The organism is Gordonia marina (assembly GCF_052036135.1).
Classification (GTDB): Bacteria; Actinomycetota; Actinomycetes; order Mycobacteriales; family Mycobacteriaceae; genus Gordonia.
The window spans coordinates 1-47,421 of record NZ_JBPSDN010000035.1; the positions used below are offsets into that span (position 1 = coordinate 1).

27 protein-coding genes are annotated in these 47,421 nt (G+C 69.3%); 5 read left to right on the forward strand and 22 right to left on the reverse strand.

All coding sequences use genetic code 11. From position 1 onward, the window contains the following. Positions 1-91: 91 nt before the first annotated feature. Positions 92-382, reverse strand: coding sequence for a hypothetical protein (locus ACSEEN_RS17585; RefSeq protein ID WP_440713883.1), 291 nt, complete (start codon positions 380-382; stop codon positions 92-94). Positions 383-665: 283 nt separating this feature from the next. Further along, positions 666-1,052, reverse strand: a complete 387-nt coding sequence (locus ACSEEN_RS17590) for an SHOCT domain-containing protein (RefSeq protein ID WP_247865045.1) — start codon at positions 1,050-1,052, stop codon at positions 666-668. A 360-nt stretch (positions 1,053-1,412) separates the two neighbouring features. Between ACSEEN_RS17590 and ACSEEN_RS17595 the strand changes: the two genes are divergently transcribed. Continuing rightward, entirely contained in the window at positions 1,413-1,865 is a 453-nt protein-coding gene (locus ACSEEN_RS17595) for a flavodoxin domain-containing protein (RefSeq protein WP_247865046.1), read from the forward strand. Positions 1,866-1,882: 17 nt separating this feature from the next. Here the strand turns inward: ACSEEN_RS17595 and ACSEEN_RS17600 are convergent, their stop codons facing one another. After that, the gene (locus ACSEEN_RS17600) at positions 1,883-2,767 is read right to left on the reverse strand and encodes a DMT family transporter (RefSeq protein WP_247865047.1); all 885 of its coding nucleotides are present in this window, start codon (positions 2,765-2,767) and stop codon (positions 1,883-1,885) included. 85 nt (positions 2,768-2,852) lie between these two features. Between ACSEEN_RS17600 and ACSEEN_RS17605 the strand changes: the two genes are divergently transcribed. Further along, positions 2,853-3,347, forward strand: coding sequence for a nucleoside deaminase (locus ACSEEN_RS17605; RefSeq protein WP_298445184.1), 495 nt, complete (start codon positions 2,853-2,855; stop codon positions 3,345-3,347). 60 nt (positions 3,348-3,407) lie between these two features. On the opposite strand, the gene ACSEEN_RS17610 is transcribed toward ACSEEN_RS17605, so the two are convergent. Continuing rightward, positions 3,408-12,878 carry a beta strand repeat-containing protein gene (locus ACSEEN_RS17610; RefSeq protein WP_440713884.1) on the reverse strand — a complete coding sequence of 3,157 codons (9,471 nt, stop codon included), beginning with the start codon at positions 12,876-12,878 and terminating at the stop codon, positions 3,408-3,410. 195 nt (positions 12,879-13,073) lie between these two features. Beyond that, positions 13,074-15,440 carry a hypothetical protein gene (locus ACSEEN_RS17615; RefSeq protein ID WP_440713885.1) on the reverse strand — a complete coding sequence of 789 codons (2,367 nt, stop codon included), beginning with the start codon at positions 15,438-15,440 and terminating at the stop codon, positions 13,074-13,076. Between the two features lie 450 nt (positions 15,441-15,890). Between ACSEEN_RS17615 and ACSEEN_RS17620 the strand changes: the two genes are divergently transcribed. Both ACSEEN_RS17620 and ACSEEN_RS17625 read left to right on the forward strand, forming a co-directional pair. After that, positions 15,891-16,157: a hypothetical protein gene (locus tag ACSEEN_RS17620; protein WP_371307148.1), complete on the forward strand. Its 267-nt coding sequence runs from the start codon at positions 15,891-15,893 to the stop codon at positions 16,155-16,157. Continuing rightward, on the forward strand, positions 16,154-16,654 hold the full coding sequence (locus ACSEEN_RS17625) for a SixA phosphatase family protein (RefSeq protein ID WP_247865053.1): 501 nt from the start codon (positions 16,154-16,156) through the stop codon (positions 16,652-16,654). Before ACSEEN_RS17620 ends, ACSEEN_RS17625 begins: the two co-directional genes overlap by 4 nt. 410 nt (positions 16,655-17,064) lie before the next feature. Here the strand turns inward: ACSEEN_RS17625 and ACSEEN_RS17630 are convergent, their stop codons facing one another. From ACSEEN_RS17630 to ACSEEN_RS17640, 3 genes are all read right to left on the reverse strand, one after another. Then, positions 17,065-20,466: a hypothetical protein gene (locus tag ACSEEN_RS17630; protein ID WP_440713886.1), complete on the reverse strand. Its 3,402-nt coding sequence runs from the start codon at positions 20,464-20,466 to the stop codon at positions 17,065-17,067. A 64-nt stretch (positions 20,467-20,530) separates the two neighbouring features. Continuing rightward, entirely contained in the window at positions 20,531-23,275 is a 2,745-nt protein-coding gene (locus ACSEEN_RS17635; protein ID WP_440713887.1) for a hypothetical protein, read from the reverse strand. Positions 23,276-23,490: 215 nt separating this feature from the next. After that, positions 23,491-24,600, reverse strand: coding sequence for a DNA polymerase IV (locus ACSEEN_RS17640; protein WP_440713888.1), 1,110 nt, complete (start codon positions 24,598-24,600; stop codon positions 23,491-23,493). Between the two features lie 80 nt (positions 24,601-24,680). Between ACSEEN_RS17640 and ACSEEN_RS17645 the strand changes: the two genes are divergently transcribed. Further along, positions 24,681-25,655, forward strand: a complete 975-nt coding sequence (locus tag ACSEEN_RS17645) for an alpha/beta hydrolase (RefSeq protein ID WP_440713889.1) — start codon at positions 24,681-24,683, stop codon at positions 25,653-25,655. 83 nt (positions 25,656-25,738) lie between these two features. Here ACSEEN_RS17645 and ACSEEN_RS17650 read toward each other — a convergent pair whose 3' ends face one another. The 14 genes from ACSEEN_RS17650 to ACSEEN_RS17715 form a co-directional block, all read right to left on the reverse strand. Continuing rightward, complete coding sequence (locus ACSEEN_RS17650; RefSeq protein WP_440713890.1) at positions 25,739-26,722, reverse strand: type IV toxin-antitoxin system AbiEi family antitoxin; 984 nt, start codon at positions 26,720-26,722, stop codon at positions 25,739-25,741. Positions 26,723-27,001: 279 nt separating this feature from the next. Further along, positions 27,002-30,955, reverse strand: a complete 3,954-nt coding sequence (locus ACSEEN_RS17655) for a DNA-directed RNA polymerase subunit beta' (protein ID WP_371307153.1) — start codon at positions 30,953-30,955, stop codon at positions 27,002-27,004. Positions 30,956-30,997: 42 nt separating this feature from the next. Next, complete coding sequence (gene rpoB, locus ACSEEN_RS17660) at positions 30,998-34,507, reverse strand: DNA-directed RNA polymerase subunit beta (RefSeq protein WP_247865060.1); 3,510 nt, start codon at positions 34,505-34,507, stop codon at positions 30,998-31,000. 368 nt (positions 34,508-34,875) lie between these two features. Continuing rightward, a complete protein-coding gene (locus ACSEEN_RS17665; RefSeq protein WP_440713891.1) occupies positions 34,876-35,862 on the reverse strand; it encodes a hypothetical protein in 987 nt (328 codons plus the stop codon). Further along, positions 35,862-36,692, reverse strand: a complete 831-nt coding sequence (locus ACSEEN_RS17670) for an Rv1363c family protein (RefSeq protein WP_440713892.1) — start codon at positions 36,690-36,692, stop codon at positions 35,862-35,864. Before ACSEEN_RS17670 ends, ACSEEN_RS17665 begins: the two co-directional genes overlap by 1 nt. Before the next feature lie 102 nt (positions 36,693-36,794). Continuing rightward, positions 36,795-38,048, reverse strand: coding sequence for an MlaD family protein (locus tag ACSEEN_RS17675; RefSeq protein WP_440713893.1), 1,254 nt, complete (start codon positions 38,046-38,048; stop codon positions 36,795-36,797). Continuing rightward, positions 38,038-39,387, reverse strand: a complete 1,350-nt coding sequence (locus ACSEEN_RS17680; protein WP_440713894.1) for an MCE family protein — start codon at positions 39,385-39,387, stop codon at positions 38,038-38,040. The genes ACSEEN_RS17675 and ACSEEN_RS17680 overlap by 11 nt, the downstream gene beginning before the upstream one ends. After that, positions 39,387-40,646, reverse strand: a complete 1,260-nt coding sequence (locus tag ACSEEN_RS17685) for an MCE family protein (RefSeq protein WP_440713895.1) — start codon at positions 40,644-40,646, stop codon at positions 39,387-39,389. Before ACSEEN_RS17685 ends, ACSEEN_RS17680 begins: the two co-directional genes overlap by 1 nt. After that, positions 40,646-41,728 carry an MlaD family protein gene (locus tag ACSEEN_RS17690; RefSeq protein ID WP_440713896.1) on the reverse strand — a complete coding sequence of 361 codons (1,083 nt, stop codon included), beginning with the start codon at positions 41,726-41,728 and terminating at the stop codon, positions 40,646-40,648. The genes ACSEEN_RS17685 and ACSEEN_RS17690 overlap by 1 nt, the downstream gene beginning before the upstream one ends. Positions 41,729-41,731: 3 nt before the next feature. Further along, a complete protein-coding gene (locus tag ACSEEN_RS17695) occupies positions 41,732-42,841 on the reverse strand; it encodes an MCE family protein (RefSeq protein WP_247865066.1) in 1,110 nt (369 codons plus the stop codon). Beyond that, entirely contained in the window at positions 42,838-44,157 is a 1,320-nt protein-coding gene (locus ACSEEN_RS17700; RefSeq protein WP_298441217.1) for an MCE family protein, read from the reverse strand. The genes ACSEEN_RS17695 and ACSEEN_RS17700 overlap by 4 nt, the downstream gene beginning before the upstream one ends. A 6-nt stretch (positions 44,158-44,163) precedes the next feature. Beyond that, positions 44,164-45,036: an MlaE family ABC transporter permease gene (locus ACSEEN_RS17705; RefSeq protein ID WP_247865068.1), complete on the reverse strand. Its 873-nt coding sequence runs from the start codon at positions 45,034-45,036 to the stop codon at positions 44,164-44,166. A gap of 2 nt (positions 45,037-45,038) precedes the next feature. Next, positions 45,039-45,845 carry an MlaE family ABC transporter permease gene (locus ACSEEN_RS17710; RefSeq protein WP_371307161.1) on the reverse strand — a complete coding sequence of 269 codons (807 nt, stop codon included), beginning with the start codon at positions 45,843-45,845 and terminating at the stop codon, positions 45,039-45,041. Continuing rightward, entirely contained in the window at positions 45,842-47,098 is a 1,257-nt protein-coding gene (locus tag ACSEEN_RS17715; RefSeq protein ID WP_247865070.1) for an ABC transporter ATP-binding protein, read from the reverse strand. The genes ACSEEN_RS17710 and ACSEEN_RS17715 overlap by 4 nt, the downstream gene beginning before the upstream one ends. Positions 47,099-47,421 lie beyond the last annotated feature (323 nt).

The window sequence follows — 47,421 nt, forward strand, 5'->3', positions numbered from 1 at the left end:
TGACCCTGACCACCGACACAAACACCGACTCGACGACGGAGGTGACCACCGATGACCTGATGCAAATACCAGCCTGACCACCACCGAAGGATCAACAACGAGTTACACCACTACTTGGGGCTTGACCGATCGAACCGGGAATCACCATCGCGACGCCGGTTCCCGTGGACTGCGAGCAGTCGGCCATGCCCTGTTTGCTCGTGCCGCCCGATGCGCAGACCTCGGTGCGCCACTGCGCCGCGACGTCTTGGGCCGCCGAGTTGTTGACCAGCCCACCGACGACCTTTCCCAGCATCGTCGCCGGATTGAGCGAGGACGGGCTGGGCACCTCGATTCCCGCGACGCTCTTCGCGTTCGCCTGCGGAGCGGGGGCCGCGACCATTCCGGCGCCGAGAACGACCGACGCCGTCGCGGCGACGGCTCCGAGCCGCAGAGCACGAGCTCTCGGCGATACCGAAGAAACGGAAACCATGAACAGACCCCTCAGAATCTGGCAGTGCGACGTGTCACATATCGGACAACCGCGTCACTAGATCACAGAGCGAGGCGCCGGTGCAACTCGCCGGTAGCGCCGGCCCGACGGAACCGCTCGCCACGCGATCGACCGCCGGATGCACGACGCCCGGTGACCCACGAGGGGCCACCGGGCGTCGTACCGCTGAGGATCAGGCCAGAGCCTTGGCCTTGATGGCCGCGAACTCGTCCTCGGTGATGGTGCCGGCGTCGAGCAGCGCCTTGGCCGTCGCGATCTGATCGGCCGGGGTCGCGGTGCCCGCAGCGTCGCGGATGTACTCGCGGGCCTGCGCGTCGGCCGCGTGCTGCGCGGCCGCCGAGCGCTCAGCCATACCGGGGCCGCGCGCGATGATGTACACGAACGCCGTCAGATACGGGAAGACCACCAGGAAGAAGATCCAGACACACTTCCAGCCGGTGGCGAGCTTACGGTCACGGAACAGATCCGTCAGGACCATGAACAGGACGATCAGGTACGCGATGAACGCGAAGACCACGATCGTGTACCAGAGAACATTCCACCAGTTGCCCCAATCCATGTGGGACCTCCTCAATCTCTTACCGGGCCGCCTCACAGCGTGCGGCCGCAAGCAACCGCACCACAGTTCGGGCCGCTGGTCAACAGGGGACAAACGCCATGGTCACGGCGACAAACACGACACCGCGAAACTGTCGACGCCGACGATCACCCGGCCCGCCCGGCACATCCCCCGGCAGGGGTGATTTCCGCGACACGGGGGCCGCCGGCCGGAGCGACGTTCCCGCAGGTGCCCGGCCCCGTCGCCGTCCCCGGAAGCCGGATCGTCCGGGGCCCAAAGTCCCGGCGTGGGATTGGACGCGATCGAACGGGTTACGCTACCGTACTTTCGTCATTCCCCAAGGTAGGAGAGTCACCGATCATGGCAGCAGTCATTCTTTACGGTACCGAGACCGGCACCGGCGAGCTGGTCGCCGATGCGATCGCCGACGTTCTGGCCGCTGACTTCGATCCGTCGATCTACGACATGACCGACTACGCCGCCGAGGATCTGGACACCGACGACTTCCTGGTCGTGGTCTGCTCCACCTACGGCGAGGGCGAACTCCCCTCCGGTGCACTGCCGTTCGCCGATGAGCTCGACGACGTGAAGCCGGACCTGTCGGGCCTGCGCTTCGCCGTGTTCGGCATGGGCGACTCCGTGTACGACGACACCTTCAACCGCGGCGGCGAGATCATGGCCGAGATGCTGACCAAGCTCGGCGCCACCGAGGTCGGCGAGCACTACCGCCACGACGCCAGCTCCACCGAGAAGCCGACCGCGGCCGCCGAGGGCTGGGCCGAGCGCCTCAAGGACGTCATCGCCGAGGGCTGAGTCCCGGCGCGTCGTACCTACGACTCCGCGGCCGATTCGGCCGTCACACCCACGCCGCGACGACTCCGGTCGTCGTGCGATCCGGCATCGCCGCGGATCGCCGCGTGCTGAGCCAGTTTGACGACGGCCACCGCCGCCACCAGCAGAATAAGGATCAGCAGCGTCACGGTGCCGATCCCGACCTTGAGGTTCTCACCGAGCAGGATCACCCCGAGGGCCATCGAGACGGCCGGTTCCATCACGTTCATCGCCGGGAACGACGTCTGGATGTCGCCGGCGCCGAAGGCCCGCTGCTGCGCGACGACGGCCAGCGCGGCCACGACCACCAGCAGATACAGGTCGGGGTGCCGGAACACCTCCGTCGGCGACGCGATCACGTGCAGTGCCACCGATTTGATCAGCAGCGCCGCGACACCGAACAGGGCGCCCGCCGTGATGCCGTAGCACAGTGCACGGTGGTGAGCGTTGTGGCAGCGCTCGGCCAGGATCACCAGCGCGATCAGCACCATCACCAGCACCGTCACCGTGACGGCGAGCAGCGTCGGCGCCGCGCGACGGTCGGAAGGGTGCGGACGCGCGATGACCAGGAACAACACCACGGCCGCGACCAGGACACCGCCCCACACCCAGTCCATCCGTGACGGCTTCCGGTGATCGACGCGCGCCTCCAGCGGCAGCGCGAACAGCACCGCGAGCACCACGAGCGGCTGAACCAGCAGGATGGATCCGAGACCGAGCGCCCACGCCTGGAAACCGAAGCCGACGATCGCGACCACCGCACCCAGCCACCAGCCCTTGGTGATGGACCCGTTGCGCGCGGACGCACGCTGGCGCAGCACAGTGCCCGTCGCGATCATCGCCGCGGCGAGCACAGCGAGAAGCGCCGGAACCCAGGAATGCATGGTGCTTCCAGAATATCCGCCGAACGTCGCTTTCGTCGGCGCGACGCCCCACTACGCACCCCGTGCGGTGGGATACGGTCGAGGTGTGATCGTGCGCACACCCGAGCCCGGCGACCTCCCTCACCTGCGCCGCTGCGTCGCGCTCGCGCGGCACGCGGTGAAGGTCGGCGACGAACCGTTCGGGTCTCTCCTCGTGCTCGACGGCGACGTGCTCTTCGAGGACTTCAACCACGTCTCCGGCGGCGACAACACCCGCCATCCCGAGTTCGCGATCGCCCGGTGGGCCGCCGAGAACCTTTCGGCGGATCAGCGGCGCGCCGCCGTCGTCTACACCTCCGGCGAACACTGCCCGATGTGCGCGGCGGCGCACGGGTGGGTCGGACTCGGGCGGATCGTCTACGCCGCCGGCGCCATCCAGTTGTTGCAGTGGCGCCGCGAGTGGGGACTGGACGACGCCCCGGTGGCGCCGCTGCCGATCAGCGCCGTCGCGCCGGGTGTCGTCGTCGCCGGGCCGGCGCCGGAGCTGATCGACGAGATCCGCGCCCTGCACGCCCGGGCGGCGGGCGTCGAACTGGACTGACCGCGGACTGCCCACCCACCACATCGCCGGACGAAGGGTAAGTCGAACCGATGACGGCCGCTACGGAATCGTGCGGATCTCGTTGGTCCCGGCGGTGCCGGTGCCGACGCCGTTCTTGCTTCCGCCGAGCCCGCCCGCCGGATGCACTCCGTCGACGGTCTGGCCGGGATTGACCGTCAGCGACGCGTTTCCGCCCTTTCCACCCACGCCGGAGTTCGTCCCGCTGCCGCCGGCGCCACCGGTGGCGGTGGAGTCGGACACGCTCGAACCGGTGACGGTGATCGTCGCGCTGCCGCCCGTACCACCCTTGCCTCCGGCCGAACCTTCACCGGCCGCGCCGCCGTAGGCTCCGCTGTCGGTCACCGTCGCCCCGGTGTAGGCGTTGATCTGCGCTCCGCCGCCCGCCGCGGTGTCGGTGGCCCCGCCGACGATCGCCTCGCTTCCCTCGATGACGCCGCCGTACGCCTGGATATATGCGTGGTTGCCGTCTGCGACGACGCCCGCCGCGTCACCGCCCTTCGCGGTGCTGTCGACGACGCTGCCACCGGCGGGCTGGATCCGGATACGTCCCTCACCGCCCTTGCGGCCGGTCACGCCGGCAACGCCGTCACTCCCGTTCCCACCGGTCCCGGTTCCATTCGTGATCGAACCGCTCGTCGCGGTGGGCGCGGTCCAGACGCCGCCCCACCCGCCTTGGCCGCCGGTGGCCGCGTCGCCGACGCCACCGTCACCGCCGGTCGCGGTGCCGTCGGCGGTCGTGTTCGACCCACCCGCGTAGACCTGGCCGTTGTTGCCCCCACCACCGAGACCACCGTTCTTGCCGTCACCGCCATCGCCGCCGTAGCCGTGGCCGGTCGCCGTGCCTCCGGTGGTCAGGACCGGTGCCGCGATCGTCCCGTTGTTGGCGCCGACCAGCAGATGGCCCTCGCCGCCGCTTCCCCCGCGGCTGCCGTCGCCGATCCCGTTTCCGCCGGTGCCGCCGACGGCCGTGCCGGCGGCTTTGCCGCCGATACCGCCCAGGGCGCTGCCGGAGACATCCGTCCAGCCGACTTGAATGAGTCCCTGGCCGCCACGACCGCCGGTCGCCCGGTTGGTCGTCGCCCCGGCCACGACGCTGCCACCGTTCGCGGTTCCTCCGTCACCGCCGGTGGCACTGCCGGATGCCTCGCCTCCGTCGACGAACGCACGGATGCTGCCGGCACCACCGGCACCGCCCGCACCCCCGTTCCGGGCTTCGCCGCCGGCTCCGCCGACGGCGTCACCGTGGGCGTACGCGCCGTCGGGCTGGTAGGTGTTGTTTCCGGCGAAGACTCCTGCCGCACCGCCGGTACCGCCCTGGCTGACTGTGGAGACCGCGGTGGACGACACACCGTAGGCGTCGCCGCCCGCGCCGCCGGTCGCGGTGCCTTCGGCTCGGCTGTCGGTGCCGCGGGTGACGATCTCGGCCGCGCCGCCGAGCCCGCCCTTGCCGCCGTCGTAACCGTCACCGCCTGATCCGCCGATCGACTGCCCGCTCGCGGTGGTTCCCGCGCCGTTGGCGGTCACCGATCCGTTCTGGCCGTTGCCGCCGGTACCGCCGCGGACGCCGTCACCGCCGTCGCCCCCGACCGCACCGTCCCCAGTACCGGTCGCCGTACCGCCGTTGGACGTCAAGACCCATCCAACGGCGCCGGCGCCGCCGGTACCGCCGTCACGACCCGCGCCACCGGCTCCGCCCTGAGCGATGCCTCCGGTGTGGCCGCCGGACGCCGACTGCAGCGATCCGGTACCTCCGGCACCGCCGATGCTGGACGCACCGGAGCCGAGGCCACCGGTGCCACCGGTCGCCGTACCCTGCGTCGTACTGCCCGTTCCGGCCGAGATCAACGACGCCGATCCGCCCGCGCCTTCGGTACCGCCGTCAAGACTCTCTCCGGCGGAGCCTCCCTGTGCCGTACCCTGCGTGACGGTCCCGCCCGTGGTCGCCGAAAGGGTTGCCGCACCGCCGGCCTTCGTCCGGCCGCCGTCGCCACCGGTCGCGGTGCTCTGGGAGATCGTTCCGTTGTCGGCGGTCGCCGACGCGGCTCCACCGGCTCCACCGGCTCCGGCGTCGCCGCCCGTCACATGGGTGCCGGTGATCGACGCACCGTTGCCTGCCGTCAGCGTGCCCTTGCCGCCGACCGCGGAAGCGGACCCGCCACCGTCGCCACCTGTCGCGGAGCTGCCGGCGATGCTGCCGCTACCGCTGGCCGCCACCGTCGCTTCGCCGCCCGCACCGCCGTTGCCGGCGTTGCCGCCGGTCGCCGTCGTACCCGCTACGGAGCCACCGCCCGACGCCGAGACCGTCGCCGCGCCGCCGACCGCATTCGCCGAGCTGACGCCCGCGACCGCGGTGCTACCGGTGACCTTGCTGCCCCCGGTCGACGCGAACGGGGTGGAGACCTCGGCGTTGCCGCCGTTCGCGCCGGTGGTGCCGTGCCCGGCCGTCGCCGTCGCTCCCGTCACCTCGTCGTTCTTGCTGCGCGCGACGATCTGGCCGGTGCCACCGGTGCCACCGGCGACACCGCTGACTCCGTCGCCACCGTTGCCGCCCGTGGCCACGCCCTCGGACTTGCTGTCGACGCCGCCGGCCTGCGGGTTGTTGCTGGGCGTGGACACGAGCCCGCGGCCGCCGTTGCCGCCGGCCGCCGTCCCGTCACTGTCCCCGCCGTCTCCGCCGATCGCGGTACCGGAAGCGTCTCCGCCGGACACACCGGCCCAGATCTGACCGGTGTTGCCATTGCCGCCCGTCCCTCCGGCGTACGCGTCGCCGCCTCGTCCGCCTTTCACGTATCCGCTCGCGGATCCGTCGGTCACCGCACGTCCGGAGACGGTCGAGCCGACCAGGATCACGGCCGTGCCACCGACGCCGCCCTGGCTGTTGTCGCCGTACGCGTCGCCGCCGTCGCCCGCGACGGCGATCCCGTCCGCCGTTCCGCCGGTGTCCGCGTTGGCGCCGCTGTTGTTCAGGTAGCCGACCTGGATCGAACCGCCGCTGGAGTGGGCGTCGCCGCCCTTGGCGTTCTTGCCGTCGGCGTTGCCGCCGCTACCGCCGGTACCGCTGCCGCTCGCGGCCCCGTCCTTCGTGAAAGCGAACACTCCGCCGTTGGCTCCGGCGCCCCCCTGGCCGCCGCTCTTCGCGCCGCCACCGTTGCCGCCGAACCCGACACCGCTCGCCGACGAGCCCTCGCCTCCCGCCCACACGCGGCCGGCGGCGGCGTTTCCGCCGATGCTGCCCGCGCCTTCCGCGGACCCGCCGGTGCCGCCCTTCGTCACGGTGCCCGCGGCGGAACTCGCGGTACTGCCGACTCCGCTCGCCCACACCTCGGCATAGCCGCCGTTTCCGCCGTGACCACCGTCGGTTCCTTCGCCACCGGCACCGCCTTCGACCGCGCCGGCCGCGGAACTGCCGGCCGCAGTGGCATGAACGTCGCCTCGACCTCCGTCGCCGCCCCGGCTACCTGAACCGGAGCCGCCCGCGCCCGCGCCGCCCTCGGCGGAGCCCGTCGAGGTGGCACCGGCGCCACTCGCGTGCACCTTGCCCTCGGCTCCGGCACCGCCCTGGCCTCCGTCGATGCCGGCACCACCGGCGCCGCCGACCGCGCCGTCACCGATCGCGGTGGCCTTGCCACCGTTCTGGCCGAGGACATAGCCCTTGCCGCCCGCACCACCGGTCCCCGTGCCCGTCGCCGCGCCACCGGCACCACCGGTCGCCGTACCGCCTGCGGTGGTACCCGCGACCCCGCCGCCGGACGCGAAGATCTCGGCGTTGCCACCGGCAGCGCCGGTGCCGCCCGCACCTGCCGCCGAACCGTTGCCGCCGTGACCGCCGCCACCCGCGTTCGCGGTGCCGGAGGCGGAGCCGCCACCGTCGGCACCGACCAGTGCCTGGCCACCCGCGCCACCCGCGCCGCCGGTGTTGCTGCTCGCGCCGTCGTCGAAACCGCCGTCGCCACCGGCGCCGCCGATCGCGGTGCCACCGGTGACCGCGCTCCCGGCGGCGCCGGCGTAGTCGTAGACACCGACCCAGCCCTGCCCGCCGTCGCCGCCGTCGCCGCCCCGGCCCTGGCCGCCGGCTCCGCCGTGCGCGGTGCCGCCCGTCGTGACGCCGTTGAACCCGGTGACCTGGGCACTACCGCCGGTACCGCCCTGCGCCCCGGCCGCCGTCCCGGTGCCGCCCGCACCGCCGGTCGCGGCACCCGACGACGATGAACCTGCGCCCACGGCGAAGATCAATCCGTAACCGCCGTCGCCACCGGTGCCACCGTTCGACGCGCCGCCGCCGGCGCCGCCGGTCGCGGTGCCGCCGGCGTTGCTGTTCCCGTCTTGGGCCTGAATCCAGGCGTCACCGCCGTGGCCGCCGACGCTGCCCGCGCCGTCGCCTGTGCCACCGGCGCCGCCGGTGGCCGCACCGGAGGCGTTGTCGCCCGGATCAAGTGCCAGGATGGCGCCCTCTCCGGCGTTTCCGCCGGTGCCCGCGCCGATCGCATTGCCACCGGCACCGCCGGTCGCGGTCCCGGTCGCTTCACTGCCCGCGCCGTTCGCTTCGATCACACCGTTGCCGCCGGTTCCGCCGTGGCCGCCGGTCAGGGTCGACGACGCGTCGCCGCCCTGGCCGCCCGCGCCGCCGATCGCCGAACCACCGGCCGTGCCGCCGGACATGCCGATGACCGCGGCGCCGCCACCGCCGCCACCGCCACCACCACCGAGTCCGGCCGCGGTCGTGGTGCCCGCGCTACCGGCACCGCCCGCGCCGCCCTGTCCAGCGGTCACGGTGGCGCCGGCGGCCAGGTCGCCGTCGAGCACACTCGCCCCCGTGCCGCCCGCGCCACCCGCACCGCCGTCTCCGTACGATCCGCCGTCGGTTCCGGCACCGCCCATGCCACCGGTGCCACCGGTGCCACCCGCTTGCGGCTCGGCGCTGCCGCCCCGCACGGCCCATTCGTCACCGGCACCGCCGGCACCGCCCGCGCCACCGGCACCACCCGCGCCGCCGCCGACACCGCCGATACCCGCTCCGCCCACGCCGCCCTGGCCACCGACGCCGCCGTTGCCCGCGGTCGCACCGGCGCCTCCGCTGACACCGGTGCCACCGATTCCACCTGCTCCGCCGGCGCCACCCGCGCCGTTCGCACCGTGGCCGCCGTCGGCGTTCGAGCCGCCCGCGCCGGCGGCACCACCGGCACCGCCCGTGCCGCCCGCGGCGCCGTTGACGGTGGTGCCCCAGCCGGTCGCGCCCTGTCCGCCGGTCCCACCGGTGCCGCCGCTTCCGCCGTCACCGGCCTCCGCGTACGTCCCGTCGAGATTCGATCCACCGGTGCCGCCCGTGCCCCCGGCGCCGCCGGTACCGCCCGCGGCACCCGAGGTTCCGGCGCTCCAGCCGTCCGCGCCGGCGCCCCCCGCGCCACCGTTTCCGGCGCCCCCGCCGACGCCGCCGATTCCGTTACTCGCGTCGGTTCCTCCGGCAGCGCCCGCGTCGCCGCCGCCACCACCGTGACCGCCCGCACCACCGGTGCCGCCGTCGATGCCTTCGATGTTCGTCCACGAGCCGGAGGCGCCGTCACCACCGGAGCCGCCCGCGCCGCCGTCGCCCCCGGCACCGGACTGCGCGGCGCTGCCGTCGCCGTTCAGGCCGCCGGCGCCGCCCGTGCCACCGGCTCCACCGGTGCCGCCGTCACCGCCGGCCTCGCCGTACTCCCAGCCGTCCGCACCGGCTCCGCCCGCACCACCGTTTCCGGCGGCACCACCGGCGCCGCCCAGCCCGGCCTGGGCGCCGGCGCCGCCCGCGGCACCGGCGTTACCGCCCGCTCCGCCGTCGCCGCCGCGCTGCCCGTCACCGCCGGCCACACCGGCCGGATAGCCGGGAGCGCCGTCCTCACCGTCTTGTCCGATACCACCGTTTCCGCCGTTCCCGCCGTCGCCGTCGGCGCCCGACGCCGCGCGGCCGCCGCCCGTCTGCAGGCCGCCGGTGCCGCCGGCACCACCGGCACCGCCGTCGCCACCGGCACCGCCGCTCTGGCCCCAGTCCCAGCCGTTCGCACCGTCCGCGCCGCTGCCACCGGCACCGCCCGCGCCACCGGATCCGGCCGAACCCGCCGTCCCGGTATGCCCGCCGCCGGAGCCCGCGTTACCACCCGCACCACCGGCGCCGCCGTCCTGGCCGTCGCCACCGTCGAGACCCGGCCCGGTCGCGGCGGTACCGTCCGCACCGACCTGCCCCGCACCGCCGTTCCCACCGTTGCCGCCGTGGCCGTCGGTCCCGGCGACCTGGTCGAGCCCCGCGCCCGCGCTGCCGCCCGCGCCGCCGTTCCCACCGTCGCCGCCGCGCCCGCCGGCCTGGCCGTAGTCCCAGCCGTCGGCGCCGTCCGCGCCGTTGCCACCGTTGCCGCCGTCGCCACCGGCTCCGGCCGTCCCGACCTGCGTGCTGTGGCCGCCGCCGAGTCCGGCGTTGCCGCCGTTGCCCCCGTTTCCGCCGCTCGTTCCGGAGCCGCCGTCCGCGCCGGGTTCCGACGCGACGGCACCGTCGGATCCGGTCCGGCCCGCACCGCCATCACCGCCGTCGCCACCCAGACCGTCGGCGCCGTTCGATCCGCCGAGTCCGGCACCGGCCCGGCCACCGGCACCGCCGCTGCCCGCGTTGCCGCCGTCACCGCCGTCCGCATGTCCGACGCCCCCGTCGGCACCGGCACCGCCGTTGCCGCCGCTGCCGCCCGCACCGCCGGATCCGGCGGTACCGATCTGGGTGCTGTGGCCGCCGCCGAGTCCGGCGTTACCGCCGTTGCCCCCGTTGCCGCCGTTCGTGCCATCGCCGCCGTCACCGCCGGGCACGCTGCCGTCGGCGCCGTCGACGCCGCCCTGGCCCGCACCACCGTCGCCACCATCGCCGCCCAGCCCGTCGGCGCCCCGCGTACCGCCCGAACCGATACCGGCGAGCCCACCGGCACCGCCATTGCCCGCGTTGCCGCCGTTGCCGCCGTTCGGCGCACCGAGGGTTCCGTCCGCACCGGTTCCGCCGTTGCCGCCGTCTCCGCCGGCGCCACCGGACCCAGAGCTGCCGTCCACCCCGTCATGGCCACCGCCGCGGCCGGCGTTGCCACCGGCGCCACCGTTGCCGCCAGAGGTGCCGTTGCCACCGTTCGGCGCACCCACGACGCCATCGGCGCCGTCGGCGCCGTGAACCCCCGCGCCACCGGTTCCGCCGTCGCCGCCGCGGCCGTCGGCGCCCGCGACGCCGCACGTCCCGGAGCCCGCCGCACCGCCGGTACCACCCGTTCCGCCGCTGCCGGCGTCGCCGCCGGCGCCGTTGTTCACGCCCACGACACCCGCCGCACCGTTCGCACCGTCGCCGCCACGACCGGCGGCGCCACCGGATCCAGCCGCGCCGCCCGTACCGGCCGCGCCGCCCGGGGCCGTCGTACCGGCACCACCCGCATCGCCGCCCCGGCCGCCGTCGCCACCCTGCTGTCCGTCGGCGCCCGGCGTCGTACCATTCGCGCCGTCCGCACCCCGGCCGCCGGCACCGCCGTCACCACCGCTACCCGCGGCACCGCCGAGGTCGCTGAGGGTACCGTCGGCGTTCCGGCCGCCCGCGCCCGCGGCGCCGCCTGCGCCACCCGCGCCGCCCGCGAGCCCGTCGGCGCCGGGGGTCGTGCCGTCGGCACCGGCCAGGCCGTCGCCTCCGTGTCCGCCGTCGCCACCCTGGCCCGCGCTGCCGCCGAAACCGGCGCTGCCGTTCGGGCCGAACAGGCTTCCGGTCCCCGCACGACCCGCGACACCGGAGTCGCCGCCGTGGCCGCCCGCGCCGCCGACGCCACCGGCACCGCCCGGGATGGTCGCGTCGGCGCCGTCGCTGCCGTCACCGCCGTGGCCGCCCTGTCCGCCGGATCCCCCGTTGCCGCCGGTACCGAAGAGGAATCCGCCGCTGCCCCCGGCGCCGCCGTGGCCGCCCGCGCCACCGCCAGTTCCGGCGCTGCCATCGCCCACCAGGACCGGGACACCGTCGGCACCGTCCAGACCGGCACCACCCGCCCCACCGTTGCCACCGGCGCCGATCAGGCTGCCGATACCGAACCATCCGCCCGCGTCGCCGCCGTCACCGCCGTTCCCTCCGACGCCGCCAGCGCCACCGGCGCCACCGATGCCGAACAGCACGCCGATCGCGGCGCCACCGTCGCCGCCGGTGCCGGTGACTGCCGAGCCGCCCTGACCACCGACGCCCGCGAGCCAACCGCCCTGACCGCCGTCGGCGCCGGCCCCGCCCGCGCCACCGTCACCGAACATGCCGGCCATACCGCCGTCGTGCCCGGCCGCGCCGGTGCCGCCGTCACCGAACAGGAAGCCGCCGTCGCCGGCGTCACCGAACAGTTCTGGCAGCAGGCCGCCGATCAGGGAGGTGTTGCCACCGGTGTAACCGTCCTTTCCGTTGCCGATCAGATCGCGCCCGACGAGCAGCTGGAACGGATAGTTGATCACGGTGTTGATCGGCGCGGCGTAGACGATCCAGGCCTGACCGAGGTCGTGAATCGGGTCGTAGACGAACTGCTGGACCAGGTACGGCAGCAGCAGCGTGGTGCCGTCCGCCGTCTGCGTCGGCGCCAAGAGCGTGCGCGTCAGAACCTGAGTCTGGTCGTCGGCGACGAACGCGGTCACGATCGCCGGAGCGGCAGCGGGGGCCGCGGTCTGGGCTCCGTCGCCGCCGAGCATCGAGGCCGTCGCGACCGCCGGTGTCGCGGCGGTCCGGAGGTCTTCGGGCTGACCGAACAGCTTGCCCCCGGCACGACGCCGCGGATCCAGGACGGCGAGCATCACCGCCGACTGGTTGAACAGCACCAGGCTCTCACCGCTCGGCCCGCGGACCAGCGATTGGAGGAGGCCGGTGATTCCCGCCGGCTCGGGCGCCGAGAGCGAGACCGCGAGCGGCTGAACCGAATCGCCCTGGTCGGGCGCGGTGTTATCGAGGGACATCGCGCGGATCTTCTCGTTGGAGATGATCGCCCCCAGGTCCCGCGACCGGTCGAAACGCTCCTGGCTGTGCCTGCCCGGAGTCGTCAGGTCGCGGGTCGCCCCGCTCGACCGGTCGGCCGGGGACGAGAATCCCGGGAGCTTCGCGTCCGATGGGCCACGCTCCGTCGTGGGTGCCGTGTTCGTCGTCGGCGCGGGGTCCGTGTGCTCGGTCTTCGGCTCCGTCGAACTCGACGCGCCGGTATCGGGCGCGGAGCCGGCGGACGGCGTCTGATCCGCGTTCCCGTCGGCCGTCTCCGAGCCGGCGGTACCGGAGCCTGTCGTGTCCGAGCCGGTCGTGTCCGAGTCAGTCGGCCCGGTGTCCGCGGCCCCCGACGGTTCCGGCTCCTGTTGCTCGGTTCCCGAGGGTTCTGCGTCTTGGGTGACTCCGGTGTCGTCCGGTGTCGCGGCCGCGATCGCGACCGGGCCCGCCGCGAACATCGCGGCGGCGATGCCCGACGAGGCGACGACGCGGCGGGTCAGCCCGATCTTGCGAATGGACGATTTGGACATGGAGCCTCCCGGGCCGAGCCAGATATGTCGCTCTCGACTGTTTCAGAACCGTGACGAGACCGTAAGGTTTCAGCCGTCACTCGTTCGGATCAATCTGGCGCCAAGCAGGGACTTTAGACCCGAGGGCCGGCCCGGTCCGGAACGACGACGTCGGGCCGCCGCTGGTGCGACGGCCCCGACCCCGGTGTCGGCGCGCTACTCGGACGTTGCGGTCTGCGCCGACTCGGTCTTGTTCTCGTCCTGGCTGCCCGAATCGCTCGACGTGCCGAGCGATCCGGACTGGTCTCCGGCGGAATCCTCCGGCCCCCGGGTACCGGCCTGGCCGTCCTGACCGCCTTGGCCGTCCCGATCACCCTGGCCGTCCTGATCACCCTGGCCGTTCAGCGAGCCCCGGTCGTCCAGGACACCCGACGTGAGGGCGGTCGGACGCTGCTCCTGATCACCGGCGCCCGACGGCGGCGTCGTGCCGCCCAGGCCGGGCAGGCTGTCCGTGACCGTGTTCGGGAGATCCTTCAGTCCGCTCTTGGCGTCGTCGACCAGCCCCGACGCGGCATCCTCGATCACCGGCTGGACCAGCTTGTTGATCTCCTTCAGGTCGTCGTCGAGAGTGACGGTCTTCAGGTAGCTCTTGATGGTGGTGATCGGGTCGAACGGGTTGTCCAGCGAGAGAGTGCCGAGGCCGAACGCGTTGTCGATCTGGACCAGGCTCACCTTCGGGAGCAGGCCCTTGCCGGAGTCGTTCACGATCTTGGTGATCTCCGGCGCGCCGATGAGGTTGGGGCGGGTCGTGCCGTTCACCTCGACGGCCGGGAACAGCACGATCTTCTGGCCCATCCACTCGATGGTGATCGGCTCACGCAGACCGTAGTCGCTGGTCAGCCAGGCGGCGGTGACCGTCTCGGTGACGTTCTCCATCACCGTCTTGCCGGTGGAGTCCTTCTTCTCCTCGAACTTGAGCGATCCGTCCGCGTTCTTGTCTTGGACCATGACCGGCTTCCCGTTCTCGTCGACCTTGCCGGAACCGTCGTCGTTCTTGACCTGCACCATCACCGGGATCATGACCGGACGCTGCTTGACCTGCATCTTCGGCAGGGCGCCGGGCGCGTCCTTCGCCACCGGCCGGCCGTCCGCGTCGACCCAGAGCAGATTGCCGTCGGCGTCGGCCGCCTGCTCCATGACGTTCTCGGTGCGGACGTCCTGGGTGAATCTGACGAAGTCCTTGGCGAACTTCAACCGCTGATCCTCCGAGGTGAGCGCGGGAAGAAGGCTGTCCATGAACGCGGTGCTCTCGGAACCGCCGAGCAGCCCGAACTGCTTCAGGAGCGCGTCGTTGCCGAAGACCAGCGAACTGACATCGGTCAGTCCGTACTGCGTCTGCCTGCTCTCGCCCGCCTTCGCGGCGCGCAGATCCTGGTAGTAGTCGAATGTGCCCAGGTAGTTGCTGCACGTTCCGAGCCCCTCGGCGGTCGCCGTGGTGTTGACGCCGTAGCAGCTGACCTCCTTGAGAGCAGGGATCGACTTCTGCAACTTCTCGATCTCGTCGAGCTCACCCAGCTGGTCACCCGCGAGGCCGCTGACCAGGTCGTTGCTCTTCAGCTTGGTGAAGTCCAGTTCCTGGCCGAAGTAGGTCAGTTTGATCTGGTCGGTGTCCATGTTGAGCGCGGTCGCGAAACCGAGCTGGGACGTCGCGGTCGACGTCCGGCCGTGATCCGCTCCCGCGAGGGCGACGCCGGGGAGACCGAAGAGGGTGTTCGCCACGGCGGTCGCGTGGCCGCCGCGCATGGCGAGGGCGACCTTCATACCGTCGCCCTTGACGGTCGCGGTACCGCTGGGCGCCCCCTGTCCGAGCGCGGCCGGATCGAACTTGCCGTTGGTCAGGTATTCGGCGACCTTGATGGCGTTCTTGCGGGCCGGCGCATTGAGATCCTCGTTCTTCTTCACCTTGGTATTCAGGAGACACGAGCCGAGAAACGGATTGCTCCGCGATCCGTTCGGCGACACGCAGGTGTCCTTGGTCGCCAGCTCCGGCTCGGCGGTAGCCGCTTTCAAGACCGCGTCATAACTCTTGAAGGTGCCGAGGTAGAAGGGCACCTCCACGATGCTCGACCCGCCGAGCGCCAGACCGCTGACCATCTCGATCATGTTCTTGCCGCCGACGATCGCCGTGTCGTCCGGAACCTTGTAGTTCTCCAGCAGCGGCGCGATCTCCACGCTGTCCGGCAGCACCACAGCGACACCGGTCCCGCCCGTCGACTGGCTGCAATCGGCGACCGCCACCGGCGGGTGCTCGGCGTCGGGGACCGGCGTCGAGCCGTCGGGATTCTGGCAGACCTCGATGAAGTCCTTGATCATGTCGTTGTCGAGCAGGGCGGTGATCCCGCCGAGATCGCCCAGCGCGTCGAGCGGGCTCTCGGCGCGCGCGGCGCCGACGCCGCCGAGGAGGCCGAGCCCCAGCGCGGTGGTCGCACCCAGCGTCAGCGCGGTACGTGTCGCCCGCCCGGTCCGTCGTCGATCCTTGTACGCCCGGCGTCGTGCGGCGCGATTCATGTACCTCTGGGCCATCTGAAATCCCCTCCGAATAGTGCGACCTTCACACAGAAGATCCCCGGCGGGAGTGGCGCGGGTTACCGGAGAAGCGATAAATCCCTCAAACAGACGAAATTCGCGAGCCGAGCGGCCGCCATTATCGTCCTGTGGTAGATGAGCCCATCGGCGGAATCCCCCGGAAACCGCGACTACCAGCAAAAATAGTTAAATCCTCACACCGAGGCGGCAGTTCAGAATGTCACCGGCATCGGCGTCACTGAATACGTGGCCGCGACTTTCAACGTATACGGACTCGCAAAACACTAATGCACTGAATACATCTTCGTATTCGAATCGGAATGACCGGGCCACCGGAGGGCCGGGGCGCGCCCGGGGTCGATCGGCCCGCCATCGACTCCCCGCACGCACCCTGCGCTCCCGACGTGCCTCCACCGGATTGTCGTACGCACGCTCTACCTTTGGAACATGGAGTACCGGACACAGTTGGAAAGCCTCATGACGCTCACCGCGGAGCAGATCGCCCAGGCCTGCGCCGGCCAGCGGATCAACGCGCTCGTGACCCTCTGCTACGACGAGTACCTCGAACTCCGCGAACTCGCCGAGGAAGCCCGCGGCACCGAGCGCTTCGACTTCTACATGCAGGAGGCATCCGCCTGGCGTGACACCGCGCGAGTGCTGCGGGAGATCGCCGCCGGCCCGGAGGCCGTCACCGGACAGACCCGCTCGGCATGACCGACGCTCCGCGCACCCTCGTGCTGATGCGGCACGGCAAATCCGGCTACCCCGCCGGCGTCTGGGATCACGACCGACCGCTCGCCGATCGCGGACGGCGCGAGGGCGCCCTCGCCGGCGAATGGATGGCGGCCGACGGCCTCGAGATCGACGCCGTCATCTGCTCGACGGCCGAGCGCACCCGCCAGACTCTCGAGCGCACGGGGATCGACGCACCCGTTGTCTACACCGAAGACATCTACGAGAACACCCCGGACAACATCCTCGAGGCGATCCGCACCTACGCCCCCGAGGATGCCGGCACCCTGCTCGTCGTCGGCCACTTCCCCGGACTTCCCGGTACCGCTCTCACCCTCGACGACGCCGCCGAGATCGAACGTTTCCCCACTTCGGCGTACGCGGTGCTCACCATCGGCGTGCCGTGGTCCCGGCTCGGGCTCGACGTCGACCCCGCCGCCCGGATGACCGCCCTCCGCGTTCCGCGGAACGCGGACTGACCCGGGGGACCCCGGAAGGCCGATCCACTCGTATCGCCACGGTCTCACCACCCGGGCTTCTTCCGCTCTGCCATGCCGCGAGCCCCGCGATAGTCCGCCGCCTAACGGCTATTCACAGGACCGCTGCCGTCTTCGCCGTCCCCGCTCACGGCACCGTGACGGCGCGACCAGCCGCTGGACCACACCCCGAACAACAGTGTCGAGCGTGCCGCCGCGGACAGCGACGCCACGGGCGACCGATTCACCGCCACCATCGCGCCCGGCGAGGTTCGACTTCGTCCGACCATCATGGTGACCCCGACCGGCACGGGGGCTCGATCGGCATGGCTCGAGCCCGCGGGCCCGGCCAGATGACGACGTGGCGGCCGCCCCGGAGGGACGGCCGCCACGTCGCCGGGAAGCAGATCAGCTCACTCGCCCAGGCCGGCTCCGACCAGATCGCCGGAAGAGTCCGACTCGGTGGACGGCTCCGTCTGAGCCGGAGTCTCCGGCTCCGGTGCCGGATCTGCGGTCCCGGCATCGCCGGCCGGCGGAGTGACCGCGGACGTGTCGTCGCCGGTCGATCCGCTCGGCGTGGTATCGATCTGCGGGCTCTCCGGTTCGGTGACGGTGACAGCGGGCTCGGTCTCGCCGGCATCGGGTTCGGCGGCGGCGAGCCCGGGCTCGGTAGCACCGGCCTTCGAACCGCCGCTACCGTCGTCATCGCCGACGGGCAGGGAGAGACGTGCCGCCGCGGGCGGCGGAGTGTCCGTCTGCTCGTCGTCCGGGCAGACGACGGCCGCACTCGTCTCGGTCGCGTCCGCCGGGACGCAGGTCGGCTCGACCGGAGCCGGGTTCTTCTTGAGGCCGAGCTTCACCGGGTCCAGGCCGAGCTGTTCCAGCAGTCCCCACGAGAGACGCTCGGAGCCGGGGAAGAGCATGGGTCCGAGCAGTTTGTCGAGCATCTTCAGGTCGTCGTCGAGCGTGATCGAGGACTTGAAGTCGCCGATCGTGTGGAAGGGGTCCCACGGCCGGTCGAAGGTCCAGGTGCCGAGACCGAGCGGGTTGTCCCAGTGCACCAGGTTGATCTTCGGCAGCAGGCCGACGTTCGCGTCGTCGATGATCCGGGTGATCTGCGGGGCCCCGATCAGGTTCGGACGGGTGGTTCCGTCGTTCAGGTCGACGCTCGGGAAGAGCACGATCTGATGGCCCAGCCACTCGATCACCAGCGGCTCGCGCAGGCCGTAGTCGCTGGTCAGCCAGTACGCGGTGGTCGTGCTCTTGACCACCGGGTCCCAGATCAACCGGCCCTGATCGTCGCGGGCCTGCTCCGTCTTCTGGACCATGACCGGGACCTTCTTCACCGCCCCCTCCGGCGCCTCCTCGCCGTCGGCGACGGTGATCTTGTTGCCGTCGGCATCGAGCCACACCACATCGCTCGCCGCGTCCGCGGCGGTGGGATCACGGTAGACCGGCTTGTTGTCGGCGTCGACCTGCTGGATCATCACCGGCTTCTTGTAGTACCGGACCTTATGCTGATAGACGATCTGCCCGTTGTCGTCGCGCTTGGCGACCTGCTCGGTGGCGTCGACCATCTTCGGCGCGACATCGGTGATGCCTTCACCGGACGGCTTGTCCCACGACGCGACCTCGCTGCCGTCGACGATCCACACCGGCTTGCCGCCGTTGGTGGCCTGGGTCTTGGCGTTGACCATCGTCGGGACGGTCTTGTCCGCGTCGTCCCACAGCAGGTTGCCGTCGGCGTCCTTGGCCTGCTCCTGCTTGATCCGGGTCAGCCACACCGGCTCGTCGGAGGTGTACGTCTCCCACGCGTCCTGCGTGACACCGACCATCCGCGCGGCCGTCTTGTTCTTCATCCTCGGTGTGACGACGTCCTCCATCACCGGATTCATCGTGTCGGTGTCGACGGTGCCGACGACCTCGCCATCGGCGTCGCGCCAGGTACCGTCGGCCGCCTTGGTGAACTCGTGGCCCGACGCATCCGTGAACAGGAGCGCGCCGTCCTTCTTGGACTGCTGCTGCTTGACGACGTCCTTGGTCTTCGGGACCGCCCCGGCCGGAATGTTGCCGTCCTCGTCGGCGATCACATCGTGGCCGTCGAGCACGTACAGGAGCCGGCCGGCGTCGTCCTTCTGCTGCACCTTGACGATGACCTTGTCCCAGAGCAGGTTTCCGCTCGAGTCGGTGGCCTGCTCCTTGTCGAAGGTGGTCTCGATGTTCTTGGTGTAGCGGATGAAGTCCTTGGTGAGCTTGACCCGCGTGTTCTCGTCGAGCACCCCGGCGAGGATCTTCGCGACGGCCGGGTTGCTCAGCAGGCTCCCCAGATCGAGACCGTCGCCGCCGCCGGAGAGCATCGGGAGGAAGCTCTTCAGCAGCGCGTCGTTGCCGAAGACCAGCGACGACAGGTCCATGATGGCCTGTGACTCCTGACGATTCATGGAGCCGTTCGCCAGATCGGTCGCGTTGGCCGGACGCAGATCCTGATAGGTGTCGAAGGTGCCCAGGAAGTTGGAGCAGCTGCCGAACGACTCGGCCGTCGCCTTCGCGTTCACCCCGAAGCAGAAGACCTCCTTGAGTGCCGGGATGTTGCCGTTGATGCTGTCGATCATGTCGAGCATCGGCGCCATGTCACCGGCACCGGCGTCCTGCGCCATCTGTGACTCCAGCAACGGCTTCAGGTTGCTGAAGTCGACCTTCTGCCCGAACCAGGTGAACGTGATGTCGTTCAGATCCATGTCGGCGGCGATCGCGATGCCGTACTTGGCGTACGCCTGCGCGAGTCGGCCGTGGTCCGCGCCCGCAAGCGCGACGGAGAGGTTGTTCCCGGTCTCCGCGACGGCCTTGCCGCCGCGCATCGAGAGTGCGACGTTGATCCCGTCGCCCTTGATGATCGATTCGCCCTTGGCCTTCGGGATCGGCGGGATGTCGATCGGGACCGAGGAGTTCCGCGGATAGGTGACGCCGTCCGCCGCCAGGTACTCGAGGACCGAACGCGCCATGTTGCGGCGCTTGTTGTTGATGTCCTGGCCCTTGGAGACCTTGTCGCCACCGACCAGTGTGCAGCCGAGGAGGCTGCTCGCGTCACCGAGATACTTGCCGTACTCGTTGATGCAGACGTCCTTGGTGCGGACATCGGGCGCGATGTTCGCGTCCGCGATCACCTGGTCGTAGGTCGAGTAGGCGTTGAACATGCGGGGGTCGATCGAGATGCCGTACTGGCTGATCGCCTGGTCTCGGACACTGACGAGGCCGAGAACCTTCGGGGCGTCGAACAGCAGGCCGCCGATGATGTTGAACAGGTTCTGGTTGCCCATCTTGAAGTTGACCAGACCGAGGATGCTCTGGTCCGGGCCGAGGTCCATGTAGTAGTTCTGGGCCAGCGAACCCACCTCGAAACGCTCCGGCAGGACGAGCGCCAGGCCGGTGCCCGTCGAGTCCGTGCACGTGGCGATCGCATCCGGGGGGAGCTGCCCCTGCGCGGTGTTGCTGGGATCCCACTGGGTGCCCTGGCTGTCGCCCGGGTTGTTCGCCAGCGAACCGGTGCGGCACATCTCGACGAACTGGGTGAGCATCTCGTTGTCGAGAAGACTGCCGATGTCGAGGCTGCCGAGATCCACTCCGCTCGACGCCGGCGGGATGTCGTCGGCGGTGGCGACGCCGGCCCCGACGCCGCCGGCCATGCCCACGCCGATCACCGCGGCGGCGCTCAGCGCGGCCACGCTCCGGCGCCAGGTGCGGATCTGCTTCTTTCCTTCTCTGGCTTCTCGTTGTGCTGAGCGCCGCCGAGCGGCGCGATTAGGTGTCGTGCTCATGGTCTTTCAGTCCTTCTGAATCCGATGTCTGGCGAATACTCGTGTCGAAGAAGCCGGCCGTGCGCTACGGCTTGGCCGCACCCGCGCCGCCGGCGCCACCGGTCGAGCCGGTCGCCGGGCTTCCCACCGCACCCGGGGTACCGGCCGAGTTGCCGCCGCCGGTGCCACCGACGCCGCCCGCACCCACAGCGCCGGTGCCGCCACCGGAGCCCTTGGTTCCGCTGGCGCCGGCGGCACCTCCGTTGCCGCCCTTGCCGCCGTTGCTGCCCGGCTGCGCTGCCGCGGTGCTCGTACCGCCGTCGCCGCCACGACCGCCGCTGCCGCCGTTGCCGCCGACGCCGTTCAGGCCGGTCGCGCCGCCCGCGTCGCCGCCGGCACCGCCCGCACCACCGTTGCCGCCGGCCGCGCCGGTCCTGCCTGCGCCGGTGGCGCTGCTGACCGCGCCCGTCGCGCCGCCGTTGCTGCCGTTACCACCGTTTCCGCCGTTGCCGCCGTCGCCGTCCGTGCCACCGTCGCCGCCGACACCCTTCGCGCCGCCGTTGCCGCCCTTGCCACCCGTGCCGCCGGTACCACCCGCGGTACCCGCGTTGTTGGCCGAGCCCGCACCGCCGGCGTTGCCCGTGGTGCCGTTGGCCCCGTTGCCGCCCTTGCCACCGCTGCCGTTGGTGCCGAGCACGGAGCCGCTGCCGCCGTTGCCGCTGGCACCTCCGTTACCGCCGGCACCGCCGTTGCGGCCGGCCGTGCCGTTCACACCGTTTCCGTCCGAGCCGTTGGCACCGTCGCCGCCTGTACCGCCGTTGCCGCCTCTGCCGGCGATGTCACCGTCGACGCCCCGGGTACCGCCGTTGCCACCGCTGCCACCGGCACCACCGGCTCCACCGTTGTTGCCGTTGGCGTTGGTCACCGCGGCGCCCGCCGCGCCCTTGCCGCCGTTCGCGCCGTTGCCGCCGTCGCCGTTGACGCCCGCCGCCGAGCGCGGGCCGTTGGTGTTCTGGCCGCCGGTACCGGCGACACCGCCGTCGCCGCCCTTGCCACCGGCCTGGCCGTTGCCGCTGCTGACACCCCAGACGCCGTCGGCACCGTCGACACCGTCACCGCCGTTGCCCGCGTTGCCGCCGACACCGGCGATACCGTCGACGCCCGCGGCTCCGGCACCGAAGACGATGCCGCCGAGACCGGCCTTGCCGGCCACACCGGCGTCGCCGCCGTTACCGCCGTCACCGCCCTTGCCGCCGGCCTGCCCGGCGCTCGCGCCGTCCGCACCATCGGTGCCATGGCCGCCGTCACCGCCGTCACCGCCGTTCCCCGCACGACCACCGGCCGCCAGCAGGAAGCCGCCGTTGCCACCGTTACCGCCGTTACCGCCCTGCGTGCCTTCGCGTCCGCTGTTGCCGTTCGCACCGGGCGTCGTCACCTCGGCACCGTCCCGGCCGCGAACGCCGTGACCGCCGTCGCCGCCGTCGCCGCCGGCGCCGATCAGAGCGCCGACTCCGAACAGGCCCTCGGCATTGCCACCGTCGCCGCCGTCGCCGGAGCCGAAGCCGGCGGCCCCGTGCCCGCCGATTCCGAAGAACACTCCCGCGGCGTTGCCGCCGTTGCCGCCGGCGGAGACGCCGAACGCCGCACCACCGGCGCCACCGATACCGGCGAACACGCCACCGGTGCCGCCGGTGCCCCCACCGATGCCGCCGGTGCCGCCGTTGCCGAACAGGCCGGCGTTACCGCCGACGCCGCCGCCGTCCGCACCCGTGCCGCCGTCACCGAACAGCAGGCCACCGTCGTGCGCGGTCCCGAACACGTCGGGCAGGAGACTGCCGAGCAGCGAGGTGTTGGGGCCGGCGTCACCGTCGGCGCCGTTGCCGATCAGATCGCGGCCGAAGAGGTACTGGAACGGGTAGTTGATCACCTGATTGACCGGCGCCAGGTACTGGATCCACATCTGCCCGACGCCGTGGATCGGGTCGTACACGAACTGCTGGATGATGCCCGGCAGGCCGGCGGCCGGCGGGTAGACCAAGGTCGCGACCGCCGGTGCCACATCGCTCTCGAACGACGCGGTCTTCGCGAACAGCTCGGTACCGTCCCGGCGACGCGGGTCGAGGACCGCCAGCAGCGCCGCCGACTGATTGAACAGAACCAGGCTCTCGGCGCCCGAACCGCCGACCAGTGCCTGGACGAAGCCCGGGATACCGGCCGGCTCAGCGATCGACAGCCCGCCGGGCTCGGTGAAGTCCACGCCCGACGACGCCGCGTCCGCGTCGGCGTCGAAGTTCAGCTCGGTCAGCGCCACCTCGGGGTGCGAGAGCTCACCGGCGAGGTCCGACAGGTCGTCGACGATTCCCCCCGGAGTGTCGGACTCGTCGCCGCCGAGTTCGCTGGACGACGCGTCATGTGCCGGCGGGGTCGACGGCGCCGGGTCGATCTCGAGGAGGCCGGTATCGTCGCCCGGCGTCGCCGGCGCGGTGGCGTCCGGGAGGTCGACGTCCGGCGTGGACGAGTCCGGCGTCTCGGTGGCGGGCGCCTCGGTCGTGGGCACGTCGGTGGCGGGCGCCTCGGTCGTGGGCACGTCGGTGGTGGGCGTCTCGGTGGTGGACGTCTCGTCCCCGCCCGCGGCCGTCGTGTCGGCAGGCGGGGACGACGGGGCCTCGCTCGGGGTCGTCGTCTCGACGGATGACGTCGGCTCGTCTCCGAGGGCCGAGTCGGCGAGCGCGACGGCCGCCGGCGCGGCGACGAAGAGCGCGGCGGCGATCCCCGACGACGCGACGACGCGCCGGGTCAGGCCGAGTTGGCGAAGGGATGATTTCGACATAGAGGCTTCTCCACAGGAACCGGTTGAATCCACCAATAGATTCAAATCGGACTTCACTGTGACAGACCACTGTGTCAGATGTCACCGTTTTCGTGACACTAGTTAAGGTGACACCAAGAATTTGCTTTGCGTGACCGGAAAATGACCTGAAGCCGAAGTGTGAGCGAAGCGGCCACCCGAGGTCGAGGCCACGCTCCAACCGCGAAGGAGCGGGCTCAGGCCAGTTCCAGACGGACGGCGACGAGCCGGATCGGTCTGATCGCCACCGCCTCGTCCGAGGACGGTTCGAGGAGCGCGTCCACCGAAGCATCGACCAGCGACGCGATGGCGTCGTACGAGGTCCCCGGCGTAGGCAGCTTCCGGAGCGTGGTGCGGGTGAAGAACGTGGCGGTGCGGAGGGTCACGCCCACCCGGACCACGGTGCGGCCCTCGCCGAGCACCTGATCCAGGACCTCCCGCGCGAGCGCGCGAGCCGCGTCGTGCACCTGCCGGCTGGTGGTGAGGTCTTCGGGATAGGTGCACGACCGCGAGTGCGACCGCGCGGGCGGCGGCTCGACGGTGATCGAGTCGTCACCCCCGCCCCGCGAGAGGACGTACAGCCAGTTGCCCTTGTGGGGACCGAACCACTCGACGAGGCTCTCCAATGGCACGGCGGCCAGCTCATCGACGGTCGTGACGCCCTGGGCGGCAAGAGCTTTCGCAGTTCGCGAGCCGACGCTCCACAGCGCGTCGACCGGGCGGTCCCCCATCAGCCGATGCCAGTTCCCGTCGTCGATCAGAAAGCACCGGGCGTCGTCGTCCCCGCCCTCCCGGACCGCCCGCTTGGCGAAGCCGGCGGCGATCTTGGCGCGCTGTTTGTTGTCCGAGATACCGACGCAGCACAGCAGGCCGGTCGCCTCGCGCACCGTCGCGCGGAGCCGGTCCGCCAGCTCGAGCGCGGCCGGCACCGGTGGTCGTTCCCCGTCCCGCGGGCCGAATCCGACGTAGCCCTCGTCCGCACCCCAGACCTCCACCGGGAGACCGAGGCCCCGGACCGCGTCCCACACCTGCACGGAGGCGTCGCCGTACAGCTCCATGTCGAGTGGCAGGTACGACGCATCCGGCGCCTTGCGCAGGGCGACCCGCAGCGGCATGCCGGCACGCACCCCGAGTGCCCGCGCCTCGTACGACGCGCACGTCACCACTTGCCGCGCCCGGGTGGGGTCGCCGTCGCCGCCGACCACCACCTGCCGGTCCCGGAGGTCGGGCCGGCGGCGGCGTTCCACCGCCACCTGGAACTGATCCAGATCGAGGTGGAGCAACCAGTGGAAGCGCTCGGGGGCCACGTGGTCAAGAGTAGGAGACCCAGACATGCGGCGGCCGTTTTGACCGATCCGCGGTACCGCCCAGTAGGGTCGGAGGCGTTATGACTCGCAGCGCAACGGTACGACTGTCCACCCTGATCCTCGCGGCGGCGCTCGCGCTGATCGCGCTCGTCGTCACCCCGGCGACCGGCGAGGCGGCCGCGCGGGTGGTCGGCGGCCGCGAGCTGTCGCCGCGCGTCACGCTCCTGTCGGTGTACTCCCCCGCGATGAACCGGGTGATCCGCAGTCACGTGCTGCACCCGCCGGGCAAGCCCGCCGGCCTGCCGAGCTTCTACCTGCTCCCCGGCGCGGGCGGCGCGGAGGACGGCATCAGCTGGTACAACAACGGCGGCGTCAAGCGGTTCTTCGCCGGTAAGCGCGTCAACGTGGTGCTGCCGATCGGCGGCCGCTTCTCGATGATGACCAACTGGCAGCAGGCCGACCCGATGCTCGGCGTCAACAAGTGGCAGACCTTCTACACCCGGGAGCTGCCCGACGCCGTCGACAAGCACTTCCGCACCTCCGGCGCGAACGCGCTCGGCGGCGTCTCGATGTCCGCCGGCCCCGCCCTCGACCTGGCGATCCAGGCCCCGAACCGTTTCCGCGCCGTCGCCGCCTACAGCGGCTGCCCCGGCACCACCGATCCCCTCGGGCGGCTCGCAGCCACGGCGATCCCGATGCGCGGCGGCGCCAACCCGTTCAACATGTGGGGCGCCTACGACAACCCCGCCTGGATCGCCCACGACCCGGTGATCAACGCCGGCCGGCTCCGCGGCAAGACCATCTTCCTGTCGGCCGGGTCGGGCCTGCCCGGACCGATCGACGGCGGCCCCGTCGAGACCATCGGCGGCCTCTTCGGCGGTAACGTGCTGGAGGCCATCGCCCTGCAGTGCACCACGAACATGGCGAACCGCCTCAGCGCACTCGGCATCCCCTATCGCTTCAGCCACCGCCCCGACGGCACCCACAGCTGGGGCCTGTTCTCCGCGGACATGCGCCTGTCGTGGCCGATGATCGCGCGGGCCATCGGGGCGTAACAGCGTTTCGCCGACGTAGCAGCGCTTCGTCACAAAGGCAGCGGTCGCGAGCGCTGCTTCGGTTACGAAGCGCTGCCGCGACCTCAGATGTCGCTCGGCGGCAGCGGTCGCGCGTCGGGCACGACGAGGCCGGCGGCCCGCAAGCGTTGCCGCACCCGCTCCAGCATGCTTCCGTCCCGCAGGTCCCGGTACACCCAGCGCACCACGTCCAGACCGAGATCCCGCAGGCCGTCTTCCCGGATCTTCTCGGCGACGACGACCTCCGCGGGGGCCTCCCCCGGACCACTGAATTCGCCGGAATACTTCACGACGCCGTCGAACTCGCCGACCACCTTGCCGTCCCAGTCACAGTCGACGACGGCCGCGTCGCCGCCGCCCAGGATGTACCGCACCTGCAGTTTCGGCACCGGGAACCCGGCCGTGATCATCAGTGCGCGGCTCCACGACTCCCCCGGATTCGCTGCCAGGCCGTCGGCGTGGCGCAACGCGTATCGCGCGCCCGCCGCGCCCCGCCGGCTCGGCTTCACCAGCTCATCGAGTTCTTCTCGGGTCACCCCCGCGTGCAGTGCCGAGTCGAGCGCCGCCAGTGCCCTCGGGAAGCCCGCGGACCGGGCGATGTCGGCTGCCGTCCGGGCCAGACCGGTCACCCGGACACCCTCGATCACCACGATGTCCGCGTCGTCGACGGGACACGCGTGGATCAGGAACCGCCTGTTCTGGGCGTATCCGTGCGAACTGTGGCCGGTGATCGCGTGCACGCAGCGTCGATCGGGCGACAGGAGCTCGAGGCCGTGGAGCGCGGCCGCCGACTGGTGGCTGAGCACTCTGTCGCCGGGGCCCGCGGCCGCCGCGGCGAGGCACTTGGCCCGATAGATCGCCTGTCGCTGCCGGTATCCGGGCAGTCCGCGCAGCGCCAGGGCGTCGAGGTACACGCCACGGGCGACGCGAACGAGCACCCCGGCCCGCACCGCGGCGTCGAACTCGCGCGGCGTGACACCCGATTCCAGGACCGTCTTTCGGTAGATGAGCCCGTGATCGTCGTACGTCCACATGAAGATTGGACGCACCGGGCCCCGATCCGGTTCCCCGTTTCACCGCTCCGGTCGCCGTAGCAGCGCTTCGATACGAAAGCAGCGTTCGCGAGCGCTGCTTCTGTAGCGGAACGCTGCTTCGTGGGTTCTAGGACGGCGTTTCGACACCGGCCTCGGCTAGCGCCTCGGCCGGGCTCAACGGGCTACATGGGAGCGACTCAACCGGGTGGCCGGGGGCGGCTCGACGGGCCGACGACCCCCGGACACGAGGAGGCCCCCGATCCGGGGGATGGATCGGGGGCCTCGTCGACCACTTTAGCGGTAATCGCCGCCGTAGTCGAAGTCGTCCAGCGGAACCGCAGCACCGGAGGGGGCGCCGAAGGTGCCGTCCGGGCTGTAGTACGTGTCGTCGTACGACGGGAGCGCGTACGCCGCGGCGCGCGCCTCCTCGGTCGGCTCCACCTGGATGTTCCGGTAGCGGTTGATACCGGTACCGGCCGGGATGAGCTTACCGATGATCACGTTCTCCTTCAGGCCCACCAGCTTGTCGCTGCGGCTGTTGATGGCCGCGTCGGTCAGGACACGCGTGGTCTCCTGGAACGACGCCGCCGACAACCACGACTCGGTGGCCAGCGAGGCCTTGGTGATACCCATGAGCACCGGACGGCCCGACGCGGGCTCGCCGCCCTCGGACACGACCTGGCGGTTGGCCGCCTCGAACTCGGCGCGCTCGGTGAGCGAACCGGGCAGGAACTCGGTGGCACCGGAGTCGATGATGGTCACGCGACGCAGCATCTGGCGCACGATGGTCTCGATGTGCTTGTCGTGGATCGACACACCCTGTCGGCGGTAGACCTCCTGCACCTCGTTGACCAGGTGGATCTGCACCTGACGCGGGCCCATCACGCGGAGCACCTCGTGCGGATCGGCCGGGCCCTCCATGAGCGGCTCGCCGACCTCGACGTGGTCGCCGTCGGCCAGCGGACGCTCGGAACCGTCCGGCTGGACCACCGAGTGCAGACGCTGACGCTTGGACAGCTTGTCGTAGACCAGCTCCTCGGATCCGTCATCGGGGATGATCGTGATCTTGTAGAACCGCTCACCCTCCTCCAGGCGGATACGACCGGCCACCTCGGCGATGGGCGCCTTGCCCTTGGGCACGCGAGCCTCGAAGAGCTCGGTGACACGGGGCAGACCGCCGGTGATGTCGTCACCGACACCACCCTGGTGGAAGGTACGCATGGTCAGCTGCGTGCCGGGCTCACCGATCGACTGCGCGGCGATGATGCCCACGGCCTCGCCGATGTCGACCAGCTTGCCGGTGGCCATCGAGCGGCCGTAGCACATGGCGCAGACGCCGGTGCCGGTGCCGCAGGTGAGGACCGAGCGGACCTTGACCTCGGTGATACCGGCGGCGAGCAGCTTCTCGATCGCCGGATCGCCCAGGTCGTGACCGCGCTCGATGACGACGTTGCCGTCGGCGTCGATCGCGTCGGCGGCCAGGGTCCGGGCGTACGCCGCGGTCTCCACGTGCTGGTCGCGGATCAGCTGATCGCCGTGCTTGACGCCGATCGGCACCACGATGCCGCGCTCCACGCCACAGTCCAGCTCGCGCACGATGACGTCCTGCGACACGTCCACCAGACGACGGGTCAGGTAACCCGAGTCGGCGGTGCGCAGCGCGGTGTCGGCCAGACCCTTGCGGGCGCCGTGCGTGTTGATGAAGTACTCGGCGACGGTCAGGCCCTCGCGGAACGAGGACTTGATCGGGCGCGGGATGAACTCACCCTTCGGGTTGGTCACCAGACCCTTCATGCCCGACAGGTTGCGGACCTGGGTCATGTTGCCCGTCGCACCCGACTTCGGGATCATCGTGATCGGGTTGTCGTCCGGGTAGAACTCCTCCAGGGCCTTACCGACCTCTTCGGTGGCGGCCTGCCACAGCTCGACCAGGGCGTCGCGACGCTCGTCCTTGGTCAGACCACCGCGCTGGTACTTCTTCTCCAGCGCGTCGGCCTGGGCCTCGTAGCGGTCGAGGATCTCCGCCTTGGCCGGCGGCACCAGCACGTCGGACATGGCCACGGTGACGCCCGAACGGGTCGCCCAGTGGAAGCCCACGTCCTTGAGCTTGTCGACGGTCTGCGCGACGACGATCATCGGGTACCGCTCGGCGAGGTCGTTGATGATCACGGCCTGACGCTTCTTCGGCATCTGATCGTTGACGAAGGGGTAGTCCTTCGGCAGCAACTCGTTGAAGAGCACGCGGCCCAGCGTGGTCTCGAGTTCCCACTCCTGGCCCTTGTGCCACTTGCCGTCGAACTCGGCGGCCTCGATGTCGGCCGGCGGACGCAGATCGGTCAGCCGGACCCGGATCGGGGCCTGCACGCTCAGCACACCGCGGTCGACGGCCATGATGGCCTCGGCCGGGCTCGAGTAGACGCCGCGCTCGACGTCGTCCTTCGTGGCCGGGCGGTACGCGCCGATGGCGTCGTCCTTCTCGGTGGTCAGGTAGTACAGACCGGTCACCATGTCCAGACGCGGCATGGCGAGCGGGCGGCCCGACGCCGGCGACAGGATGTTGTTGCTCGAGAGCATCAGGATCCGCGCCTCGGCCTGCGCCTCCGCGGACAGCGGAAGGTGCACGGCCATCTGGTCACCGTCGAAGTCGGCGTTGAAGGCCTCACACACCAGCGGGTGCAGCTGGATGGCCTTGCCCTCCACCAGCTGCGGCTCGAAGGCCTGGATGCCGAGGCGGTGCAGCGTCGGCGCGCGGTTCAGCAGCACCGGGTGCTCGGCGATGACCTCTTCGAGGACGTCCCACACCTGCGGCCGCTGCCGCTCCACCATGCGCTTGGCCGACTTGATGTTCTGCGCCTGGTTCAGGTCGACCAGACGCTTCATCACGAACGGCTTGAACAGCTCGAGCGCCATCAGCTTCGGCAGACCGCACTGGTGCAGCTTGAGCTGCGGACCGACGACGATCACCGAGCGGCCCGAGTAGTCGACGCGCTTGCCGAGCAGGTTCTGGCGGAACCGGCCCTGCTTGCCCTTCAGCAGATCGCTCAGCGACTTCAGCGGCCGGTTGCCCGGGCCGTTGACCGGACGGCCACGACGACCGTTGTCGAAGAGCGCGTCCACCGACTCCTGCAGCATCCGCTTCTCGTTGTTGACGATGATCTCGGGCGCACCCAGATCGATCAGTCGCTTGAGGCGGTTGTTGCGGTTGATCACGCGGCGGTACAGGTCGTTCAGGTCCGACGTGGCGAAACGGCCACCGTCGAGCTGCACCATCGGGCGCAGCTCCGGCGGGATCACCGGCACGGCGTCGAGCACCATGGCGCGCGGGCTGTTGCCGGACTGCTGGAACGCGGCCACGACCTTCAGTCGCTTGAGCGCACGCAGCTTCTTCTGGCCCTTGCCGCTGCGGATGGTCTCGCGCAGCGACTCGGCCTCGGCGTCGATGTCGAAGTTCTCCAGGAGCTTCTTGATCGCCTCGGCGCCCATGGCACCGCTGAAGTACTCGCCGAAGCGGTCCTCCAGCTCGCGGTAGATGCGCTCGTCGAGGATCAGCTCACCCGGCGTCAGCTTGGTGAACTTGTCCCAGATCTCGTCCAGGCTCTCGACCTCGCGGTTCGCGTGGTCGCGCATGCGCTTGAGCTCGCGCTCGGCGCCGTCGCGGACCTTGCGCTTCGCATCGGCCTTGGCACCCTCGGCCTCGAGCTCGGCCAGGTCGGCCTCCAGCTTCTGCTGGCGCTCGGCCAGCGCGGCCTCGAGGTCGTCCATGATGGCCTTGCGCTCGACGACGATCTCCGCCTCGCGGGTGGAGAGCTCCGCGTGGCGCAGCTCGTCGTCCACCGAGGTGATGACCCAGGCGGCGAAGTAGATGATCTTCTCGAGATCCTTCGGCGCCAGGTCGAGCAGGTAGCCGAGCCGGCTGGGCACACCCTTGAAGTACCAGATGTGGGTGACCGGAGCGGCGAGCTCGATGTGGCCCATGCGCTCACGGCGCACCTTGGCCTTGGTCACCTCGACGCCGCAGCGCTCACAGATGATGCCCTTGAAGCGCACGCGCTTGTACTTGCCGCAGTAGCACTCCCAGTCCCGGGTGGGGCCGAAGATCTTCTCGCAGAAGAGTCCGTCCTTCTCCGGCTTCAGGGTGCGGTAATTGATGGTCTCCGGCTTCTTGACCTCGCCGTACGACCAGTTGTGGATGTCATCGGCCGTTGCCAGACCGATCTTCAGTTCGTCGAAAAAGTTGACGTCGAGCACTAGTTGCCTTTCAGTGTCTCTTCAATCGTCGGGTGGCTGGTCTTAGTTGGCGAGGTCGTCGAGCGTCGCGCTCTCGTTGCGCGAGAGGTTGATACCCAGGTTGGCCGCGGCGCGCTCCAGGTCCTCGTCATCGTCGTCGGCCATCGCGATGGCGGCGCCGTCGGACGACAGAACCTCCACGTTCAGGCAGAGCGACTGGAGTTCCTTGAGGAGCACCTTGAACGACTCCGGGATACCCGGCTCCGGGATGTTCTCGCCCTTGACGATGGCCTCGTAGACCTTCACGCGGCCGACGACGTCGTCGGACTTGATGGTCAGGAGCTCCTGCAGCGTGTAGGCCGCGCCGTAGGCCTGCATGGCCCAGCACTCCATCTCACCGAAACGCTGACCACCGAACTGCGCCTTACCACCGAGCGGCTGCTGGGTGATCATCGAGTACGGACCGGTCGAACGGGCGTGGATCTTGTCGTCCACCAGGTGGTGCAGCTTGATGATGTACATGTAGCCGACCGACACCGGGTACGGGAACGGCTCGCCGGAGCGGCCGTCGAACAGGATCGCCTTGCCGTCGCCGTTCACCATGACGTCGCCGTCGCGGTTGGGCAGCGTCGACCCGAGGATGCCGGCGAGCTCGGTGTCGCGGGCACCGTCGAACACCGGGGTGGCGGTGTTGGTGTCGGGCTCCACCGAGTACAGCTCCTCCGGCAGGCGCTCGGCCCACTCCGGCACGCCGCCCGCGACGTCGATGTTCCAGCCGGCCTTGGCGACCCACCCGAGGTGGGTCTCCAGGATCTGGCCGATGTTCATACGACGCGGGACACCGTGGGTGTTCAGGATGATGTCGACCGGGGTGCCGTCGGGCAGGAACGGCATGTCCTCCTGCGGGAGGATCTTGCCGATGACGCCCTTGTTGCCGTGCCGGCCGGCGAGCTTGTCGCCGTCCTGGATCTTGCGCTTCTGGGCCACGTAGACGCGGACCAGCTCGTTGACGCCGGGCGCCAGGTCATCGTCGTCGTCGCGGCTGAACACGCGGACACCGATCACCTTGCCGGTCTCGCCGTGGGGCACCTTGAGCGACGTGTCGCGGACCTCGCGCGCCTTCTCACCGAAGATCGCGCGGAGCAGCCGCTCCTCCGGGGTCAGCTCGGTCTCGCCCTTCGGGGTGACCTTGCCGACCAGGATGTCGCCGTCGCGGACCTCGGCACCGATGCGGACGATGCCGCGCTCGTCGAGATCGGCCAGCACCTCGTCGGAGACGTTCGGGATGTCCCGGGTGATCTCCTCGGCACCGAGCTTGGTGTCGCGGGCGTCGATCTCGTACTCCTCGATGTGGATCGAGGTGAGGGTGTCCTCCTCCACGAGGCGCTGCGACAGGATGATCGCGTCCTCGTAGTTGTGACCCTCCCACGGCATGATCGCCACGAGCAGGTTCTTGCCCAGCGCCATCTCGCCCTGGTCGGTGCAGGGGCCGTCGGCCAGCACCTGGCCGGCCTCGACACGCTGTCCCTCGTCCACGATCGGGACCTGGTTGGCGCAGGTGCCGTGGTTGGACCGCTCGAACTTGCGCAGACGGTAGCTCTGGCGGGTGCCGTCGTCGGCCATCACGGTGATGTAGTCGGCCGAAACCTCCTCCACCACACCGGTCTCGGTGGTGACGATCACGTCACCGGCGTCGACCGCGGCGCGCAGCTCCATGCCGGTGCCGACCAGCGGCGACTCGCTGCGGACCAGCGGCACCGCCTGACGCTGCATGTTGGCGCCCATCAGGGCGCGGTTGGCGTCGTCGTGCTCCAGGAACGGGATCATCGCGGTCGCGACGGACACCATCTGGCGCGGGCTGACGTCCAGGTACTGGACGGCGTCGGCCGGCACGAACTCCACCTCGGCGCCCTTGATGCGAACCAGGACGCGCTCGTCGGTGATGCGGCCGTCGGCGTCGTACGACGTGTTGGCCTGACCGATCAGGTAGCGATCCTCCTCATCGGCGGTCATGTACTCGATCTGGTCGGTGACCTTGCCGTCGACGACCTTGCGGTACGGCGTCTCGATGAAGCCGAACGGGTTGACCCGCGCGTACACCGAGAGCGAGCCGATCAGGCCGATGTTCGGGCCTTCCGGGGTCTCGATGGGACACATGCGGCCGTAGTGCGACGGGTGCACGTCGCGCACCTCGAGGCCGGCACGCTCACGGCTCAGACCACCCGGGCCCAGCGCCGACAGGCGGCGCTTGTGCGTGAGACCCGACAGCGGGTTGTTCTGGTCCATGAACTGCGACAGCTGGCTGGTGCCGAAGAACTCCTTGATCGCCGCCACGACGGGACGGATGTTGATCAGGGTCTGCGGGGTGATGGCCTCGGCGTCCTGGGTGGTCATCCGCTCGCGGACGACGCGCTCCATGCGCGAGAGACCCAGCCGGATCTGGTTCTGGATCAGCTCGCCGACGGTACGCAGGCGACGGTTGCCGAAGTGGTCGATGTCGTCGACCTCGACCGGCACCTCGACGCCGCCCGGGCCCATCATCATCGGCACGGTGGCGCTGCGCGGGTCGGTCTCGTGCAGACGCACCAGGTACTCGACGGTCGCGACGATGTCCTCGCGGGTCAGCACCGACTCGCCGAACATCGGGTTGTCGGTGAGACCGAGCTTCTTGTTGATCTTGTAGCGGCCGACGCGCGCCAGGTCGTAGCGCTTCTCCTTGAAGAACATGTTCTCCAGGAGGCTCTCGGCGGACTCCTTGGTCGGCGGCTCGCCCGGACGCAGCTTGCGGTAGACCTCCAGCAGCGCCTCGTCCTGGTTGTTGGTGTGATCCTTCTCCAGGGTCGACATCATGATCTCGGAGAAGCCGAAGCGCTCGGTGATCTCCTCGCGGGTGAGGCCGAGGGCCTGCAGCAGCATGGTGACCGACTGACGGCGCTTGCGGTCGATGCGGACACCGACCGAATCGCGCTTGTCGATGTCGAACTCGAGCCACGCACCGCGGCTCGGGATCACCTTGACCGCGTGCAGGGTCTTCTCGGTGGCCTTGTCGATGGTCTCGTCGAAGTAGACGCCCGGGCTGCGGACCAGCTGGCTGACCACGACGCGCTCGGTGCCGTTGATGATGAAGCTGCCCTTGTCGGTCATCATCGGGAACTCGCCCATGAAGACCGTCTGAGACTTGATCTCACCGGTGTTGTTGTTGATGAACTCGGCGGTGACGAACAGCGGCGCCGAGTAGGTCATGTCCTTGTCCTTGCACTCATCGATCGAGGCCTTGACCTCGTCGAAGTGCGGCTCGGAGAACGACAGAGACATCGACGACGAGAAGTCCTCGATGGGAGACAGTTCGCGGAGGACCTCTTCGAGTCCGCCGGCGGGGTTCTCCTCACCCCGGGCGATCGCCTTCGCCCGCCATTCCGGCGAGCCGATCAGCCACTCGAACGAGTCCAGCTGCAGATCCAGGAGGCCGGGTACTTCCAGCGGCTCGTCGATCTTGGCAAAAGAGACGCGGCGCGGGGCTCCGGGGATGCTGCCGGTCGAGGTGGTTGAGGTGGACTGGCGGTCGAGTGCCAAGATGCGTCCTTCTCTCGCGTGGTGTTCACTATGTGGCGTTTTTAGCCATTTGGCCTTGGGGCCGCTGCGTGGACTGGAATACCTGAGTTCACCTGCGGTTTTCCCACGGCACGATAGTGATGCTCGCTCGGAAAGGACGATCAGTGGACAGGGTGCAGCCAGCGCAACGTCCTACTGTATCAGAAGATGGGCAGCATGTGTCAACCCCGTCAAATCGACGGTGCGTGACGGCGCCCCGGGAAAACCTCGGCGCTGGTGCCGGATGAGGTTTTCATTGGGACCAGACTGTACCGCCGAGGCGCGCTCGTCAAGCAGAACGCGCACTTTGGCGCCGAATCACATCGAGTTCGGCGCCCGCGCGGCACCCGTCAGACCGTGTCGTACTCGCTGATCAGCCACTGATCGCCGTGCTTCACGAAGTTCATCCGCATGCGCGGCGTGTCGCTGCCGGTCGGTGTGCCGTCGGACGTACTGCTCATGATGAAGCCGATCAGAACCGTCGCCTTGTCCCCGGACAGGTTCTCGACGCCGAGGGTGTCGGCATGGCAGTCCATGCCCGCCTTGCCCTGGGTCACCAGCTTGCGACTGGTGGCCGCGTAGTCGTTCAGGTTCTTCAGTGCGGTCCCGGTGAGCGCGGCGCGCGCGTTCTTCAGGCTGTCGTCGTACTTGTCCCACTGATAGGTGAACGGGGCGCAGGCGCGTTTCGCCGCCTGCGACATCAGCTCACTGGTCTCGCCGTTGTCGACGAACGCCTTGTTGCTGTTGACCGGCGGCGAGCCCGGATGGAACGCCAGTACCGCCGCGATCGCCCCGATCACGGCCGCGACCAGCCAGAACGTGACGGCGAGCGACACCGACTTCTCGTTGTTCCGGGTCGGCGGCTGCTTCGCCGCGCGCTCGGCGGCCTGGGCCGCCGATTCGCGGGCCTCGGCGCGGGCCGCCGTCAGATCCACGGTCTCCTCGCGGATCCGCGACGTCGGCGCACTGCTGCCCCGGGCCTCGCGGATCTTCGCGGTGGTGGCCGCCGCATCGCGCTTGGCGTCCGGCGACGCGGTGTCGTCGCCGCCGGACCGAGTGAGCGAGACGGCGGTCTCCACGATCGCGGTGTCCGCGGCGGCCGGGGCCGGACCGTTCGCGGCACCGGCGCTCGGGGCGTCCTCGGGAAGCGGGTCGCCGGATCGCCGGATCACCATCTTCGGCACGTTCGAGGCGGCGCTCACCACGACGGTCGCCATACCCGCGGCGTCGTCCCGCGGCTCGGCAGCGCTCGCCGCGACGGTCGCGTCGTCCGCGGTATCCTGGTCGGCCGGGGCCGGATCGGTGGGCGTCCTGTCACTCATCTGCTCGTCGCTCATCAGTTGCCGCCTCCCTGCGAACCGTCGTCCGAATACTGGATCCCGTCGAGGGGCACCATCACCGAGGCCTTCCGCTTGCCGTCCGCCTTCACCACGGTCACCAGGAAGGCGATCGGCTTCGCCTGCTGCTGGTTGTTCGCCTTGATCGCCTGAGTCGCGATACCGAAGACGAGAACCTTGGCAGTATCGCCGCCGAGGTCGACTTCGGTCGGCGCCGCACCGGTGATCCGCGAGGTGATGGTGAAGCCGGCCGACCCGTTACTGGCCTGCTTGGCCTGCTCGACCATCTTCCGCAGGTCGCTCCCGTTGGCCTGCTTGAGCGCATCCCCGGTCAGCGTGTCCTTGACCCGCTTGTCCCAGCCGTCGAGATCGTTCGGATCGATCGTGGTCACGTTCACCACCGCCTGTTCGGCGGCGTCGACCGAATCATCGCGCAGCGCGGTGATCGAGCCGTCATCGCTGAGGTAGGCGTGGATGCCGACGTAGCCGAAGTAGCCGAGGCAGGCCACCGCTGCGGCGAGAGCGGCCACACCGGTGGACAGCAGCAGTGAGGCGAGCCAGTGTCGCGACTCCCCCGGCGCCGATCCGCCGGAGCGGGCGGCGCGGGCGGCCGCCTTCTCCGCCTTCCGCGCAGCCTTGCGATCGGCCTTCGACTCCGACGCCGCCGCGTCTGGGGAACCGGTGTCGATCCCCTCGGATTCGGTGTCGTTCACCGCCGTTTCAGGCTCTTTGACCACTGTGTCTGCGGTGTCGGATTCGATCGGCGTAGTGTCGTTCCCGTCCGCCGCGCCCTCGGGCTCGTCGGTCGCGGAGTTCTGCTCAGAAGTCATCGGGCGCCACTGTATCTACTCGGGGCCGCACATGCGACTGCCGCCGTCGGTGGTGCCCTGCGTCATCGCTCAGGGACCGCCGGCGGCGCCAGCGCACTGCGGCTAGTTGTACTTCGTCGGGTGCACTCCCATGAGCCACGCCAGCTGGGTGGCCAGCGGGTTCAGGTTGAGAGTGTCCGGCATCTTCTTCGGGGTCTTGTCCCACGGCTGCGGGAAGTCCGGATTGGCCAGCGCAGCGCGGTTCGCGCTTCGGACACCGGTCGGATTGCCCACGGCGACATCACAGTTCGCGTCCTTGTTGAACGGGAAGTCGTCGTAGTTGATGTCGAAGGACGGGTTCTTCTTCTTGATGTCCGCGATCATCTTCTGGGTGCTCTCGTAACCCACGGTGCAGGCCGGCGGGTTCTCGGTCTCCAGGACGATGCCGAAGTGGATCTGCCCGTCACCCGGTGCCGGCGTGTGCGAACCGGCCGACAGCGCCGACAGCATGGCCAGCAGGGCACCGGTCGAGAAGGTGGCCGGCTCGATCGTGTGCATGGTGTCGCCGAGCTTGTGGATCAGCGTGGTGGCGTCCTTGCCGTTCTTCTGAATGAACGACGAGAGCTGCGTCGCCGTCATCGGCGCGTTGGTCAGGATCCGGCGGACGGCCGGGTCCGACGACGCCAGCGTCGCGGTGATCTGATCGAGGCTCTTGGACCAGGCCAGGATCTCATCGGACTGGTCGGCCTGCGTGCCGAGGACGACGTCCGCGTTCTGGATCAGCGAGATGGTCTGGCCCAGATTGTCGTGCCCGGTCTGCGCGAGCTTGGTCAGCGAGTCGACCAGCCGGTTCATGTTCTCCGACTGCCCGTTGAAGGCCAGACCGAGCTCGTGGACGACGGTGGTCAGGTCCTTGACCGGTACCGCCTCGGTGAGCTTGATGGTGTCGGTCATGACGTCTTGCAGCACCGGGGGCAGCGTGTACTTGGTGATCACGTCGCCCTTTTTCAGGTACGGACCCGCACCGGTCGTCGGCTGCAGATCCACGAACTGCTCACCGATGGCCGACCGGTTGGCGATCACCGCGGTGGCCGATTCCGGGATCTTCGGGCCGCGCGAGTCCAGCCGCAGCTCGACGTCGACGCCCTTCTCGGTCAGCTTCATGGTGCCGACGCGGCCCACCGGCACGCCCCGGTAGGTGACCTCGGCGTTCTGGAAGATGCCGCCCGCGCTCTCCCCCATCCGGAGGGTCACCTTGTACTGCGAGAGACCGACCATCTTGTCGAGCTGCGCGTAGTTGGCACCCACGAAGACGATCGCGGCCACACCGATGATCGCGAAGACCACCAGCTGAATCTTGACGAGCCTAGTGAGCATCGGAGCCTCCCGGGAATGCGAGCGAAGCGTCCAGGAAGTTGGTGCTCTTCGCGTCGGCGGGCAGCGGACCGTACTGGTTGCCGCCGGCCGGCTTCTTCTTGGCCGGCTTCTTCTTGGCCGGCGGAGTCGGGTTCATCGGGTACGTGCCACCCGACGGCGGGGTGTTCGGCCCCAGCTTCGAGTTCGGTGCCGGCGGCAGCAACGAGATCGTCGGCCAGCCCCAGCGCGGGCCGTTGCCGTTGACGTACGGATTGCCCTTGTAGATCGGCGGCGGGTTGACCGACGGCGCCCGGTAGTGCGGGGTGCCCTGTCCGACGCCGAGCGCCTCGAGCTGGTTGAGCAGCCGCAGGTCGACGTTCAGGAACAGGTTGGTCGAGTCGCCGTGCACGGCGGGCAGGATGTCGTCCGGGAACGGGTGGGTCAGCATCAGCGGCGTCGCCGTGATGGCGTCGTCGGCCGACTTCGCCAGCTCCGTGAGGATCGGCCGCAGCGCTTTCAGATCGTTGATCATCTGCGTGTGCGACTTCGCCAGGATGTCGGTGCCCACCTGACCCAGCTGGTCGAGCTTGGTCAGCAGGTCGACGAACTGCGGACGCTGCTGTTCGAGCACCGCGATACCGGCCGGCAGCTCGTCGAGGATCCGGTTGATCTGTTTGGTCTGCTGAGCGGCCCGGTCCGACAGCACCGCGACGCCGTCGACCGCACGCACGATGTTGTCGCGCTGCTCGTTGAGACCGCGGATCAGCTTCTCGGAGTTGATCAGCAACTCGCGGGTCTGCTTGCTGCCCTCGGTACCACCCATCGACTCGTTCAGAGCGGTGACGATCGGCTCCAGCTGGTTGATCCCGCCGCCGTTGAGCAGCAGCGACAGCGCGCCGAGGAGTTCCTCGATGTCCGTGGTCGTCTTGGTCCGGTCGGTCGGGATCGGCACCTTCGGATTCTGCCGTGGGGCGCCGGCCGCGTCCTTCGGGTCGCTCAGGCTGACGAACTTCTCACCGAGCAGGTTGGTCTGCTGGACCGCGGCCCGGGACTCGTCGGAGAGATCGACCTGGTTCTTCACCTTGATGTAGACGCGCGCGTTCCACGAGTCGGCGGGCACCTCGATCTTGCTGACCTTGCCCACCGGGGTGCCGTCCATCTTGACGACGGACTGGGGCACCAGATCGAGGATGTTCGAGAACTCGATCATGTACTCGCGCGGATGGTCGCCCAGGTCGACACCACCGGGCAACGGCATCTGCTGAACGTTGATCCCGCAGCCCGACACGCCGACCATCACCGCGCTCATCGCCACGGCCACGCCGGCCGCCTTGATGCGGCCTGACCTGCTGAGGTTCATCAGTTGCCTCCCGGGAGTGCAGGATCGGGGTTACCGGCGTTCTGGCCCGGGTGGTACATGTCCTGCAGCTTCTTGCCGCTCATGATGCCGAACGGCAGGATCGGCAGCAGCGGCTCCAGCACGTTGTTCTGGATCTGCTCACCGACCTCGGTGCAGTTGTTGACCAGCGGAGCCATGATCTTGCTGAACTGGACGGCCTGCGGGTTACCCGGCAGGAGCTTGCCCAGATCGAGCATCTTGCACAGCGCGCCGGCCGGGTTCTGCAGCTGCGTGATGTTCACGCGCATGTCGACCGTGCCCGACTCCGCGTCGTAGGCGTTGATCAGGTTGCTGACCGTCACCGGCAACACGGTCAGGATCTCCAGGAGATCCTTCTTGTTGTCGTACAGCGCGTCGGCCGTCGGTTCCAGGTCGCGCACCGCCTTGCCGAGCTTGTCCTCGTTGTCGGCGAGGAAGCCGGCGACGTCGCCCAGCGCGTACGACAGGGTGTCGAGCGCCTTTCCGAGCTGGTCGCGCTCCCCGGCCAGGAAGGTGTTGAACGACGCCATCTGCGTGTTGAACTGGCGCACCTGCGCGTCGTTCTCCTTCAGCGCCCCGACGAACACGTCGAGGTTCTGGATGGTGCTGGCGATGTCGCCGCGCGAGTTCGCCAGCGTCGATGCCGCCTGCGACAGGTTGGTGATCGCGTTGCCGAGCTTCTCACCGTTGCCGTCGAGCGCCTTGGCGCCTGCGGTCACGAAGTTGCTCAGCGCGCCCTTCTCGTTCACCTCGTCGGTGCCCGGGCCCAGCGACTTCGACAGCTTCTGCAGGTTGGCGTAGATCGCGTCGATCTCCACCGGCACCCCGGTGCGGTCGGTGTCCAGCGTCACGTTCGAGCCGGCCTTGGGACCACCGGAGTACGCGGGCACCAGCTGCACGAAGCGGTCGGCGACCAGCGACGGGATGATCTGCACGGCCTGCACGTCGGCCGGCAGCTTGACCCCGTGGTTGACCCGCATGTCCACTTCGACGGTCTTGCCGCGCGGGGTCACCTTGGTGACCTTGCCGACGTCCACGCCGAGGATCTTGACGTTGGAGCCCTCGTAGATGCCCACCGCGCTGGTGAACCGGGCCTTCACCGTGGTGGCGCTCATGACACTGAAGGCCCACCAGCCGATGATGCCGAGGATCACGGCGATGATCACCACCACGGCGATGATCAGATTGTTCTTGGCGTTGAAGAACTTCGTCTCGTTCACAGTCGTATCCGGAGTCGTCATCAGCCGCCCGTCCCGCCGTTAATCAGGTTCTTTTGCATATTGGGCGGTCGGTGCGTGTTCTGCGCGGGCAGCGCCGGCGGCAGCAGGTTGGTGACCGTCGTCTCGAACCAGCGACCGTTGCCCAGCACGTTGGCGTACAGCTTGTAGAACGGCGCCAGGTTCTGGATCGACTTGCGCAGATTCGAGTTCTGCCTGGTCAGCAGCGACGTCACCTTGGACAGTGAGTCGAGCACCGGGCCGATCTGCTTCTCGTTGTCGCGGACGATGCCGGTCAGCGAGGTCGACAGCGTCTCGGTGCTGGCGAGGAGCGCCGAAATGCTCTGCTGGCGCGTGTTCAACTCCTTGAGCAGCACCCCGGCGCCGGCGATCAGCTTCACGAACTCGTCGTTGCGATCGGCGAGGATCTTGGAGCTGCCCTTGGCGGCCTCGAGCAGCCGCTGGACCTCGTCGTCGCGGCTGGCGATGGTCTTCGACAGCCGGGAGATCCCGTCCATGGCCGGCCCGATGTCGTCGGCGTTCGCGGTGAACACATCGGACAGCTGACCGAGCGCCTTCGCCACCTGATCGGTATTGACGTTCTCGATCTGATTGGCGGCATCGCCGAACGCCTCGAGGACGTCGTACGGGGCCACCGTGTCGGTGAGGGTGTCGCGCGGATTGGCGAGCTTGGTGCCCTTCGGGTTCAGCGCGATGTACTTCTGGCCCAGGACGGTCTTGATCTGGATGGTGGCCTGGGTCTTGTCGCCGATCCAGGTGTTCTCGACGCGCATCCGCATGAGGACCTTGTCGCCGTCGAGCCGGACGTCGGTCACCTCGCCGACCTTCACGCCGGCGACCCGGACCTCGTTGCCGGCCTTGACGCCCGCCGCCTCGGAGAACTGCACCGTGTACTGCGGTGCCGCACCGACCATCGGCAGGTCCTTCAGGTAGAAGGCCGACAGGGTCAGCATCAGGAGCACGACGATGCCGAGCACGCCAACGCTGCGCGCGCTGCGCTTGCCGGCGAACCGGCGCGACTTCTTCGGCGGCAGCTTGGTGACGTCGATCTCGTCACCCGCGGGGGTGTTCTGTGGATTGGACACGGCTCACCCCTCCCCGTTGATCTTGCCGTCGGCCCAGCAGCGCGTCGCCGCGCTGGTGTAGAGCACGTGATTGATGTCGGGCAGCGGCACCAGCGGCTGCGTCAGCAGCGTCGACTTGCCGTTACCCGCGGTGATGTCGATACCGCACAGGTAGAACTGGAACCACGAGCCGAAGGTGGCCGAGCGGCCCAGCTTCTCCAGTTTCACCGGGAGATTGGTCAGCGCCTTCTCCACGTCGGCGCTGCGGGCGTCGATCTTGTCCGACAGCACCTTGAGGTTGGCCAGCGAACCCTGGATGGACGGGCGCGTCTTGCTCAGCACCTCGCCGGTCAGGGTGGTCAGGTTCGACACCGAGGTGATGGCCGAGCCCACCGAGTCACGCTGGGCGGCCAGACCGACCACCAGCTTCTCGGTGTTGTCCAGGAGCGCGGTGAACTGCTTGTCGTTCTTGTTCACCGTCTCCAGCACCTTGGTCAGGTTGGTGATCATCTCGCCGATCACCTGGTCCTTGTCCGCGATGGTGTTGGTCAGCTGCGCAGTTTGGGTCAGCAACGACTGGATCGTCTGGCCCATGTCGGTGCCGTCACCGTTCTGGAAGACGTTGATCACCGTCTCCGCCAGCTTGTTCATGTCGTCCGGCGTGATCTGACGGAACAGCGGCCGGAAGCCGTTGAACAGCTCGGTCAGGTTCACCGCCGGATGGGTGTTCGACAGGAAACGGTTCTCGTTGTACGGGAACACGTGCCCCGGGGAGACCATCTGGGTGTCGTCGGCCGGTCCCCGCTCCAGCGCCACGTACCGCAGGCCCGCGAGATTGCGGTAGCGGATGTAGACCTGGGTGCTCTTGGGGAGCCGGGCGCGGTTGACGTTGAACGAGACCTCCGCGCGGTTGTGGTCGACGATCTCGACCGACTCCACCTGGCCGACGCGCACGCCGGCGATCCGGACGTCGTCGCCCGGGTTCAGCATGGCCGCGTCAGTGAAGATGGCCTTGTAGCTGTCCTTGCCCGACGCACCGGCGTTGCCGATCAGCAGGGCCAGGACGGTGGTCGCCAGGATGGTGACCACGGCGAACACGATCAGCTTGATCAGGGGTGCCCACATGCCTCTCACTTGATGGTCACCTCCGCTCCCTTGACCGCGCCGCCACCGATGTAGGTGACCCAGGTCGGGACCTGCGCCGGGTACTGGCCGCTGTCGGCGCCGTAGATCATCTTCATCTTGGTCACATACTCGCTATCGGTCATCCCGGCGCCCTGCGGCTGCGCGCTGAACTGCGGCTGCGGCAGGTCCTTGATGGTGGCCGGACCGGGGTTGCGCGACGGCGGCTGGTAGGAGCCGTCCGGGACGCTGCCGCCCGGGTACTGCCCGAACGGGCGGCCGTTGGTCGCCTTGTCGTAGCAGCGGGCCGGCGGATCGAGCCACCACATGCGCGGCTCGTCCTGGTTCGGCAGGTAGCGGCCCCGCGGGTTCACGAACTGCACGTTCACGTGTACGCCCGGATTCTCGGTGCCCTTGCCGACGATCGGACCCACCTTCGGGACGATCTCGGCGAAGTTCTTGAACGTGCACCCGAACACCGGAGACTGGCGGGCCAGCTGGACCAGCAGCGTCTCCGAGTCGACGAACAGGTTCACCACGTCCTTCTTGTTGGTCTTGAGGAACTTGGTGGCGTCGACCGAGGCCACGCCCAGCGTCGCGATGGTGTTTCGCAGGTCGCCCTGGCGATCGACGATCGTCCGGTTGGTCACCCGGAAGTTGTCCAGCGCGTCGATCACGTCCGGCAGCGCCTGGGAGTAGGTCTGCGAGAAGCTGGCGAGCCCCTCGAGCGTCCCCTGCAGCGCGGGCATGTTCTTGTTCAGCGCACCGAAGATGTCGTTGAGCTGCTCGATGGCCTTCTTCAGCTGCGGACCACGCCCGGCGAGCGCCGAGTTGATCGACGTCAGGGTGGCGTTCAGATCCTCCGGCGGCACGGCCTGCAGAATCGGCAGCAACGCGTCGAACAGATCCTCGACCTCGGGGGCGTTGCCCTTGGCGTCGATGTGGATGGTGCCGCCCTTGCCGAGGTTGCCCTCGGGGTCGTCCGGAATCTGCAGCGCGACGTAGCGCTCGCCGAAGAGGGTCTTCGGCAGGATCCGGGCGGTGCTGTTGGCGGGCAGCTGGTCGGCGAGCTTCGGATCGAGGGCCAGCGTGACGGCGACGGTGCCGTCGCTGTGCACGTTGACCTTGTCGACCGAACCGACGACGACGCCGCGCGCCTTGACGTCGGAGTGCTGCGTCAGTGCGTTGCCGACGCTGCTGGCCTCGAGGGTCACATCGGTCGTCGACTTGAAGGTGCCCATGAAGATCAGGACCGACGTCGCGAGCAGTCCGATGACGACGACGTAGAAGACCAGACCCAGCAAACGGCGTTTAAGAGTCGCATTCACGTGCGGCTAACCTCCGACCCGGATCGACGTGCTGGTGCCCCAGATGGCCAGGCTCAGGAAGAAGTCCAGAACCGCGATCAGCACCAGTGCGGCGCGAACGGCGTGTCCCACGGCCACGCCCACACCGGCGGGACCACCGCTGGCGAAGTAGCCGTAGTAGCAGTGGACCAGGATGATCACGAAGGCGAATATCAGCACCTTCAGGAAGCTCCAGAGCACGTCCACCGGTGGCAGGAACAGATTGAAGTAGTGGTCGTACGAGCCGGACGACTGACCGTTGAACACGGTGTTGATGAACCGTGACGCCAGGTACGCGGCCATCAGGCCGAGCACGTACAGCGGGATGACGGCGACGAAGCCGGCGATCACGCGGGTCGACACCAGGAACGGCACCGACGGGACTGCCATCACCTCGAGGGCGTCGATCTCCTCGGAGATCCGCATGGCGCCGAGCTGGGCGGTGAAGCCGCAGCCGACCGTCGCACTGAGCGCGAGGCCGGCCACCAGGGGCGCCACCTCGCGGGTGTTGACGTACGCCGACAGGAAGCCGGAGAGCGCCTCGGCGCCGATCTGGCTCAGGGCCGCGTAGCCCTGCATGCCGACGACGACGCCGGTGAAGCCGGACATCAGGACCATGACGCCGACCGTGCCGGCGATCACGGCGAGGCCGCCGGAGCCGAAGGCCACCTCGGCGAGGATCCGGAGGACCTCGCGCTGGTAGTGGACCAGCGTCTTCGGAATCCACGCCATCGTGCGGGCGTAGAAGGACATCTGCTCGCCGGCGCCGTCGAGCAGCTTGAGCGGCTTGCCCGCGATCTTCTTGGCCTCGTAGGCCAGATATTCGGGACGGCTCTTGGCGATCGTCACACCACGGGTCACGACTAACCTACCTTCGGCGGGACGATCTGGATGAAGACCGCCGTGATGATCAGGTTCGCGAAGAACAGCAGCAGGAACGTCACGACCACGGACTGGTTGACCGCGTCACCGACGCCCTTCGGGCCGCCCTTCGGGTGGAGGCCCTTGTAGGCGGCGATCACACCGGCGATGATGCCGAAGATCGCGGCCTTGAACGTCGAGACGTACAGGTCGGGGAGCTGCGCGAGGGCACCGAACGAGGCCAGATACGCACCGGGCGTTCCGCCCTGCACGATCACGTTGAAGAAGTAGCCGCCGACGATGCCGACGACGGCGACCAGGCCGTTGAGCAGCATGGCGACCAGCACCATGGCGAGCACGCGGGGCACGACGAGGCGCTGCACCGGGTTGATGCCCAGCACCTCCATCGCGTCGATCTCCTCGCGGATGGTGCGCGAGCCCAGGTCGGCGGCGACCGCCGATCCGGCCGCGCCGGCCACCAGCAGCGAGGTCACCAACGGAGAACCCTGCTGGACGACGACGAGCACGCTCGCCGCGCCTGTGAACGACTCAGCGCCGAGCTGCTTGATCAGCGAACCGGTCTGCATCGAGACGATCGCGCCGAACGGGATCGCGATGAGCGCGGTCGGCAGGATCGTGACGCTGGCGATGAACCAGGCTTGCTGGATGAATTCGCGCCATTGGAACGGGCGTACGAACAGCTGGCGTGCGACGTCGACGAAGAGTTGAACGATGTTGCCGGTCTGGGTGAGAGCCCCGTCGCCGGCCTTCTGAATCTTCGCGACGCCACGCTGAGTGGCACTGGTCATTCTCGGGTGCTCCCCTGCCCGTCGCGAACGACGGTGATCTCTTCGGTGTCCTCACCCACGGTGCGGATCGTCTCGGTGACGCCCTCGGCGCCGTCGTCGAGGGTGATCGTCTGGGTGGGCGATTCGATGACCTCGGTGACGCCGCCGGCCGAGGTGATGACCTCGGTGGCACCGTCGTAGCGCTGCGCGACCCCGGTCGGGTACTCGAACTGGTGGTTCGACATCGCGACGAGCGTGGCGGAGGTGTCCGGGCTCTCCGCCGCGCGGCGGTCCTCCTCGGCGATCGAGGCGCGGATCGCGGCCTGCGCGTTCGGCGGGAGGTCGTTGATGATGTTGAGGACGTTCTGCCGGTGGCGGATCGCCGCCTGCCGGACCGGCATGCCCGGGTTCGGCTGGACCTGCGGGATGATCTCGCTGAAGTCGTCCTTGGTGCCACCGCCGGAGATACCGGCGGCCTGCATGGCGGCCTCCTGCGCGGCGACGGCCTCGTCCTTCTCCTCGGACATGCCGATGGGGCCGAAACGATCGCCCGACAGGAACTGCTTGACGACGGGCTGCTCGGAGGTCAGCAGCACTTCGCGCGGGCCGAACATGACCAGTTCCTTGCGGAAGAGCATGCCGATGTTGTCCGGGATGGTGCGGGCGATGTTGATGTTGTGCGTCACGATCAGGATCGTGGCGTCGATCTCGGCGTTGATGTCGATCAGCAGCTGCGAGATGTACGCGGTACGGACCGGGTCCAGACCGGAGTCCGGCTCGTCGCAGAGGATGATCTCGGGGTCGAGCACCAGGGCGCGGGCCAGGCCGGCGCGCTTGCGCATACCGCCGGAGATCTCGCCGGGGAGCTTGTCCTCGGCGCCGGCCAGACCGACCAGCTCCACCTTGTCCATGACGATGCGGCGGATCTCGTCTTCCTTCTTCTTCGTGTGCTCACGAAGCGGGAAGGCGATGTTGTCGTAGAGGCTCATCGAGCCGAAGAGCGCACCGTCCTGAAAGAGGACGCCGAAGAGCTTACGGATCTCATAGAGTTCCTTGGCCGAGCACTGGGTGATGTCGGTGCCGTCGATGATCACCGAGCCCTGCTCCGGATGGAGCAGACCGATCAGTGTCTTCAGGAACACCGACTTACCGGTGCCCGACGGGCCGAGAAGCGCGTTCACCTCGCCTGCCGGCAGGGTGAGCGTCACGTCGCGCCAGATGTTCTGTGAGCCGAAAGACTTGGTCAAGCCCTCGACTGCAACCTCAACTCCCACTGCGTCCCTCCAGACGTATTCTTCCGCACCGAGACGTCGTCGCGCCGGTCCCGACCACTTCGCGGAGGAACCCCCCACGCGGTGCCGCCAATTGTGGCTGGGGTCACCCTAACCCACCGCACCATCTGCAAACACCTCGACCTCGATGGATGCGAAGTCGTAGTCGTCCTGCGAACTTACCTATTGGCAACTTCCCGGTCAAGCCCCAAGTAGTGGTGTAACTCGTTGTTGATCCTTCGGTGGTGGTCAGGCTGGTATTTGCATCAGGTCATCGGTGGTCACCTCCGTCGTCGAGTCGGTGTTTGTGTCGGTGGTCAGGGTCA

Coding starts and splice junctions, on each gene's coding strand:
- ACSEEN_RS17620 (WP_371307148.1), top strand. CDS start 15,891: ATGGAGTACCGGACACAGTTGGAAAGCCTCATGACGCTCACCGCGGAG.
- ACSEEN_RS17710 (WP_371307161.1), bottom strand. CDS start 45,845: ATGACCAGTGCCACTCAGCGTGGCGTCGCGAAGATTCAGAAGGCCGGC.
- ACSEEN_RS17610 (WP_440713884.1), bottom strand. CDS start 12,878: ATGTCCAAATCGTCCATTCGCAAGATCGGGCTGACCCGCCGCGTCGTC.
- ACSEEN_RS17645 (WP_440713889.1), top strand. CDS start 24,681: ATGACTCGCAGCGCAACGGTACGACTGTCCACCCTGATCCTCGCGGCG.
- ACSEEN_RS17615 (WP_440713885.1), bottom strand. CDS start 15,440: ATGGCCCAGAGGTACATGAATCGCGCCGCACGACGCCGGGCGTACAAG.
- ACSEEN_RS17670 (WP_440713892.1), bottom strand. CDS start 36,692: ATGACTTCTGAGCAGAACTCCGCGACCGACGAGCCCGAGGGCGCGGCG.
- ACSEEN_RS17665 (WP_440713891.1), bottom strand. CDS start 35,862: ATGAGCGACGAGCAGATGAGTGACAGGACGCCCACCGATCCGGCCCCG.
- ACSEEN_RS17600 (WP_247865047.1), bottom strand. CDS start 2,767: ATGCATTCCTGGGTTCCGGCGCTTCTCGCTGTGCTCGCCGCGGCGATG.
- ACSEEN_RS17590 (WP_247865045.1), bottom strand. CDS start 1,052: ATGGATTGGGGCAACTGGTGGAATGTTCTCTGGTACACGATCGTGGTC.
- ACSEEN_RS17595 (WP_247865046.1), top strand. CDS start 1,413: ATGGCAGCAGTCATTCTTTACGGTACCGAGACCGGCACCGGCGAGCTG.
- ACSEEN_RS17625 (WP_247865053.1), top strand. CDS start 16,154: ATGACCGACGCTCCGCGCACCCTCGTGCTGATGCGGCACGGCAAATCC.
- ACSEEN_RS17680 (WP_440713894.1), bottom strand. CDS start 39,387: ATGAACCTCAGCAGGTCAGGCCGCATCAAGGCGGCCGGCGTGGCCGTG.
- ACSEEN_RS17585 (WP_440713883.1), bottom strand. CDS start 382: ATGGTCGCGGCCCCCGCTCCGCAGGCGAACGCGAAGAGCGTCGCGGGA.
- ACSEEN_RS17685 (WP_440713895.1), bottom strand. CDS start 40,646: ATGACGACTCCGGATACGACTGTGAACGAGACGAAGTTCTTCAACGCC.
- ACSEEN_RS17675 (WP_440713893.1), bottom strand. CDS start 38,048: ATGCTCACTAGGCTCGTCAAGATTCAGCTGGTGGTCTTCGCGATCATC.
- ACSEEN_RS17630 (WP_440713886.1), bottom strand. CDS start 20,466: ATGAGCACGACACCTAATCGCGCCGCTCGGCGGCGCTCAGCACAACGA.
- ACSEEN_RS17635 (WP_440713887.1), bottom strand. CDS start 23,275: ATGTCGAAATCATCCCTTCGCCAACTCGGCCTGACCCGGCGCGTCGTC.